At 68.2% G+C, this 57,327-nt stretch carries 45 protein-coding genes and 4 pseudogenes; 32 read left to right on the forward strand and 17 right to left on the reverse strand.

Annotated elements, in window-relative coordinates:
- The first annotated feature begins 237 nt into the window (after positions 1-237).
- Positions 238-2,070, forward strand: coding sequence for an ABC-F family ATP-binding cassette domain-containing protein (locus ASD79_RS08265; RefSeq protein WP_056720564.1), 1,833 nt, complete (start codon positions 238-240; stop codon positions 2,068-2,070).
- A gap of 34 nt (positions 2,071-2,104) precedes the next feature.
- On the opposite strand, the gene ASD79_RS08270 is transcribed toward ASD79_RS08265, so the two are convergent.
- A complete protein-coding gene (locus ASD79_RS08270; RefSeq protein WP_056720565.1) occupies positions 2,105-3,007 on the reverse strand; it encodes a DMT family transporter in 903 nt (300 codons plus the stop codon).
- An 81-nt stretch (positions 3,008-3,088) separates the two neighbouring features.
- Here ASD79_RS08270 and ASD79_RS08275 point away from each other — a divergent pair, with 81 nt between their 5' ends.
- A complete protein-coding gene (locus tag ASD79_RS08275; RefSeq protein WP_235524369.1) occupies positions 3,089-3,568 on the forward strand; it encodes an Lrp/AsnC family transcriptional regulator in 480 nt (159 codons plus the stop codon).
- 9 nt (positions 3,569-3,577) lie between these two features.
- Here ASD79_RS08275 and ASD79_RS08280 read toward each other — a convergent pair whose 3' ends face one another.
- The 3 genes from ASD79_RS08280 to ASD79_RS08290 are packed head-to-tail and all read right to left on the reverse strand — an operon-like array spanning position 3,578 to position 6,354.
- Entirely contained in the window at positions 3,578-3,841 is a 264-nt protein-coding gene (locus ASD79_RS08280; RefSeq protein WP_235524370.1) for a hypothetical protein, read from the reverse strand.
- A 22-nt stretch (positions 3,842-3,863) separates the two neighbouring features.
- Entirely contained in the window at positions 3,864-4,760 is an 897-nt protein-coding gene (locus tag ASD79_RS08285; protein ID WP_082584851.1) for an oxygenase MpaB family protein, read from the reverse strand.
- Position 4,761: 1 nt separating this feature from the next.
- Positions 4,762-6,354 carry a fatty acid--CoA ligase gene (locus tag ASD79_RS08290; RefSeq protein ID WP_056720567.1) on the reverse strand — a complete coding sequence of 531 codons (1,593 nt, stop codon included), beginning with the start codon at positions 6,352-6,354 and terminating at the stop codon, positions 4,762-4,764.
- A gap of 155 nt (positions 6,355-6,509) precedes the next feature.
- On the opposite strand from ASD79_RS08290, the pseudogene ASD79_RS24995 reads away from it, so the two are divergent.
- The 6 genes and pseudogenes from ASD79_RS24995 to rutA all read left to right on the forward strand — a co-directional run.
- A pseudogene (locus ASD79_RS24995) lies at positions 6,510-6,628 on the forward strand (hypothetical protein); the annotation flags it as partial.
- A gap of 154 nt (positions 6,629-6,782) precedes the next feature.
- Complete coding sequence (locus ASD79_RS08295; protein WP_056720568.1) at positions 6,783-8,480, forward strand: sensor histidine kinase; 1,698 nt, start codon at positions 6,783-6,785, stop codon at positions 8,478-8,480.
- Between the two features lie 357 nt (positions 8,481-8,837).
- Positions 8,838-9,539, forward strand: a complete 702-nt coding sequence (gene rutB / locus ASD79_RS08300) for a pyrimidine utilization protein B (RefSeq protein WP_056720569.1) — start codon at positions 8,838-8,840, stop codon at positions 9,537-9,539.
- 141 nt (positions 9,540-9,680) lie between these two features.
- Positions 9,681-10,067 carry a pyrimidine utilization protein C gene (rutC, locus tag ASD79_RS08305; protein ID WP_056720570.1) on the forward strand — a complete coding sequence of 129 codons (387 nt, stop codon included), beginning with the start codon at positions 9,681-9,683 and terminating at the stop codon, positions 10,065-10,067.
- Positions 10,068-10,069: 2 nt separating this feature from the next.
- On the forward strand, positions 10,070-10,870 hold the full coding sequence (gene rutD / locus ASD79_RS08310; protein ID WP_056720571.1) for a pyrimidine utilization protein D: 801 nt from the start codon (positions 10,070-10,072) through the stop codon (positions 10,868-10,870).
- A gap of 191 nt (positions 10,871-11,061) precedes the next feature.
- Entirely contained in the window at positions 11,062-12,126 is a 1,065-nt protein-coding gene (rutA, locus tag ASD79_RS08315) for a pyrimidine utilization protein A (RefSeq protein ID WP_056720572.1), read from the forward strand.
- 126 nt (positions 12,127-12,252) lie between these two features.
- Here rutA and ASD79_RS08320 read toward each other — a convergent pair whose 3' ends face one another.
- Complete coding sequence (locus ASD79_RS08320; protein WP_056720573.1) at positions 12,253-12,774, reverse strand: FKBP-type peptidyl-prolyl cis-trans isomerase; 522 nt, start codon at positions 12,772-12,774, stop codon at positions 12,253-12,255.
- 135 nt (positions 12,775-12,909) lie between these two features.
- Here ASD79_RS08320 and ASD79_RS08325 point away from each other — a divergent pair, with 135 nt between their 5' ends.
- Positions 12,910-13,050: a hypothetical protein gene (locus ASD79_RS08325; RefSeq protein WP_156400417.1), complete on the forward strand. Its 141-nt coding sequence runs from the start codon at positions 12,910-12,912 to the stop codon at positions 13,048-13,050.
- 228 nt (positions 13,051-13,278) lie between these two features.
- On the opposite strand, the gene ASD79_RS08330 is transcribed toward ASD79_RS08325, so the two are convergent.
- The 3 genes and pseudogenes from ASD79_RS08330 to ASD79_RS08335 form a co-directional block, all read right to left on the reverse strand.
- Positions 13,279-15,225: a M61 family metallopeptidase gene (locus tag ASD79_RS08330; RefSeq protein WP_056720575.1), complete on the reverse strand. Its 1,947-nt coding sequence runs from the start codon at positions 15,223-15,225 to the stop codon at positions 13,279-13,281.
- Between the two features lie 156 nt (positions 15,226-15,381).
- A pseudogene (locus tag ASD79_RS24240) lies at positions 15,382-15,473 on the reverse strand (hypothetical protein); the annotation flags it as partial.
- A 23-nt stretch (positions 15,474-15,496) separates the two neighbouring features.
- Positions 15,497-15,871, reverse strand: coding sequence for a response regulator transcription factor (locus ASD79_RS08335; RefSeq protein ID WP_056720576.1), 375 nt, complete (start codon positions 15,869-15,871; stop codon positions 15,497-15,499).
- Positions 15,872-16,093: 222 nt separating this feature from the next.
- Between ASD79_RS08335 and ASD79_RS08340 the strand changes: the two genes are divergently transcribed.
- From ASD79_RS08340 to ASD79_RS08360, 5 genes are all read left to right on the forward strand, one after another.
- The gene (locus tag ASD79_RS08340) at positions 16,094-16,723 is read left to right on the forward strand and encodes a PepSY-associated TM helix domain-containing protein (RefSeq protein WP_056720605.1); all 630 of its coding nucleotides are present in this window, start codon (positions 16,094-16,096) and stop codon (positions 16,721-16,723) included.
- Positions 16,724-16,734: 11 nt separating this feature from the next.
- A complete protein-coding gene (locus ASD79_RS08345; RefSeq protein WP_056720577.1) occupies positions 16,735-17,247 on the forward strand; it encodes a DUF2271 domain-containing protein in 513 nt (170 codons plus the stop codon).
- Between the two features lie 11 nt (positions 17,248-17,258).
- A complete protein-coding gene (locus ASD79_RS08350; RefSeq protein WP_056720578.1) occupies positions 17,259-18,182 on the forward strand; it encodes a DUF4198 domain-containing protein in 924 nt (307 codons plus the stop codon).
- Between the two features lie 139 nt (positions 18,183-18,321).
- Positions 18,322-19,329, forward strand: a complete 1,008-nt coding sequence (locus ASD79_RS08355; RefSeq protein ID WP_056720579.1) for an FAD:protein FMN transferase — start codon at positions 18,322-18,324, stop codon at positions 19,327-19,329.
- A complete protein-coding gene (locus ASD79_RS08360) occupies positions 19,326-20,894 on the forward strand; it encodes a sulfite reductase flavoprotein subunit alpha (RefSeq protein ID WP_056720580.1) in 1,569 nt (522 codons plus the stop codon). The genes ASD79_RS08355 and ASD79_RS08360 overlap by 4 nt, the downstream gene beginning before the upstream one ends.
- A 147-nt stretch (positions 20,895-21,041) precedes the next feature.
- Here the strand turns inward: ASD79_RS08360 and ASD79_RS08365 are convergent, their stop codons facing one another.
- Positions 21,042-21,329, reverse strand: coding sequence for a GIY-YIG nuclease family protein (locus ASD79_RS08365; protein ID WP_056720581.1), 288 nt, complete (start codon positions 21,327-21,329; stop codon positions 21,042-21,044).
- Between the two features lie 172 nt (positions 21,330-21,501).
- Positions 21,502-22,044 (reverse strand): NTP transferase domain-containing protein, encoded by a 543-nt coding sequence (locus tag ASD79_RS08370; RefSeq protein WP_056720582.1) that lies wholly within the window; start codon positions 22,042-22,044, stop codon positions 21,502-21,504.
- Between the two features lie 168 nt (positions 22,045-22,212).
- Between ASD79_RS08370 and ASD79_RS08375 the strand changes: the two genes are divergently transcribed.
- Positions 22,213-23,271 carry a LacI family DNA-binding transcriptional regulator gene (locus ASD79_RS08375; protein ID WP_056720583.1) on the forward strand — a complete coding sequence of 353 codons (1,059 nt, stop codon included), beginning with the start codon at positions 22,213-22,215 and terminating at the stop codon, positions 23,269-23,271.
- 395 nt (positions 23,272-23,666) lie between these two features.
- On the opposite strand, the pseudogene ASD79_RS25000 reads toward ASD79_RS08375, so the two are convergent.
- Positions 23,667-23,762 (reverse strand): annotated as a pseudogene (locus tag ASD79_RS25000) (hypothetical protein); the annotation flags it as partial.
- Between the two features lie 147 nt (positions 23,763-23,909).
- Positions 23,910-24,287 carry a DUF427 domain-containing protein gene (locus tag ASD79_RS08380; RefSeq protein WP_056720584.1) on the reverse strand — a complete coding sequence of 126 codons (378 nt, stop codon included), beginning with the start codon at positions 24,285-24,287 and terminating at the stop codon, positions 23,910-23,912.
- Between the two features lie 270 nt (positions 24,288-24,557).
- Between ASD79_RS08380 and ASD79_RS08385 the strand changes: the two genes are divergently transcribed.
- The 4 genes from ASD79_RS08385 to xylD all read left to right on the forward strand — a co-directional run bounded on the left by ASD79_RS08385 (position 24,558) and on the right by xylD (position 29,342).
- Positions 24,558-25,709, forward strand: coding sequence for a fumarylacetoacetate hydrolase family protein (locus ASD79_RS08385; RefSeq protein WP_056720606.1), 1,152 nt, complete (start codon positions 24,558-24,560; stop codon positions 25,707-25,709).
- Positions 25,710-25,759: 50 nt separating this feature from the next.
- A complete protein-coding gene (xylB, locus tag ASD79_RS08390) occupies positions 25,760-26,506 on the forward strand; it encodes a D-xylose 1-dehydrogenase (protein WP_056720585.1) in 747 nt (248 codons plus the stop codon).
- 174 nt (positions 26,507-26,680) lie between these two features.
- Positions 26,681-27,562, forward strand: a complete 882-nt coding sequence (locus ASD79_RS08395) for an SMP-30/gluconolactonase/LRE family protein (protein ID WP_056720586.1) — start codon at positions 26,681-26,683, stop codon at positions 27,560-27,562.
- The gene (gene xylD, locus ASD79_RS08400; RefSeq protein ID WP_056720587.1) at positions 27,546-29,342 is read left to right on the forward strand and encodes a xylonate dehydratase XylD; all 1,797 of its coding nucleotides are present in this window, start codon (positions 27,546-27,548) and stop codon (positions 29,340-29,342) included. Before ASD79_RS08395 ends, xylD begins: the two co-directional genes overlap by 17 nt.
- Positions 29,343-29,433: 91 nt before the next feature.
- On the opposite strand, the gene ASD79_RS08405 is transcribed toward xylD, so the two are convergent.
- Positions 29,434-30,726: a hypothetical protein gene (locus tag ASD79_RS08405; RefSeq protein WP_156400418.1), complete on the reverse strand. Its 1,293-nt coding sequence runs from the start codon at positions 30,724-30,726 to the stop codon at positions 29,434-29,436.
- Positions 30,727-30,935: 209 nt separating this feature from the next.
- Here ASD79_RS08405 and ASD79_RS08410 point away from each other — a divergent pair, with 209 nt between their 5' ends.
- Together ASD79_RS08410 and ASD79_RS08415 are read left to right on the forward strand one after the other, a co-directional pair.
- Complete coding sequence (locus tag ASD79_RS08410; protein ID WP_056720607.1) at positions 30,936-31,415, forward strand: GNAT family N-acetyltransferase; 480 nt, start codon at positions 30,936-30,938, stop codon at positions 31,413-31,415.
- 208 nt (positions 31,416-31,623) lie between these two features.
- The gene (locus tag ASD79_RS08415; RefSeq protein ID WP_056720589.1) at positions 31,624-33,066 is read left to right on the forward strand and encodes a sugar porter family MFS transporter; all 1,443 of its coding nucleotides are present in this window, start codon (positions 31,624-31,626) and stop codon (positions 33,064-33,066) included.
- Positions 33,067-33,195: 129 nt separating this feature from the next.
- On the opposite strand, the gene ASD79_RS08420 is transcribed toward ASD79_RS08415, so the two are convergent.
- Together ASD79_RS08420 and ASD79_RS08425 are read right to left on the reverse strand one after the other, a co-directional pair.
- Positions 33,196-33,951, reverse strand: a complete 756-nt coding sequence (locus ASD79_RS08420) for a YceI family protein (RefSeq protein WP_056720590.1) — start codon at positions 33,949-33,951, stop codon at positions 33,196-33,198.
- Between the two features lie 451 nt (positions 33,952-34,402).
- Positions 34,403-35,002 carry a TetR/AcrR family transcriptional regulator gene (locus tag ASD79_RS08425; protein ID WP_056720591.1) on the reverse strand — a complete coding sequence of 200 codons (600 nt, stop codon included), beginning with the start codon at positions 35,000-35,002 and terminating at the stop codon, positions 34,403-34,405.
- A 187-nt stretch (positions 35,003-35,189) separates the two neighbouring features.
- Between ASD79_RS08425 and ASD79_RS08430 the strand changes: the two genes are divergently transcribed.
- The 3 genes from ASD79_RS08430 to ASD79_RS08440 are packed head-to-tail and all read left to right on the forward strand — an operon-like array spanning position 35,190 to position 40,992.
- The gene (locus ASD79_RS08430; protein ID WP_056720592.1) at positions 35,190-36,350 is read left to right on the forward strand and encodes an efflux RND transporter periplasmic adaptor subunit; all 1,161 of its coding nucleotides are present in this window, start codon (positions 35,190-35,192) and stop codon (positions 36,348-36,350) included.
- A 12-nt stretch (positions 36,351-36,362) separates the two neighbouring features.
- Positions 36,363-39,557, forward strand: coding sequence for an efflux RND transporter permease subunit (locus ASD79_RS08435; protein ID WP_056720593.1), 3,195 nt, complete (start codon positions 36,363-36,365; stop codon positions 39,555-39,557).
- A 1-nt stretch (position 39,558) separates the two neighbouring features.
- Positions 39,559-40,992, forward strand: a complete 1,434-nt coding sequence (locus ASD79_RS08440) for an efflux transporter outer membrane subunit (protein ID WP_056720594.1) — start codon at positions 39,559-39,561, stop codon at positions 40,990-40,992.
- Positions 40,993-41,361: 369 nt separating this feature from the next.
- Here ASD79_RS08440 and ASD79_RS08445 read toward each other — a convergent pair whose 3' ends face one another.
- Positions 41,362-41,865 carry a lipocalin-like domain-containing protein gene (locus tag ASD79_RS08445; RefSeq protein WP_056720595.1) on the reverse strand — a complete coding sequence of 168 codons (504 nt, stop codon included), beginning with the start codon at positions 41,863-41,865 and terminating at the stop codon, positions 41,362-41,364.
- A 96-nt stretch (positions 41,866-41,961) separates the two neighbouring features.
- Here ASD79_RS08445 and ASD79_RS08450 point away from each other — a divergent pair, with 96 nt between their 5' ends.
- Positions 41,962-42,531 (forward strand): ABATE domain-containing protein, encoded by a 570-nt coding sequence (locus ASD79_RS08450; RefSeq protein WP_056720596.1) that lies wholly within the window; start codon positions 41,962-41,964, stop codon positions 42,529-42,531.
- Positions 42,532-42,655: 124 nt separating this feature from the next.
- On the opposite strand, the gene ASD79_RS08455 is transcribed toward ASD79_RS08450, so the two are convergent.
- Positions 42,656-43,117 (reverse strand): Lrp/AsnC ligand binding domain-containing protein, encoded by a 462-nt coding sequence (locus ASD79_RS08455; protein ID WP_056720597.1) that lies wholly within the window; start codon positions 43,115-43,117, stop codon positions 42,656-42,658.
- Positions 43,118-44,007: 890 nt separating this feature from the next.
- Here ASD79_RS08455 and ASD79_RS08460 point away from each other — a divergent pair.
- The 7 genes and pseudogenes from ASD79_RS08460 to ASD79_RS25510 all read left to right on the forward strand — a co-directional run.
- Positions 44,008-48,057 (forward strand): hypothetical protein, encoded by a 4,050-nt coding sequence (locus ASD79_RS08460; RefSeq protein ID WP_056720598.1) that lies wholly within the window; start codon positions 44,008-44,010, stop codon positions 48,055-48,057.
- A complete protein-coding gene (locus tag ASD79_RS08465) occupies positions 48,054-50,645 on the forward strand; it encodes an RHS repeat-associated core domain-containing protein (RefSeq protein WP_082584852.1) in 2,592 nt (863 codons plus the stop codon). Before ASD79_RS08460 ends, ASD79_RS08465 begins: the two co-directional genes overlap by 4 nt.
- 310 nt (positions 50,646-50,955) lie before the next feature.
- Positions 50,956-51,648 (forward strand): IS6 family transposase, encoded by a 693-nt coding sequence (locus tag ASD79_RS08470; RefSeq protein WP_235524371.1) that lies wholly within the window; start codon positions 50,956-50,958, stop codon positions 51,646-51,648.
- Positions 51,649-51,781: 133 nt separating this feature from the next.
- Entirely contained in the window at positions 51,782-52,516 is a 735-nt protein-coding gene (locus ASD79_RS08475) for a hypothetical protein (RefSeq protein WP_156400419.1), read from the forward strand.
- A 160-nt stretch (positions 52,517-52,676) separates the two neighbouring features.
- Positions 52,677-53,102, forward strand: a complete 426-nt coding sequence (locus tag ASD79_RS08480) for a hypothetical protein (protein WP_056720601.1) — start codon at positions 52,677-52,679, stop codon at positions 53,100-53,102.
- A 397-nt stretch (positions 53,103-53,499) separates the two neighbouring features.
- On the forward strand, positions 53,500-53,919 hold the full coding sequence (locus ASD79_RS08485; RefSeq protein WP_056720602.1) for an RHS repeat domain-containing protein: 420 nt from the start codon (positions 53,500-53,502) through the stop codon (positions 53,917-53,919).
- Between the two features lie 2,035 nt (positions 53,920-55,954).
- Positions 55,955-56,814: pseudogene (locus ASD79_RS25510) on the forward strand (hypothetical protein); the annotation flags it as partial.
- Positions 56,815-57,327: the final 513 nt, after the last annotated feature.

Raw genomic sequence — 57,327 nt, forward strand, 5'->3', positions numbered from 1 at the left:
GCGCTCTCGCCACGGCATCGCACAGCCCTCCAACCTATCAGGCGAGAACTGTTACCCATCTATCCGGGCTGGTCTGTCACCTCTCTATCCGGGCTGAACACCCTCCCTCTCCCCTCCGGGAGAGGGTCACTCGCGCGGGCGCTCATGCCGCCACCAAGAAATCCGCCCGTCCCCTCGCCCCGCCTGCTATAGGCCCCCATCTCCTCCCTTTCCCGCCGACAGCAGACCCCACCGATCATGGCTTCCCCGACTCGCGCCCCTGTCCTCGCCCTCAAGGACGTCCGTCTCGCCGACGGCGCCAAGCCGCTGTTCGACGGCGTCGACCTGGCCCTGGAGCCGCGGATCCGCGCCTGCCTGGTCGGCCGCAACGGGGCCGGCAAGTCCACCCTGCTGAAGATCCTGGCCAACCAGGGCGTCGAGCCCGACAGCGGCGAGCGCTCGGCTCAGCCCGGCGCCAAGATCGTCTATGTCAGCCAGGAGCCGGACATCGCCGGCGACACCCTGCTGGACTACTGCACGGCCGGCGGGGCCGAGGACTACGAGGCCCACGCCACCCTGGCCGACTTCGGCCTGGACTACGCCAAGAGCACGCAAGGCCTGTCGGGCGGCGAGCGGCGCCGCGCCGCCCTGGCCCGCGCCTTCGCCGAGCAGCCCGACGTGCTGCTGCTGGACGAGCCGACCAACCATCTGGACATCTTCGCCATCCAGACCCTGGAAGAGGAGCTGGCCGGCTCCAAGTGCGCGGCCCTGATCGTCAGCCACGACCGCGCCTTCCTCAACCGCGTCACCCAGCGCACCTTCTGGCTGGAACACCGCAAGGTGCGCCGCCTGGACAAGGGCTTCGCCGAGTTCGAGATCTGGAGCGAACAGGTGCTGGCCGCCGAGGCCGACGAGGAGCGCCGGCTCAACAAGCAGCTGGAGAAGGAAAACGCCTGGCTGGCCCGCGGCGTCCAGGGCCGCCGGGCCCGCAACGAAGGCCGTCGCCGCGCCCTGATGGACCTGCGCTCGCAGAAGAAGGACCTGCAGTCCGACAAGCGCGGCAGCATGACCATGGCCGTGGAAAGCTCGGGGACCTCCGGCAAGCGGGTGGTCGAGGCCAAGCACGTCACCAAGAAGTTCGGCGAGCGGGTGATCGTCGAGGACTTCTCGACCCGCATCCTGCGCGGCGACCGCGTCGCCCTGGTCGGCCCCAACGGCGCGGGCAAGACCACCCTGGTGCGGATGCTGCTGGGCGAGATCCCGATCGACGCCGGCGACATCAAGCTGGGGACCAATCTCGAGATCTCCTATGTCGACCAGAACCGCATGGCGCTGTCGGAGAAGATGACGCTGTGGGACTTCCTGACCCCTGGCGGCGGCGACTCGATCCTGGTGCGCGGCATCCCCAAGCACGTGGCCGGCTACGCCAAGGAGTTCCTGTTCACCGAGGCCCAACTGCGCCAGCCGGTCACCAGCCTGTCGGGCGGCGAGCGCAACCGCCTGCTGCTGGCCAGGGCCCTGGCCAGCCCGACCAACCTGATGGTGCTGGACGAGCCGACCAACGACCTGGACATGGACACCCTCGACCTGCTCGAGGAGCTGTTGGCTGATTTCGAGGGAACCCTCATCCTGGTCAGCCACGACCGCGACTTCATCGACCGCCTGGCGACCTCGACCATCGCCATGAACGGCCACGGCAAGGTGCTGGAAACCCCGGGCGGCTGGACCGACCTGATCGACCAGAACCCGGACTTCTTCAAAGGCGCCCGCGGCGCGGCCGGCGACTTCGCCACCGGCACGGGCTCCAACAAGGCCGTCCTGACCCCGCCGCCCGCCCCGGCCCCGAAAAAGACCGTCAAGCTGTCCTACAAGGACCAGCGCCGGCTCGAGGAATGCGAGGCCCTGGTGGCCGCCAGCCCCAGGATCATCGCCGACATCGAGGCCAGGCTGGCCGATCCGGGCTTCTACGCCCGCGACCCGAACGGCTTCAACAAGGTCATGAAGGACCTCGACAAGGCCCGGGCCGACCTGGCGACGGCCGAGGAGGACTGGCTGGCGCTGGAGGAAAAGCGCGAGACGATGGTTTCCTAGAACCCTCTCCCTCTGGGAGAGGGTCCAGGCAACGCTAATCGTGCAGCGGCGCCTCTTGCCGTCGCCCCGACTGGTCCGACATCGTGGCGCCGACCGAGGCGGCGATGACCAGGGCGATGGCCAGCCACTGGCGGGCGACCAGGTGTTCGCCCAGCACCAGCAGCCCCACCAGCGCCCCGACCGCCGGCTCCAGGCTCAGCACCACCCCGAAGCTGCGTTTCGAGATGCCGCGCATGGCGACCATCTCCAGCGAATAGGGCAAGGCGCTGGAGACCAGGGCCACCACCAGGCCCAGGCCAATGGCGACGGGGTCGAGCAGCCGGGCCCCGGCCGCGACGATCCCGAACGGGGCGATGATCAGGGCCGCCGTCAGCATGCCCAGGGCCACCGACTGGCCGCCGTGCAGGTGCCCGGTCCGTTGCCCCGCCACGATGTAGAGCGCCCAGAACACCGCCGCCGCCGCCGCGAAGGCCACCCCGACCGGGTCGAGGTCGAGGCTGGAATCGCCCAGCGGCAACAGCAGGGCCAGACCCAGCACGGCCAGGCCGATCCAGGCGAAATGGCTGAGGCGGCGGGCGTGCAGCAGGGCCAGGCTCAGCGGCCCGGTGAACTCGATGGCGATGGCCAGGCCCAGCGGGATCGTGCGGATGGCCATGTAGAAGCACAGGTTCATCGCCCCCATCACCGCGCCATAGAAGACGACGGCCATCAGGTCCTTGCGGTTCAGCGGCGTGCGCCACGGCCGCCAGACCAGGCATAGCACCAGGGCGGAAAAGCCGACCCGATAGGCGCTGGTCCCCTGGGCCCCGACCAGCGGGAACAGCGACTTGGCCAGCGACGTCCCGACGCACAGCGAGACCATCGCCCCCAGCAGGCAGACATAGGGCAGGAAGGCGGCGAACCCAGCGGTCGAATGGGGGGCGGAAGCTCTGGACATCGCCGCAAACTAGCGAAAAGGATGCGACGGGGGGCGGCGATTTCAACCGTTCAAGCAACTGTTTTCGTCACGGAGGATCAATTGGCGACCGAAACCGTCACGCTCGACGCGTTCGACCACCACCTGCTGGAGCTGGTGCGGCGCGACACCCTGCAGCCGGCGCGGATCCTGGCCAAGACGGTGGGCCTGTCGGAGTCGGCGGTGCTGCGCCGGTTGCGGCGCTTGCGCGCCGAGGGGGTGATCGTCGCCGACGTCGCCGTGCTGGACCCCGCCCGCCTGGGCGCGGCGATCACCCTGCATGTGCTGGTGGAGATGGAACGCGAGCGCGCCATGGCCGCCTTCGCCGAAGTCCTGCGCGAGCGGCCCGAGGTGCTGGGAGCCTGGCAGGTGACCGGCCGGACCGACTTCCTGCTGACCCTGGCCGTGCCCTCGATGGAAGCCTATGACGCCTTCATCCGCGATGTGCTGAGCGACGAGCGCCAGGTGCGGACCTTCCAGACCCTGGTCACCCTGCGCGAGGTCGTCCGCTTCGATCCGCGCCGCGCGCCGCTGGCGTTCTGAGGCGAGGCCTCAGAACGCCTCGTCTTCCTCGACGCCCTCTTCCGCCTCGCCGCCCATGGCCGCTTCCAGGCTCTCGATGATGTCGTCCATCTGGGCTGGGGTGATCTCGACATAGAGGGCGTCGCCGCCGACCGCCGAAACCAGCAGGCGGTAGCCGTTCTCGGTCTCGTGCAGGCTGAAGGTTTCGAGGGATTGCAGCTTGGCCATGGCGGGGTTCCGGACGTTCGGGAATGGGAAGGCGCGGATATAGGCGCGTCCGGACGGTTTCGCCATGGAGGCTTTGCCGTAGGCGGCCCTACCCTCGCCGCCGATACAGATAGTCCGCCGGCAGGCCCATCCGCTGGCAGGCCTCGACCGCCGGCGTGCCGCGCACCGGCAGGCGGTCGGCGGCCGCCCCGGCCCAGCGGACCAGGCGGCCCTCGATGGGTCCCAGGTCCCAGGCGGCGCCCAGGCCCACCACCGCGCGGACCGCCGGCGGGGTGATCGCCACCGCCGCCCGGATCAGCGCCCCCTGCAGGCCGCGCAGCGGGGCCGGCAGGATCGCCGTCTTCCGCATCAGCGCCAGGAACTCGAAGACGATCTCCGAGCGCTCCAGCCCCGGCAGCATGGCCGCCAGCCGCGCCTCCCATTCCGCCACCGAGGCCGGAGCGCCGGTCGCGCCGTACAGGGCCGCCGCCGGCCCCGCCTCGGCGTAGAACCGGTCGCGGTCGGCGACGCTCAGCGGGGTCGCATAGGCGTGGTAGGCCTCCAGGAAGCCGAAGCTGGCGGTGGCCTGCACCCAGTCCAGCAACGCCGCGTCGTTGGCCCGGTAGGCCGCGCCGGCCGGGGTGTCGCCGGTGACCTTGTCGTGCATCCGCCGCACGCCGGCGATCATCGTCTGGGCCGCCGAGCGCGCGCCATAGACCGTGACCATCGCCGCCAGGCCGGTGCGCTTGAGGCGCGGCAGGGGATCGCTCCGAAAGCTGCTGTGCTCCCAGACGCCGGTCCGCACCCGTGGCTCGGCCAGTTCCAGGATCACCGCCGTCACCCCGCCGACGAACAGCGACACCGGGTTCTTGAACACCCGCCACGACACCGAGTCCGGCGCGGCCAGGGCCGGCTCGCCGGCGGGGACGCGGAAATCGAAGTGGCGGCCGTCCGGTTGGATCAGGCTCTGGACCAGCCCGGCAAGGCGGCCGTCGCCATCCGTCACCTCAGTTCACCCGGCGGGTCATGCCCGCCCAATAGGGGTCGCGCAGTTCGCGGCGCAGGATCTTGCCCGAGGCGTTGCGCGGCAGGGCCGCGACGAAGTCGATGGTCTTGGGGGCCTTGAAGGCGGCGATGCGGGTGCGGGCGAAGGCGATGATGTCGGCCGGGTCGACCGGCGCGCCGGGCTTCAGCGCCACCACCGCCTTGACCGCCTCGCCCCAGGTGTCGTCGGGCACGCCGATCACCGCCACCTCGGCGACGTGCGGATGGCCGTAGACGGCGCTCTCGACCTCGGCCGGATAGATGTTCTCGCCGCCGCTGATGATCATGTCCTTCACCCGGTCATGGATGAACAGGTAGCCGTCGGCGTCGATATAGCCGGCGTCGCCGGTCCGCAGCCAGCCGTCCTCGTCGATCGTGTCGGCCGTCGCCTCCGGCAGCTTCCAGTAGCCGGCCATGTTGGCGGGCGAGCGGATCGCCACCTCGCCGACCTCGCCGGTCGGCAGGCTCTCGCCGTCCGGGCCCAGCACCTTCAGTTCGACGCCGGGCATCGGCAGGCCGGCCGAGCGCATGCGGGCGTTGCCGGCCGGGTCGTGGTCCTGGGGCGGCAGGTAGACCACCGTGCCGGTGGTCTCGGTCATGCCGTACTGCTGGACGAAGCCGCAGCCAAACACCTCGACGCACTCGCGCAGCAGGTCCAGCGGGATCGGCGCGGCCCCGTAGAGGATGTAGGTCAGGCGGCTGTAATCGACCTGGCGGGCGCGCGGCAGGCGCACCACGATCTGCAGGGCGGACGGCACCATGAACATCTTGGAGACCCGGTCGCGTTCGATGAAGTCCAGCACCTTGGCCGGGTCGAACTCGCGAGCCACCACGCCCTTGGCGCCGTTGACCAGCCCGACCACGCCCCAGCCGGTGCCGCCGATATGGGCCACCGGCATGGCCACCAGGCTGACGTCGTCGGGGCCCCAGCGGTTCCAGTCCATGTCGGCCACGGCGGCCAGCCGGCGCGGGGCCAGGATGTTGTTGTGGGTCAGCATCGCGCCCTTCGGCCGGCCGGTGGTGCCGGAGGTGTAGAGTTGGATCGCGATGTCGGCGCTGGTGACCCGGACGTCCGGCGTGACGCACGGCGCGGCGTCGCGCCAGGCGACGAACTCCGGGTGGCCGTACTCGTTGTCCTCCATGGCGATCAGCCTGGGCTGGTCGAGGATCAGTTCGGCCACGTCGCGGACATGGGCGATCAGCTCGGGGCCGACGAACACCATGCGGGCCTCGGCGTCGCCCAGGATGTAGGCGATCTCGCGCGGGGCCAGGCGCCAGCCGATCGGGGCCAGCACCACCCCGGCCTTGGCCGCGCCGAACAGCAGCTCGAAATAGTGGTCGCTGTTCTTGCCGACATAGGCGATGCGGTCGCCCTGGATCAGGCCCTCGGCCAGCAGGGCGTTGGCGACCTGGTCGGTGTGGCGGTCGAAGTCGGCGAAGCTGGTCCGCCGCCCCTCGAACACCAGGGCCGTCGCCTCGGGCCGCGCCGCGTGATGGTAGCGGGCGACGTCGCCCAGGGTCGTCATGCGATCGAAATCGACGGCGGGTCCGGACATGCTGACGCCTCTCCTCGCGCGGGGGTCGAAGCGATCTTGGCGCCGCCTTCGGTTCACGAACCCCAGGATGATGGCCATTTCCGGTGCGCGGCTAGCGGAAAACACGGTTTACGGGCGGATGGGTGCGGGATCTCGGACTCGGTTGCCCCCACGGTTGTCATCCCGGCCGTAGCGAAGCGAAGAGCCGGGACCCAGGGCCACCGCATCGCGCCGGCCCCTGGGTCCCGGACAGCCTCTGCGAGGCTTCCGGGATGACAACTGTAGGAGGGTTTGACGCCAGCCAGGAATTTCAAGGCCCTCCCCGGCCAGGCCGCCGCGACCGCCCCCCGCGACCGCCCTCGCCAAGCGTAACCGCTTGACCCGGCGCGGCGGCCATTCTCTGTTGGCGCGGTCCACGCAAGGGTGAGCGCGTCCGGTTGGCGGAAGACATGGTCCAGACCGCTCCCGCCGCAGAGGCTGGGTCGCCGCCGCCGCGAGCCGCCACCGTGCGACGGCGCCTGCTGCTGATGGCCTTGAGCCTGGTGGTCCCGGCCATGATCTTCATGGCCCTGCTGGCCCGCGCCGAGTTCGGCGAAAGCCGCGCCCGCTATGAACAGCAGCTGGTCGTCACCACCCGCGCCCTGGCCCTGGCCACCGACCGCCAGATCGGCCAGGGGCAGAGCATCCTGCAGACCCTGGCCGTGTCGCCCGCCCTGACCTCCGGCGACATCCCCGCCTTCGAGCGCCAGGCCCGGGCGGCCGTCCAGGGCGGCGACGGCTGGATCGTGCTGCTCGACCGCCGGGGACAGGTGGTCAACACCCGGCTGCCGCCCGGCGCGCCGACGCCGCGCAGCCCCTTGCCGCCCGAGCGTTGGGAGGTGGTGCGTTCGGGCCGCACCACGGTCTCCAACCTCACCCTCGGCGTGGTGGCCGGCCAGCCGATCGTCGCCATCGACATGCCGGTCATCGTCGACGGCGAACTGCACGACCTGGCCTATATCCAGACGCCCAAGGCCTTCGCCTCGCTGTTCGCCGCCCAGAACGTGCCGTCGACCTGGACGGCCAGCATCATCGACCGCGACTTCTCGCTGGTGGCGCGGTCGCGCGACCAGGACCGCTTCCTGGGCCGCAAGGCCAGCACCGACATGCGCGAGGCCATGACCCGGAGCAACGAAGGGGTGGTGCTGAGCCAGACCCTGGACGGCACCCCCACCCTGTCGGCCTTCAGCCGCTCGCCGACCAGCGGCTGGGCGTTCATCGTCGGCGTGCCGCGGGCCGAGCTGAACCGGGCCAACTGGATGTCGGTCGGCCTGCTGACCCTGGCCAGCGTGGTGCTGCTGGCCATCGGCGCGGCCGTGGCCCTGGTGTTCTCGCGCGACATCTCGGTCGCCGTGCGCGGCCTGGCGATCGACGCCCGGGCGGTGGTGGCCGGCGAGGAGATCGCCCCGACGCCCGGCGGCCTGAGCGAGATCGCCGAGGTGCGGGCCGCCCTGCACGACGCCGCCGCCCAGCTGCGGGCCCGCGAGGCCGAGGAGGAGCGGGCCCACCAGCGCCAGCAGCTGATGATCAACGAGCTGAACCACCGGGTGAAGAACACCCTGTCCACCGTGCAGTCCCTGGCTCGCCAGAGCCTGGGACGCCCGACCGACACGCCCGGCCTGCCGGCCTTCAACGAGCGGCTGATGGCCCTGGCCCGGGCCCATGACCTGCTGACCCAGAGCGTCTGGCAGGGCGCCGAGATGCAGGCCATCCTGCGCCAGACGCTGGAGCCCTATATCGACCGGACCGTCCTGGCCGGGCCGCCGATCGCCCTGTCGCCCAACGCCGCCCTGGCCCTGTCGATGGTGTTCCACGAGCTGGCGACCAACGCGCTCAAATACGGGGCCCTGTCGACGTCGGAAGGCACGGTGGCCGTGGTCTGGCACGCCGACCCCACCGCCCTGCACCAGGTCACCCTGCACTGGGAGGAGCGCGGCGGCCCGACCGTCGCCTCGCCCAGCCGCGCGGGCTTCGGCTCGCGCCTGATCGCCGCCAGCCTGAAGTCCGACCTCGGCGGCCAGGCGCGCTTCGACTACCGCCCGTCGGGCCTGGTCTGCGTGCTGACCCTGTCGCTGCCGAGACCGGCGGAGGGGGACACGCCGCCTTGAGTCCGCTCATCCCGGCGAACGCCCGTAGGCGCTAAGTTACAAACGTCCTCATCCTGAGGCGCCCGCGTAGCGGGCCTCGAAGGACGCAGGGCCGGCCAGCTTCGTGCGTCCTTCGAGGCTCGCCGCGTTGCGCCGAGCACCTCAGGATGAGGAAAATCAAGCCAAGCCATAGACCCTCACGCCCAAACTTAGCGCCCATGGGCGTTCGCCGGGATGAGCGGAAACGAGGGCGCCGCTAGTAAGTCGTTTCTGAATTAGCCCAAGACCTAGGCAATTGCGGTTCGGCGACCATCGATCGATTGCGCCCCGCCCCGCGATGGTCTTACCTGCGTCGCTCACCCTTAGGGTCAAGAGCCTATGACGACACCCGACACCCTGATGCTGCCGGCCCGGCCCGAGCCGATCGCCCTGCCGGTCGGCAAGACCGCGGTGATCGTCATCGACATGCAGAACGCCTACGCATCCCCTGGCGGCTATCTCGACCTGGCCGGCTTCGACATCAGCGGCGCGGCGGCGGTGATCGACAAGATCGCCGGCGTGCTGGACGTGGCGCGCGGCGCGGGCATGCCGGTGATCTATTTCCAGAACGGCTGGGACGCCGACTATGTCGAGGCCGGCGGCCCCGGCTCGCCCAACTGGCACAAGTCCAACGCCCTGAAGACCATGCGCGCCCGGCCCGAGTTGCAGGGTAAGCTGCTGGCCCGGGGCGGCTGGGACTACGAACTGGTCGACGCCCTGAAGCCCCAGCCGGGCGACATCCAGCTGCACAAGACCCGCTACAGCGGCTTCTTCAACTCCCAGCTCGACAGCGTGCTGCGCTCGCGCGGGATCCGCCATCTGGTGTTCGTGGGCATCGCCACCAATGTCTGCGTGGAATCGACGCTGCGCGACGGCTTCTTCCTGGAATATTTCGGCACGGTGCTGGAGGACGCCACCCACCAGGCGGGTCCCGACTTCGTGCAGAAGGCGGCGCTCTACAACATCGAGACCTTCTTCGGCTGGGTGTCGACCACGGCGGACTTCAAGGGGGCGGTGGGGCAGCGGGAAGCCGGCGCGTGAGCAGCGCCGTGCGTCCTTCGAGGCTCGGCTGCGCCTCGCACCTCAGGATGAGGACCTTTTGAGCCTTCTGAATTCCTCATCCTGAGGCGCCGCGAAGCGGCCTCGAAGGACGCAGGGCCTCACAACCACGGAGAGTATCCCATGCCCAAGACCGTCATCACCCCGCCCGGGACCGGCGTCCCGATCGCCCCGTTCTCGCCGGGAACCCTGGCCGACGGCGTGGTCTATGTCTCGGGCACCCTGGCCTTCGACAAGGACAACAACGTCGCCCATGTCGGCGACGCCTCGGCCCAGACGCGGCAGGTGCTGGAGACCATCAAGTCCGTCATCGAGACGGCCGGCGGCGCCATGGAGGACGTGACCATGAACCACATCTTCCTCAAGGACTGGGCCGACTACGCCGCCATCAACAAGGTCTATGCCGAGTACTTCCCGGGCGAGAAGCCGGCCCGGTTCTGCATCCAGTGCGGCCTGGTCCGTCCCGACTTCCTGGTCGAGATCGCCACCATCGCCCATATCGGCAAGTAACCGTGCAGAGCGGAACCGTCGACGGCCTGTACTACGAGGTCCATGGCGGGCCAGCCGCCGGTCGCGAGACGGTGGTCCTGTCGGCCGGGCTCGGCGGTTCCGGAGCCTTCTGGACGCCGCAGATGGCGGCGCTGCTGAGCCGCTTCCAGGTGGTGCTCTATGACCATCGCGGCACGGGGCGCGGCGTGCGGACCCTGACCCAGCCGCACACGGTAGCGGCGATGGGCGACGACATCGTCAAGGTCATGGACGCCCTGGGCCTGGACCGCGCCCACGTGGTCGGCCACGCGGCGGGCGGCAACGCCGGCCTGGCCATGGCGCTGGATCATCCAGGCCGCATGGCCAAGCTGGTGGTGGTCAACGGCTGGTCGCGGCCCGATCCGCACATCCAGCGCTGCTTCGACACCCGCCTGGCCCTGCTCAACAACACCGGCATCGCGGCCTATGTCCACGCCCAGCCGCTGTTCCTCTATCCGGCCGACTGGATCAGCGCCAACAACGCGCGCCTCGAGGCCGAGGAGATCCACCATATCCACGGCTTCCCGGATCCGGACGTCATGCGGGCCCGCATCCAGGCCCTGCTGGCCTTCGACATCGACGCCGACCTGCCGCGCATCGCCTGCCCGGTGCTGGTCAGCGCCAGCGCCGACGACATGCTCGTGCCGCTGAGCTGCTCGCGCCGCCTGGCCGAGCGCCTGCCCGACGCCACGCTCGACATCGCCCCCTGGGGCGGCCACGGCTTCACGGTGACGGCGGCGGAGGGGTTCAACGCGACGGTGGTGAGTTTCCTGGTGGGGGCATGAAGCGCTTCCCCAGTTCGAACCATCCCACCGCCGTTTTCCCGGCGAAGGCCGGGATCCAGATTCATCCGGAGCGCCTCATGGGCGTCACCTGGGCCCCGGCCTTCGCCGGGGAAACGGCGGAAGTGGCGCGGTTTCAATGACGAATGATCGCGCTCTGAAAATCATCAAATTTAGTCGGAGGGACTAATTCCATGGAAATCGGCGTCTTCATTCCGATCGGCAACAACGGCTGGCTGATCTCCGAGGCGGCTCCGCAGTACATGCCGAGCTTCGAGCTCAACAAGGAGATCGTCCAGAAGGCCGAGAAATACGGCTTCGACTTCGCCCTCTCGATGATCAAGCTGCGCGGGTTCGGCGGCAAGACCCAGTTCTGGGAGCACAATCTCGAGAGCTTCACCCTGATGGCCGGCCTGGCGGCCGTGACCAGCAAGATCAAGATCTTCGCCACCGCCGCCACCCTGACCATCCCGCCCGCCATCGTCGCCCGCATGGCCTCGACCATCGACTCCATCGCCCCGGGCCGGTTCGGCATCAACCTGGTCACCGGCTGGCAGAAGGCCGAGTACGACCAGATGGGCCTGTGGCCGGGCGAGGGCCACTATACCGACCGCTACAACTACCTGGCCGAATACGCCACCGTGCTGCGCGAGCTGCTCGACACCGGGGTGTCGGACTTCAAGGGCAAGTACTTCCAGATGACCGATTGCCGGGTCAGCCCCCATCCCAAGGAAACCAAGCTGATCTGCGCCGGCTCGTCCAACGAGGGCCTGGCCTTCACCGCCCAGCACGCCGACTACAGCTTCGCCCTGGGCAAGGGCACCAACACCCCCACCGCCTTCGGCGGGGTCAACGACCGCCTGAAGGCCGCCGCCGACAAGACCGGCCGCGACGTCGCCTCCTACATCCTGTTCATGATCATCGCCGACGAGACCGACGAGAAGGCGATGGCCAAGTGGCAGGCCTACCGGGCCGGCGCCGACCAGGAGGCCCTGGCCTGGCTGACCAACCAGGCCGCGCCCAACGCCGCCGCCGGCTCGACCACCAACACCGCCCAGCTGGCGGCGCCGGAATCGGCGGTGAACCTCAATATGGGCACGCTGGTGGGGTCGTATGAAAGCGTGGCCCGGATGCTGGACGAGGTGGCCGCCGTCGAGGGCACGGCCGGCGTGCTGCTGGTGTTCGACGACTTCGTGGCGGGGGTGGAGAACTTCGGGACCAAGATCCAGCCGCTGATGGCGTCGCGGGCCGGGATCTAAAAGCCTCCCCCTGTGGGGGAGGTGTCGGCGCAGCCGACGGTGGGGGGAGTTTTCTGACTCAGCAAGCTCCCCCCACCGATCGCTACGCGATCGCCTCCCCCACAGGGGGAGGACCTGGAAGCCCGATCAATCCGCCGCCAGCATGCCGATCAGCTGCAGCCGGAACACCATCACGCTCCCGGCCGGGATCGGTCCCGCCGCGCGGTCGCCGTAGCCCAGCGCGGCCGGCAGGTAGAGCGTCCACTCGTCGCCGACATGCATCAGCGGCAGGGCCTCCATCCAGCCCGGCACCAGGCCGTCGGCCGGCATGATCGCCGCCTGGCCGCGCGCGAACGAGCTGTCGAACACCGTGCCGTCCAGCAGCTTGCCCTCGTAGTGGACCTTGATGATGTCGCCGACCTTGGGCGACGGCCCGGTCTTGGGGCCGGACTTGACCACCTTGTACTGCAGGCCCGAGGCGGTGGTGACCACGCCCGGCGCCTTGGCGTTCTTGGCCAGGAACGCCTGGCCCTCGGCCAGGGTCTTGGCCGGGTCGACGGCGGCCGACAATTGCGGAGGCGGCCCCCCTGCGGAAGATTGGGCCTCCTGGGCCAGGACGGGGCTCGACACCAGGCAAAGGCCCAGGACCAGACTAGCGATACGGTTCATCGGAGACTCACGCTACCTTGAGTGGAGAAAACAGCCGTCGCTCGGTTAACCTGAAAGCCAAGCCTGAAGCCTAGGTTGTTTTCCATGGAACCTCGGCGGCTTCAAGACCGCCGGTTCGTCGAATGGGAGGAGACCATGGCCGGCTATCCTGGCCCGTCGCTCGACCTGCCCCACTGGTGGCAGCGCCATCCCTGGGTCGGCCTCTATGGCGGGTGGTTGGTGATCGGCGCCCTGGCGCTGGGCGTTTCGCGGTTCTGGATGAGCGAGCACCTGTAGGGGGCGGCAGGCAGTAGGCCTTTGCTTGCGCCGTGCGTCCTTCGAGGCTCGCCTTCGGCTCGCACCTCAGGATGAGGAGTCCCCCGCTGAGTTCCTCATCCTGAGGCGCCCTCCAAGGGAGGGCCTCGAAGGACGCACGGTCGCTGAACCGCCCGACGAACGCCCCCCAAACGAAAGAAGCCGGCGACGTTTCCGCCGCCGGCCCCCTAGGTCGTCTGGCGACGAGGGCTACTTCCGCGCCGCGTAGATGTCGTCCAACCGCGCGGGCGTGCCTTCGATGCGCTCCAGGCGCGGGTAGCGCGCGCCGCCGGTGTAGTCGATCTTCACCGTGCGATAGCGCTCGCCGTCCTTGATCAGCAGCTCGACCGGCGCGGCGCCGGCCTTGGCCGTGGCCTTGACCGCGTCCTTGATCAGGTCGTCGCTGTAGGCCGTGCCGTTGACCGCGACGAGGGTCTCGCCGGCCGTCAGGCCGGCCTTGAAGGCCGGGGTGTCCCAGTTGACCGCCGACAGCACGCCCTCCTTGCCGATCGTGATCCCCAGCGAATAGCTGAGGTTGACGATCTTGCCCTTGGTCTCGGCCGCCTTGAAGAACTCGGTCGGGGTGTCGGTATAGACCAGCTTGTAGCCGCCGCGGGTCAGGCCATCGAGCGGCGCGCGCGCCGACAGGCCCTCGATGCGGGTCTTCAGGAAGCTCGCCCAGTCATACGGCACGACGCCGTTCAGGGTCTGGACCACCGTGTCGAAGTCGTAGGTCAGCACGACGTACGAGCCGTTCTCGACACCGAAGAAGGCCTTGGCGAAGTCGTCCAGCGACTTCTTGCCGCCGGTCTTCTCGCGGATCAGGGTGTCGGCGTCCAGCCAGACCAGCTGGCCTTCCGAATAGTAGTCCTCGCTGCGCTGCCAGCTGGTCCACGAGGCCGGCTTGCGGTTGGCGATGATCGGGTCGTTGGTGGTGTCCAGCACGTTGCGCCAGTTGCGGCCGGCGCGCGTGTCGTAGAGGGCGGCGGTGATGGCCAGGGACTCCAGGCCCTGCTGCTTGGTCTGCAGGCCCGAGCGGGCGGCCAGCACGTTGCCCCAGTACTGGGTCTGGCCCTCGTAGACCCACATCAGGCTGTCGCGCATCGGCTCGTTCAGCGTGGGGGTGTAGAGGTCGGCGCCGCGGCGGAACTTGCCGTTCCACGAGTGGGTGTATTCGTGGGCCAGCAGGTCGCGGCCGACGAAGGTCTTGTCCCAGTCGGTGAAGTACTTGGGCACGACGCCGTTTTCGCTGGAGCGGTGATGCTCCAGGCCGATGCCGCCCATCTTGTCGGTCAGGGCCAGCAGGAAGTCGTAGTGGTCGTAGTGGTGCGCGCCGTACAGCTTGTAGGCCTGTTGCACCAGGTTGCGATGGATCTGCAGCGCCTCGGGCTTGATCTCCAGCAGGTCGGGCTTGTCGGCGACGATGTTCAGGCGGACCGGCACGGAGCCGTTCGGATCCAGGTCCACCTGCTTGTAGTAGCGGCCGGCGAACATCGGCGAGTCGACCAGGGTCTCGAAGGTGGTGGTCTTGAAGGTCGTGCTCTGGCCGCTGGTCGAGGCCTTCTCCAGCGCGGTGCCGAAGCCCCAGCCTTCCGGCAGCTTCACGGTCGGCTCGATCTGGATGCGGCGGGTGTAGTAGCCGGCCGGGTAGAAGCCCAGTTGCAGCCACTGCACGTTCAGCATGTCGTCGGTCACCAGCACGCGGCCGACGTCGGGCTTCACCGGGGTCAGGAACTGGTAGCTGAGCTGGACCTCGGTGGCGCCGGCCGGCACGTCGAAGTGGAAGGCGTGGACGGCGACCGGGTCGCGGGTCCAGGGCAGGCTCGTGCCATTGGCGGTGATCACCAGGCCGGCCAGCTTGTCCAGGTCGTTGCGCGGCGAGTGGCCGCCAGGCACCCACTGCGGATAGAGGATGGTCATCGGGCCGGCCTTGGCGACGGGAATCGTCTCGCGCACCTGGAAGATCTTGCGGTCCAGGTCGGTGGCGTCGACCGACAGCTTCAGCACGCCGGGATAGGCGACGTCCTTGGCGGCTTCGATGGCCGGGGTCGGCGGGGCCTGCATGGGCACGCGGTCTTGGGCGGAGGCCGCGCCGGTCAGGACCCCGAAGCTCAGGGAGAGGGCGACGACGGAGGCGGTAAAGAACAGCGTTTTCAAGAAACGACCCCAATGCGACGTGCGGGCATGCTCCCGCGACGAAAGGAGGGGAACTTCTCCTCTAAAGCCGCGCTTGTCGAGGTCATCCGTCGCGGAGAGTGAGGGTTGATCGCATTTTGAGCGACGGCCTCCGATCCGCCCGTCCGGCACGCTGGGTCGCCCTGCGTCCTTCGAGGCCCGCTGCGCGGGCGCCTCAGGATGAGGAGCTTTGTTGCACTGATTTCCTCATCCTGAGGTGCGAGGCGCAGCCGAGCCTCGAAGGACGCACGGCCTAGGCCGCCGGCCGCATCGAAGACCGCGCTTCCAGCGCCCGCACCGCGCCCAGCAGGCGGGCCGGCGAGATCGGCTTTTCGAGGCGGGCGTCGCCGCGCTCGTCGTCACGCAGCAGGTGCTCGTCGCGGCCCGAGGCCAGCAGCACGGCCGTCCGCCGGCCCCGGCGACGGCGCACGGCCCGGATCAGGTCGCCGCCGTTCATCCGCGGCATCAGGTAATCGGTGATCAGCAGGTCGGGGTCGAAGGCGTCGAGCGCCTCGAGGGCCTGTTGGCCGTCCTGGCAGACCAGCACGTCGAAGCCGGCCTCACGCAGGGTGACCTCGTGAATATGGGCCAGAAGGACGTCATCTTCCGCGACCAAGATCTTCCGCACTGAACGCCCCTGACATGCTTAACAAGCCGTAAATGGACTTAGCCTCCTGGGGCCGAGCCCGTCGCCGTGCGCTATCGTCGCAGGTGACAACCTTACGAAAACCCTTGCTGGGAAGGGAAACTCAGGCGTGCAAAAGCGCCTGGGCCGCGAGCCCTGCTCTTGCAAGTCGTTCTCAAGTGTGGGCATGAAGCTGCGCCCTTGCCTCGCGCCGCCCCGGATTCCGTGAAGACCGCTCCCGACCCGCATCGCCGTTCGTTCTGGCTCAAGCAGCTGCACCAGTGGCACTGGATCAGCGCCGCGCTGAGCCTGGTCGGCATGCTGCTGTTCGCGGTCACCGGCTTCACCCTCAACCACGCCGGCCAGATCGAGGCCAAGCCCCAGGTGGTCAGCCGCAAGGCCACCCTGCCCGCCGACCTGCTGGCCCTGCTGGCCAAGGGCCCGGTCGAGGGCAAGCATCCGCTGCCGATCCGGGTCGAGACCTGGCTGGACCGGACCGTCGACGCCGACATCGCCCGTCGCCAGGGCGAGTGGTCCGACGCCGAGGTCTATGTCGCCCTGGCCCGCCCCGGCGGCGACGCCTGGATCAGCATCGACCGCGAGACCGGGGCCGTCGAGCACGAGAAGACCACGCGCGGCGCGGTCTCCTTGCTCAACGACCTGCACAAGGGCCGCAACGCCGGCAAGGCCTGGGGCTGGTTCATCGACATCTTCGCCGGAGCCTGCGCGATCTTCGCGGTCACCGGCCTGATCCTGCTGCAGTTCCACGCCCGCGCGCGGCCGCTGACCTGGCCGCTGGTGGCCGGCGGGCTGGTGATCCCGCTGCTGCTCGTCATCCTGTTCGTCCACCTGTGAGGCGCCCCGCCATGAAGCGTTCCCTGACCCTGCTGACCTTTGCCGGCGCCGCCGTCGCGAGCTCCGCCACGGCCGCCGACCTCGCCGTCACCGTCGAGGTGCCGCGCCTTACGGTGGCCGAGTACCACAAGCCCTATGTGGCCATCTGGGTGGAGGCCCCCGACGCCTCGGCCGCCGCCACCCTGGCCGTCTGGTACGACGCCGACTCCAAGGAAGACCACGGCACCAAGTGGCTGAAGGACATGCGCCAGTGGTGGCGCAAGGCCGGCCGTTCGATGAGCTTCCCCGCCGACGGGATCAGCGGCGCGACCCGCGCCCCGGGTCCGCAAAAGGCGGTGTTCAGCGGCGCCAAGGGCCCGCTCTCCAAGCTCGCGCCCGGTCAGTACACCCTGGTGGTCGAGGCGGCCCGCGAGGTCGGCGGCCACGAGGCCGTCCGCGTGCCGTTCATCTGGGGCAAGCCCGGCAAGCCCGCCACCGCCAAGGGGACGGCCGAACTGGGCGCCGTCACCGTCGCCGTCAAATAGAGAGAAACGCCATGACCTTCCGCAAGCGCCTTCTCGCCGTCGCCGCCGCCCTTGCCGCGGGCGGCGTCGCCCTGGCCCTGCCGCTCACCGCCAACGCCCACCGCGCCTGGATGGTCCCGTCGTTCACCGTGCTATCGGGCGACGTCTGGGTGACGGTCGACGCGGCGATCTCCAACGAGCTGTTCTATGCCGACCACAATCCGATGCGGCTGGACGGCGTGGTGGTCTATGCGCCGGACGGTTCGGTCGACCGGACGCAGAACGCCCTGACCGGCAAGTACCGCTCGACCTTCGACGTCCAGCTGTCCAAGCCCGGCACCTGGAAGATCGCCTCGGTCTCCAGCAGCGTCACGGCCAGCTGGACGCAGGACGGCCAGGTCAAGCGCTTCCGCGGGTCGGCCGACGACTTCGCCAGGCAGGTCCCGGCCGGCGCCGCCGACCTGAAGACCATCAAGGGTTCGAACCGCAACGAGACCTTCGTCACCCGCGACGCCCCCACCGACACCGTGCTGAAGCCGACCGGCAAGGGCCTGGAGCTGGTCCCCGTGACCCACCCCAACGACCTGGTGGCCGGCGAGGCGGCCAGCTTCAAGTTCCTGCTCGACGGCAAGCCGGCCGCCGACCTGGAGGTGACCCTGGCCCCCGGCAATTCGCGCTACCGCGCCACGCCGGGCGACTTCAAGGTCAAGACCGGCCCCGACGGGTCGTTCAAGGTCACCTTCCCGGAAGCGGGCATGTACTGGCTGAACGCCACCGTTCGCTCGGGCGAAACCGGGCGTGGCCCGGGCGGTCCCGGTGGCGGCATGGGCGGCGGCGGCATGGGCGGCATGCCCGGCATGGGCGCTCCCGGCGGCGCTCCGGCGGCCCCCGTGGCGCTGGCCGGGAACGGCATGAGCGCCAGCTACACCGCCACGCTCGAAGCGCTGCGGCCTTAGCTTTCACACCCGTACCCCACGGTCGTCATCCCCCGACTTGTTCGGGGGACCCAAGCCGAGCTGGCCCAGCCCACCCTGGAGACGCCGCTTGGGTCCCCCGCATAAAGCGGGGGATGACGGATGTGGGTGGATCACCCTCATGACCCGCGTCCTCGTCCCCCAGCTGACCCAGCCCCCCGCCCGCCCGATCGGCGGCGCGGTGCTGACGCTGGCCGGTCAGACCATGGGCACGAGCTGGTCGGTCAAGCTGGTCGCCCCGCCCACCGCCAACGCCGACGCCCTGGCGGCCATGGCCCAGCGGGAGCTGGACGGCGTGGCCTCCCAGATGAGCCCCTGGGAGCCCCTCTCCGACCTCTCCCGCTACAACCGGTCCGCCGCCGGCAGCTGGACCGCCCTGCCCCCGGCCTTCGCCCAGGTGCTGCGCTGCGCCGTCGAGGTCGCCGACCAGACCGACGGGGCCTTCGACCCGACCCTGGGCGCCCTGGTCGACCTGTGGGGCTTTGGCCCTCGCCCGTTCTCCGGCGCTCCGCCCGAGGCGGCCGCCGTCGCCAGGGCCCGCGAAGCGGCCGGTTGGCGTCACCTAGCGCTCGACGGCGACAGCCTGTTTCAGCCCGGCGGCCTGCGGCTGGACCTCAACGGCATCGCCAAGGGCTTCGCGGTCGACCAGGTGGCGGCCGCGCTCGACCGGGCCGGCGCGCGCGCCTACCTCGTCGAGGTGGGCGGCGAATTGCGCGGGACCGGCGCCAAGCCCGACGGCCAGCCCTGGTGGGTCGAGCTGGAGCGGCCGCCCACGGCGAATGACGGGCCGCGCACCGTGGTCGCCCTGCACGGCCTGGCCGTCGCCACCTCGGGCGACTACCGCCGGTTCTTCGAGCACGACGGCCGCCGCTACGCCCACACCCTGGACCCGGCCACCGCCGCCCCCAGCGCCAGCGGCGCGGTCAGCGTCACGGTGCTGCATGAAAGCTGCATGCGAGCCGACGCCTACGCCACCGCCCTGGCGGTGATGCCCCCCGACGCCGCCCTGGCCTTCGCCGCCGAGCACCAGTTGGCCGCCCTGATCCTGGCTGCCAATCCTCGAGCAGGGGGCCCGCGCGGACTGGAGGAGCGGCTGTCGCCGGCCCTGGCGGCGATGCTCGACGCATGAGCCTCTTCGCGATCCTGACGCCCCCCATCTTGTCGCCCGAAGCTCGCCGCCTGTGGATCGCCGGCCTGGTGGCCTGTGTCTATCTGCTGTTCTGCCTGGTCATCGTCCTGCGCGAAGCCCACCGCCGCCGCGCCGTCCGCCGCGCGGCCCTGGCCCTGGCGGCCGGGACCGGCGCGCCGATCCTGGTGGCCCACGCCAGCCAGACCGGCTTCGCCGAGGAGCTGGCCACCGCCACCGCCAGGCTGCTGGGCGACGGCGGCGCGCGGGTCACGCTGAAGAGCCTGGCCGAGGTCACCGCCGACGACCTGGCGCCAACTCTGCAGCAGGGGGCCGGCCGGGCCCTGTTCGTGGTCAGCACCACCGGCGAGGGCGACGCCCCCGACACCGCCCGCCGCTTCATCCGCGACGTGATGAGCGCGACTCCGCGCCTGGACGGCCTGGGCTTCGGCGTCCTGGCCCTGGGCGACAGCGAATATGCCCGGTTCTGCGCCTTCGGCCGGACACTCGACGCCTGGTTCTCCCACCACGGGGCCACGCCACTGTTCGACCGGGTCGAGGTCGACGACGGCGACGACGCCGCCCTGCGCCACTGGCAGGGCCAGGTCGGCCTGCTGGCCGGCGTCACCGACGCCCCCGACTGGACCCGCCCGCGCTACGGCCGCTGGCGGCTGGCGCAGCGGCGGCGGCTGAACCCCGGCAGCCCCGGCGACGCGGCGTTCCACATCCGGCTGGAGCCGCTGGACGGCGCGGCGGCGTGGGCTGCTGGCGACATTCTGGAGGTCGGTCCGCGCAACGATCCGGCCGAGGTCGCCGTGCTGCTGGCGCGCCAGGGCCTGAACCCCGCCGCCCCGGTGGTCGCCGACGAAGCCGCGACCCTGGCCGAGGTGCTGTCCTGGCGACGCCTGCCCCAGGACGGCGCGCCCGCCGCCTCGGCCCAGGCCCTGGTCGACGCCCTGCCGCCCCTGCCGCACCGCGAATATTCGATCGCCTCGCTGCCGGCCGACGGCGGGGTGGAGTTGCTGGTGCGGGCGATGCGGCGGGCCGACGGCCGGCCGGGCCTCGGCTCGGGCTGGCTGACCGCCCACGCCGCGCCGGACGGCGAGATCGCCGCGCGGGTGCGGACCAACCGAAGCTTCCACGGCCCGACCGACGACCGGCCGCTGATCCTGATCGGCAACGGCACCGGCCTGGCCGGCCTGCGGGCCCATCTCAAGGCCCGCGCCGCTGTCGGCCATCATCGCAACTGGCTGCTGTTCGGCGAACGCGCCCAGGCCCACGACTATTTCCACCAGGACGAGATCGAGGCCTGGCGGGCCGACGGCGTGCTGGAGCGCCTGGACCTGGCCTTCTCCCGCGACCAGGCCCGCAAGGTCTATGTCCAGCACCGGCTGATGCAGGCCGCCGACACCCTGCGCGCCTGGGTCGCCGACGGCGCGGCGATCTATGTCTGCGGCTCGCTGGAGGGCATGTCGGGAGACGTGCACGCCGCGCTGGTGTCGGTGCTGGGCGCGCAGGCGGTGGAGCGGCTGGCGGATGAGGGGCGGTATCGGCGGGATGTGTACTAGCGGCTTCGCTCGTCACCCCAAAAGGTCGTCATCCCCCGCTTTATGCGGGGGACCCAAGCGGCGGTTAGGTTGATGCGCGGAACGACGCCGCCAGCTCGGCTTGGGTCCCCCGAACAAGTCGAGGGATGACGGACGTGGTGAGCGCGGTCAGCAGTTCCACGTCTCGTAGAAATCCGCCCACGTCGGGTTCATCGCCTCGATCAGGTTGATCTTCCACCGCCGGGGATAGTGCTTCAGCCGCTTCTCGCGATGGATCGCCAAGGTGATGTCGTCGAACTCTTCATAATAGACCAGCCGGTGGACGCCGTATTTGCGGCAGAACAGGCTGCCCATGCCTTCGCGATGCTCCCAGACGCGGCGCGACAGGTCGCTGGTCACGCCGACGTAGAGCGTGCCGTAGGGTCTGCTGGCGAGGATGTAGACGTGGCCGCCCATGGGCCGATGTTGGCGGGCGGCGTGTTTGGTAATCAAGCAAAGAAATTGGCGTTTCAGCCCCAACCCACGGTCGTCATCCCCCGACTTGTTCGGGGGACCCAAGCGGGGCCGGCCACATCGTCAAACTCAGCTTGGGTCCCCCGCATAAAGCGGGGGATGACGACCTTTGTTGCTAGTGAGAAGCTTTAGGCCCCGCCAGCCGCGCCCGCTCCTCCGGCGTGTTGGCGCCGCGTAGCCGCAACCGCACCGCCTCGTCGCACGGCAGCGCCACCAGCCCGGCCCGCTCGACCAGCCGTCGCAGCGGCCAGCCGGGCTCGGCGTCCGGGGGCAAGGCCTCCAAGGCCACCACCATCGGCACCGGCAGGCCCTCATAGAACGCCCCCGGCTCCGGCGCGGCCAGCAGCGGCGCCAGGTCGTCGGCGGTCACGGTCGGGGCGTCGACCGCCAGGACCAGGGCCCGCGCCAGGCCATGCGCCACAAGAGCTCGCGCCCCGCCCAGCACCCCGGCCACCGGGCCCGCGCCGGGCTCGGGATCCTCGACATGCTCCAGCCCGAAAGCGCGTCCCGCCGTCAGCACCCGCGCCGCGCCGACCGCCGCCGCCAGGGCCGCGACCCGGTCGACCGCCCGCTGGCCGTCCCAGTCGAGCGAGGCCTTGTCGGCCCCCATGCGGCGCGAGGCGCCGCCGGTCAGGATGATCGCGCCGAATGGGGTCATGGCGGCAACCTAGAACGGACCGCCCTCGGACAAAACTCGAAAGGCGCGCCCGGCCTGGCCCGTTGATCGCGCTGTCAGTTGGCACGCCTCGCCAAACACTTGCAGCCACCTTTCAAGTTGCGGCCGAACCGGTCTAGTGTCCGCCGCGATATAGGGACGGGCCCATCGATGAGTGAACGGAACGAGCGGCAACGGCGCCGCACCACCCAGAGCGCCACCATCCGCGACGTCGCCGCCCTGGCGGGCGTGTCGCCGATGACGGTGTCGCGGGTGATCAACCGCGAGACGACGGTCAAGTCCGAGACCAAGGCCCTGGTCGACGCGGCGATCCGCGACCTCAACTACGCCCCCAACCCAGCCGCCCGCAGCCTGGCCGGCTCGGCCCCGGCCCGGATCGGCCTGCTCTACGACAACCCCTCGACCGGCTACCTGTCGGAGTTCCTGGTCGGGGCCCTGGACGAGAGCAGCCGCACGGGCGCGCAGGTGGTGATCGAGAAGTGCGCCGAGCCGGAACTGGCCGGCGCCACCCTGACCCGGCTGCTGAAGACCGGGGTCGATGGGCTGATCCTGCCGCCGCCGCTGTGCGAGTCGCCGCAGGTCCTGGCCGAGGTCCGCGCCGCCGGGGCCGCCGCCGTGGCCGTGGCGCCGGGCATGGTCAGCGCCGACATGGCCACCATCCGCATCGACAACGAGGCGGCCGCCCGAGAACTGACCGAGCACCTGCTGGCCCTGGGCCACAAGCGCTTCGGCTTCATCAAGGGCCACCCCAACCAGACGGTCAGCCAGCAGCGCCTGGACGGCTTCATGACCGCGCTGAAGGCGGCCGGCGTCCCGCAGGAGTCGGTGCGCGTCGAGCAGGGCTATTTCACCTACCGCTCGGGCCTGGAGGCGGCCGAGCGGCTGCTGGCCCTGGACGAGCGCCCCACCGCCATCTTCGCCTGCAACGACGACATGGCCGCCGCGACCGCCGGCGTCGCCCATCGCCTGGGCCTGGACGTGCCGGGCGACCTGTCGATCGTCGGCTTCGACGACACCTCGATCGCCGCCAACATCTGGCCGGCCCTGACCACCGTCCACCAGCCGATCGCCGCCATGGCCCGCGCCGCCGTCGACCTGGTGCTGGAAGAAATCCGCCGCAAGCGCGCCAAGACCGGCGAACCGCGCCAGCTGATGCACCCGCATACGCTGATCGTCCGGGACTCGACGGGACCGGCTCCGGAGGGGTGAGGATCGGATCGAGGGTCTGTCCTAGCGGTGCGTTTCGACCCTAGTCAGACATTCATTCGGCGACCTATTGTTGTGCATGGCGCTGGATAATTACGAAGGCGAGCCGGTCGTCGGTGGCTGGTTCCTATATGGCGGGACCGTTCGCACACGCGTTGAGATCATCGCCCGCGACTATGACGTCTGGCATCGAACCCTGGAGTTGGATGGGATGCTGGAGGCTGACGACGAGCCCGTTCCGGCTGGACCGGATGGTCGCCTCTACTATCTTCACGGCAACTCGCTTCCACACAGAACGCTCGAAGAAGCTAGGGCTTGGATAGACAGCCAGCCCTGGGCGCCTGTGAGTTGGGACGACCGATAACGCCCCTGAGCGGGCTTCGGATCCCTCTCCTTTAGGGAGAGGGAGGGGCCCGCCGCGAAGCGGTGGGAGGGTGAGGGGTTACAGTGTCGACCGGCGTGCCGGCACTCCGTCTTGCTCGGTAACCCCTCACCCCGACCCTCTCCCTATGGGAGAGGGAGGTCCGCTTCCCACCCTTCCCTGCCCCTCAGGACGTCCGATCTTGGCCTCGGCAGCCAGGCGATCGGCATTGGCGCTTCACAGCCGCTCGATCACACCGCCATCCCTTCGAACGACTTGATCACGCCTCCTCGACGATCCCGTCCACCCGGTCCGGATAGAACGCCACGTGGTCCTGGATCGCCGCGACCGACGGATTGGCCGCCTCGTAGGTCCACACCGCGTTGACCGACCGCTCGCCGCCGGACGGCAGGCTGTAGTAGCTGGCCTCGCCCTTGTAGGGGCAATAGCTGGCGTGGTCGGTGCGTTGCAGCAGCGCCATGTCGACGTCCGCGCGCGGGATGTACTGCACGGCTGGATAGCTGGCCTCGCGCAGGGTCAGGGCCTGGCGGCTGTCGGCCACCACCTGGCCGCCGAGCGTGACCACCACCCGCCGGGGGTTGGGCGCGATGGTGATGGGGTGGTCGGGTCCGGGGATCTTGATCGGGCGCTCGGTCATGGGGGTCTCGCTGAAAAGCTGAAACCCGAAGGTGGTCCCTCGCCGGGCGGTTCGCCAGGGCGCGCGGCGAACGAGGAGCCCAACCTCCAGGCCTGGTTCGGCCTCCAACCGCCGCTGAACGGCGAGTTCGGCGGAGCCTAGCCAAGAACGGCATTTATAATATAAAAACGCCGACTTGCGCGCCCCCACATGTTAGCGCTAACAGATGGGCTGGTATGAACGGGCATGGCCATGATCGAGGCCGCCAAGCTCGACGAGGGAGAAGACGCTGTGGGCATTTCGGAGTTCCTTCCCGAGGATTGGCGTGACGCGACCCTGCTGGGCCGCGTCGACTTCGGCGACGGTCCGACCCCGATCCTGGTGCGCGGCGGCCGGATCGAGGACGTCAGCGGGATCGCCCCGACCACCTCCGACCTGATGAACGCCTTCGCCCCCGGCGCGGCGATTCCCCCTGGCGTCGACCTGGGCCCGCTGGAAGCGCTGGACGTGCGCCCCGTCTGGGAGAACCCCGACGGCGCGGCCGCCAAGCTGCTGGCCCCCGTCGACCTGCAGGTGCTGAAGGCGGCCGGCGTCACCTTCGCCGTCTCGACCCTGGAGCGGGTGATCGAGGAGCGGGCGCGCGGCGACGCCGCCGAGGCCCTGAAGATCCGCGGCCAGCTGTCGGCCAGCATGGGCGGCGACCTGCGCAGCGTGAACCCCGGCTCCGACGGCGCCGAGCGCCTGAAGCAAAGCCTGATCACCGACGGCCTGTGGTCGCAATATCTGGAAGTGGCCATCGGCCCCGACGCCGAGATCTTCACCAAGGGCCCCACCCTGTCGTCGATGGGCTGGGGCGACCAGGTGGGTGTGCGCAGCGACAGCCACTGGAACAATCCCGAGCCGGAGGTCGTGCTGTTGTGCGACGGATCGGGCCGGATTCGCGGCGCCTCGCTGGGCAACGACGTCAATCTGCGCGACTTCGAGGGCCGCAGCGCCCTGCTGCTCAGCAAGGCCAAGGACAACAACGCCTCCTGCGCCATCGGCCCGTTCTTCCGGCTGTTCGACGACGGCTTCGGCCTGGACGACGTCCGCTCGGCCGAGGTCACCCTGAAGATCACCGGCCGCGACAATTTCGTGCTCGACGGCCACAGCAACATGAGCCTGATCAGCCGCGACCCGGCCACCCTGGCCGGCCAGGCGTTCGGCAAGCAGCACCAGTATCCCGACGGCTTCGTGCTGTTCCTGGGCACGATGTTCGCCCCGATCCAGGACCGCGACACGGCCGGCCAGGGCTTCACCCACAAGGTCGGCGACCGGGTGCGCGTCGCCACCCCCAAGCTGGGCGTGCTGGAGAACGAGGTCACCACCTGCGACGTGGCCCCGCCCTGGACGTTCGGCGTCTCGGCTCTGATCCGCAACCTGGCCGGCCGCGGCCTGCTGTGACCCGTCTCGACCTGCCCCCTGCCGACGAGGCTCCTCCCGAAGTGAAGCGTATGTCCTCAGCCATCTATCCCAGCCTCCAGGGCAAGCGCGTCGTCATCACCGGCGGCGGCTCCGGCATCGGGGCCGGCATCGTCGCGGGCTTCGCGCGCCAGGGCGCCGAGGTGATCTTCCTCGACGTGGTCGACGCGGACTCCCAAGCGCTGGCCGCCAAGCTGTCGGATTCGCCCATCGCGCCGACCTACATGCGCTGCGACCTGACCGACCTGGACGCGGTGGCCAAGACCTTCGCCGAAATCGGTCCGATCGACGTGCTGGTCAACAACGCCGGCAACGACGACCGCCATGGCCTGGCCGAGATCACCCCGGCCTATTGGGACCAGCGCATGGCGGTGAACCTGCGCCACATGCTGTTCGCCACCCAGGCCGTGGCCCCGGGCATGAAGGCGCGCGGCGGCGGGGCGATCATCAATTTCGGCTCGATTTCCTGGCATCTGGGCCTGCCCGACCTGGTGCTCTACGAGACCGCCAAGGCCGGCATCGAGGGCATGACCCGGGCCCTGGCCCGCGAGCTGGGCCCCGACGACATCCGCGTCACCTGCGTGGTGCCCGGCAACGTCAAGACCAAGCGCCAGGAGAAGTGGTACACGCCCGAGGGCGAGGCGGAGATCGTCAAGGCCCAGGCCCTGAAAGGCCGGCTGGTCCCCGACCACGTCGCCTCGCTGGTGATGTTCCTGGCCTCCGACGACGCGGCCCTGTGCACGGGGCACGAATACTGGATCGACGCCGGCTGGCGTTAGGGGTTGCTCCTTGAAGCTCCCTTTCCCCTGGAGGGGGGAAGGGTTGGGGATGGGGGTGGAAACGGTTCAGGATAGGGCGATGGAATCACAGCTTGCGGCTGGCGACGCCACCCCCATCCCTGCCCTTCCCCCCTCCAGGGGGAAGGGTTCAAAAACGACATCTCGGAGACCTCCATGCCCGAACCCATCTGCGTCTGGGACCTGAAGGCCACCCTCGGCGAGGGCCCGATCTGGATCGCGGCCGAACAGGCCCTGTGGTTCGTGGACATCAAGGGCCACAAGGTCCACCGTTTCCACCCCGAGAGCGGTGAGACCCAGAGCTTCGACGCCCCCGACCAGGTGACGTTCCTGGCGCCGCGCGCCGGCGGCGGATTCGTGGCCGGGCTGAAGAGCGGCCTGCACCACTTCGACCCGGCGACCGGCGCCTTCGCGTTCCTCGCCCAGATCGAGCCGCCCGAGCTCAACAACCGCCCCAACGACGCCACGGTCGACGCCGAGGGCCGCCTGTGGTTCGGCACCATGCACGACGGCGAGGAAACCCCGACGGGCGCGCTCTACCGCCTGGGCGCCGACGGCAAGCCGGTCCAGCAGGACCAGGGCGTCTGCATCACCAACGGCCCCTGCGTCAGCCCGGATGGCAAGACCTTCTACCACACCGACACCCTGGAAAAGGTGATCTGGGCCTACGACCTGGGCGCGGACGGCGAGCTCTCCAACAAGCGCCAATTCTTCCGCGTCGAGATCGACGACGCCTGGCCCGACGGCTCGGTGGTCGACAGCGAGGGCTATGTCTGGGCGGCCCTGTGGGGCGGCCACGGCGCGCTGCGCATCTCGCCGAGCGGCGCGCTGGTCGACCGCGTCACCCTGCCGGCCATCAATGTCACCAAGCCGTGCTTCGGCGGGCCCGACCTGAAGACCCTCTATTTCACCACCGCCCGCAAGGGCCTGAGCGACGAAGCCCTGGCGGCCCATCCGCTGTGCGGCGGCCTGTTCGCCCTGCCCGTCGCCGTCGCCGGCCAGCCCCAATACGAGGTGCGTCTTGACCTCCCACTCTAATCATTCCCCGGGGCGTACCCCCCGCCGCTTCCGCTCGCGCGACTGGTTCGACAATCCCGACCACATCGACATGACCGCCCTCTATCTGGAGCGGTTCATGAACTACGGGATCACGCCGGAAGAGCTGCGCAGCGGCAAGCCGATCATCGGCATCGCCCAGACCGGCAGCGACATCTCGCCCTGCAACCGCATCCACCTGGACCTGGTGACCCGGATCCGCGACGGCATCCGCGACGCCGGCGGCATTCCGATGGAATTCCCGGTCCACCCGATCTTCGAGAACTGCCGGCGGCCGACCGCGGCCCTGGACCGCAACCTGTCGTATCTGGGCCTGGTCGAGACCCTGCACGGCTATCCGATCGACGCCGTGGTCCTGACCACCGGCTGCGACAAGACCACCCCGGCCGGGATCATGGCCGCCACCACGGTCAACATCCCGGCCATCGTGCTGTCGGGCGGGCCGATGCTGGACGGCTGGCACGACGGCGAGTTGGTCGGTTCGGGCACGGTGATCTGGCGCTCGCGGCGCAAGCTGGCGGCGGGCGAGATCACCGAGGCGGAGTTCATTCAGCGCGCTTCGGACAGCGCCCCCTCGGCCGGCCATTGCAACACCATGGGCACGGCCTCGACCATGAACGCCGTGGCCGAGGCGCTGGGCCTGTCGCTGACCGGCTGCGCGGCCATCCCCGCCCCTTACCGCGAGCGCGGCCAGATGGCCTACCGCACCGGCCAGCGGATCGTCGACCTGGCCTATGAGGACATCAAGCCCAAGGACATCCTGACCAAGCAGGCGTTCGAGAACGCCATCGCCCTGGTGGCGGCGGCCGGCGGTTCGACCAACGCCCAGCCGCACATCGTGGCCATGGCCCGCCATGCCGGCCTGGACGTCACCGCCGACGACTGGCGCGCGGCCTACGACATCCCGCTGATCCTCAACATGCAGCCGGCCGGCAAGTATCTGGGCGAGCGCTTCCACCGGGCCGGCGGCGCGCCGGCGGTGCTGTGGGAGCTGCTGCAGGCCGGACGCCTGCACGGCGACGCCATGACCGTCACCGGCAAGACCATGGCCCAGAATCTGGAAGGTCGCGAGACCAAGGACCGCGAGGTGGTGTTCCCCTACGCGGCGCCGATGAGCGAGCGCGCCGGGTTCCTGGTGCTGAAGGGCAACCTGTTCGACTTCGCGATCATGAAGACCAGCGTGATCAGCCAGGAGTTCCGCGACCGCTACCTGTCGGAGCCCGGCAAGGAAGGCGCGTTCGAGGCCCGGGCCGTGGTGTTCGACGGCTCCGGCGACTACCACGCCCGCATCAACGACCCGTCGCTGGGCATCGACGAGCGCACCATCCTGGTGATCCGCGGGGCCGGACCGATCGGCTGGCCCGGCTCGGCCGAGGTGGTCAACATGCAGCCGCCGGACGCCCTGCTGAAGCGCGGCGTCATGAGCCTGCCGACCCTGGGCGACGGCCGCCAGTCGGGCACCGCCGACAGCCCCTCGATCCTCAACGCCTCGCCCGAGAGCGCGGTCGGCGGCGGGCTGTCGTGGCTGCGCACCGGCGACGTGATCCGCATCGACCTCAACACCGGCCGCTGCGACGCCCTGGTCGACGAGGCGACGATCGCCGCGCGCAAGCTGGAGGGCCTGCCTCCCGTGCCGGAGACCATGACCCCCTGGCAGGAACTCTACCGCGCCCACACCGGCCAGTTGGAGACCGGCGGGGTGCTGGAGTTCGCGGTCAAGTACCAGGACCTGGCCAGCAAGCTGCCGCGGCATAACCACTGACGGCGGCCTGAAAGGTCGGGCGCGCACCTTCGTCACGACGACGGTGCGCGCCTCCGGAAACCGACCCGCCGGGCGACGTCCCGCGCCGAGCTCATTGATCGAGCGTCCCCGTCGTCACGACGACCGGATCGGCGGGTTTGGCCCGTGCGGCGGCGAGCGCCACCTCCAACGCCTGTTTCAGCGCTTCCTTTTCCTTGTCCAGAGCCGCCTTTTCCTTGCCCAGGGCTTCGATCTTGCTCTGCGCGTCGTCCCGAGCGACCTGGAACTGAAGCACATCGTCTTTGAGCTTCGCGACCTGAGCCTCCGCGCTGGTGGCCCTATCGGCGGCGCTGCCCGCCATGAACGTCGCCTTGGCGGCTCTCGTCAGCTCGTCATACCGCCCCTTGCTGTCGTCGATATTGCCGCGAATCTTGGCGAAACGGCCGGCGTCCTTTTCCAGCGTGTCGAGCAGGACGGTGAGATTCACATCAAGCCGCTGGTTGATGAACTTGCGCTCGTCGGGGTTGGGCGTCTCGCGCACCCGCCAGGCCAGCGCGCCTAGGGTCACGGGGTCGGACAACACCGGCCACTCGGACGTGTCCACCTTCAATTCCGTGGCGAAGATCTTCAGCGTCGTGGTCATGCCCTGCCCGAGGGACGAGGCGGCGTCCGACACCGACGAGGGCGAGATCGGCGCGGTCTGGCTGTCGATGGCGTCGTTGAGCAGGCCCCTGATCCCGCGGGGCGTGCAGAGCGCCGCGTATTCCTGCACCCAACGGGACGTCGCTCCCCAGTACTCGGAATCTTCGGTTTGCCGCAGGACCGGCTTGCGCTCGCGCATGGTGCTCTGGGCCGTATAGACCAGCCGCTGGATCTTGTCGGCCGAAGGGGCCAGCAGGAGGTAGTTTTCCAGGTTGTCGGTCGACTGGTTGTAGAGCGACTTGCCCGCCGACAGATAGGCCAGTTGCTGGGCCGGCGTCTCGGCCAGGCCGAGCACCATGCTGCCGACATCGGCTATGGCGTTGAACTGGCTGCGGGACCACCGGCTGGTGTCGCCCATCTGGGCCAGGGTGTTGAGATAGGCGTCGCACAGCTTGTCGACCTGCTGGGTGCGGCCCTCGAGATAGTAGTTCGTGGCCTGACGATCGGTCAGGTTGGTGCCCGTCAGGTGTTTGATGACCGTACAGCCGCCTGATCGGCCCGGCGGCTTCTTCGGATCAGGAAAGAGCGTCGAGCAATCGAGAAGATTGTTCGAGGCCAGCACGTATTCCTGTTGATCCAGCTGTTTGCCCAGTTCGACATAGTAGGCGTCATTCCAGATCTGCGGCGCATAGCGCGCGTCGCGGCTGAGCATGAACGACGCATCCTCCTGGGTGATGCATCCCCCCAGAGTCACGGCCGCCATGGCCAAGACGGCCCACCGCCTCGCAAAATATCGCATGAGAATCCCCCGATTCACAGAACACCGTTCCCCGTATTTCGACGCAACCATAAAATGAGTGTGAAATCCATGCTCGCGTTGACCGGCAAGTCGATTCAAGGTTTTCGGCTTCGAAAACGTTGAGGAATGCGCGGTGGGTGGCCACAATGCTTCCCCACGCGGAGATCATTCCCATGCCGGCGAGAGCGGCGGAGAAACAGGACATCGCCCCCCTCGCCCACCTCTGGTGGTCGGGCTGGCAGGACGCCCACGCCGCGATCCTGCCCGAGGAACTGAAGCGGCTGCGCACGCTGGACAGCTTCGCCGAACGCCTGCGCGCCGCCCTCCCCGACCTGCGGGTGATCGGCCCGCCCGGCGCGCCGCTGGCCTTCCACCTGATCAAGGACGACGAGCTCTACCAGTTCTACGTCTCGGGAGAGGCGCGCGGGACCGGCGTGGCGGCGGCGCTGATGGCCGACGCCGAGGCCGCCCTGGCGGCCAAGGGCGTCGAGACCGCCTGGCTGGCCTGCGCGATCGGCAACGCCCGGGCCGCGCGGTTCTACGAGAAGTCGGGCTGGCGGATGGCCCGGGTCGAGACCGTGCCGACGGAGACCTCGGCCGGGCTCTTCCCGCTGGAGGTGTGGCGGTACGAAAAGCGGGTGGCTCCCCTTTGAACCGCCCCACCCGGCGAATGTTTGTCGCCGACGCCGGTTGCGGGCGCGGCGCGACATGACACTATCGCCCCGCGCCGGCCGGTCGGCGGTGCGCCAAGCCACCGCTTGCGTGCTGATACCGGTAACACTAAGGTCGCCGCCAACCAGAGGTCCGACAAGGACCGCCTAGGGATGAAACCGGCCTTCGGGCCCATCGGGGAAAACACCAGTGGCATCAGTCTCCAGCGCCGGCCCGAGCCCCGGCATGAGCGCCGACGGGGCGAAGGTCAACATGGCCTTCATCGCGGGCATCGTCGCCGTCGCCACCATCGGCGGCTTCATGTTCGGCTACGACAGCGGCGTCATCAACGGCACGCAGGAAGGCCTGGAAAGCGCCTTCAACCTCAGCAAGCTCGGCACCGGCCTCAGCGTCGGCGCCATCCTGGTCGGCTGCGCGTTCGGCGCCTTCGGCGCGGCGCGCCTGGCCGACAACATCGGCCGCCGCACGGTCATGATGATCGCCGCCGTGCTGTTCATCATCAGCGCCCTGGGCAGCGGCGCGTCGGACTCCGCGGTCGTCTTCATCGTCTTCCGCCTGATCGGCGGCCTGGGCGTCGGCGCGGCCAGCGTGCTGTGCCCGGTCTATATCTCCGAGGTCACGCCGGCCAACATCCGCGGCCGGCTGTCGTCGGTGCAGCAAATCATGATCATCACCGGCCTGACCGGGGCGTTCGTGGCCAACTACGTCCTGGCCCACACGGCCGGCAGCTCGACCGCCGAGTTCTGGCTGGGCTACCCCGCCTGGCGCTGGATGTTCTGGATGCAGGTCATCCCGGCAGGCGTCTTCCTGCTGGCCCTGATCGCCATCCCGGAAAGCCCGCGCTACCTGGTGGCCAAGGGCAAGGAAGCCCAGGCCGAAGTGGTGCTGGCGCGCCTGTTCGGGGCCGGCGTCGCCCCCCGCAAGGTCGAGGAAATCCGCGACTCGCTGGCCGCCGACCATCACAAGCCGAAGATGAGCGACCTGATCGACAAGACCACCAAGAAGATCCGTCCGATCGTCTGGACCGGCATCGGCCTGGCGGTGTTCCAGCAACTGGTCGGCATCAACATCGTCTTCTACTACGGCGCGGTGCTTTGGCAGTCGGTCGGCTTCTCGGAAGACGACTCGCTGAAGATCAACATCCTGGGCGGGTCGCTGTCGATCCTGGCCTGCCTGGCCACCATCGCCCTGATCGACCGCATCGGCCGCAAGCCGCTGCTGCTGATCGGCTCGGCCGGCATGGCCGTGACCCTGGGTGTCGTGGCCGCCTGCTTCGCGACCGGCAGCATGCAGAACGGCTCGCTGCACCTGTCCGACCAGGCCGGGCTGATCGCCCTGATCTCGGCCAACCTCTATGTGATCTTCTTCAACCTCAGCTGGGGTCCGGTGATGTGGGTCATGCTGGGCGAGATGTTCCCCAACCAGATCCGCGGCTCGGGCCTGGCCGTCGCCGGCTTCGCCCAGTGGGCCGCCAATTTCGGCATCTCGGTCAGCTTCCCGGCCATGGCCGCCGGCCTGGGCCTGCCGATCACCTACGGCTGCTACGGGGCCGCCGCCCTGATCTCGTTCTTCTTCGTCCAGAAGATGGTTCGCGAGACCCGTGGGCAGGAACTGGAAGACATGGTGGGGTAGCAGGAAGCCCCAGAGCGACTTCCCTCCCCCTTGTGGGGAGGGTGGCCCCGAAGGGGTCGGGTGGGGTTTGATGAGTCAGAAGCGGCGGTGAAGCCCCACCCACCAGCTTCGCTGGTCAGGTAAAACGTCCTATTCCGGCTTCGCCGCCGCCTCCGCCGCCGCAGGGGCCGTCGCCAGCGGCGGGCCGCTGAACTCGGCCTCGATCGCCACGTCGACCTCGTCGCTGACGCCCATGGTGGTGCCTGGGGCCGGCACGCCGAAGCCCATGCCGAACTCCGAGCGCTTGAACATCCCGTGGGCCGAGAAGCCGATGCGGGCGTGCGGGTCCATCGGATGGCCGGCATAGCCGCCGTTGAAGGCAGCCTCCAGCGTCACCGGCTTGGTCACCCCGTGCAGGGTGAAGTCGCCGGTGATCTTGGCGGTGTTGGCGCCGGTGACCTCGACCTTGGTCGAGCGGAAGGTGATGGCCGGATACTTGGCGGCGTCCAGCCACTGCGGCCCGGTCAGATCGGTCTTGAAGCCGGCCGGCGGAGCGGGCAGGTCCAGCGAGCGCGGGTCGATGGTGGCCTCGATCGACGAGGCGGCGGGGTTGGCCGGGTCGAACTTCAAGCTGGCGTCGAAGTCGGCGAACCGGGCGGTGTAGTGCGAGAAGCCCAGGTGGTTGACCTTGAACACCAGGCTGGCGTGGGCCTTGTCGAGCTTGTAGTCGCCGGCCGGAACCTGCGGCGTCGCGGGCGCGGCGGGCGCGGCGGCGGGAGCAGGGGCGGCCGGAGCCTCGGCCTTCTTGGCGGCCGGCGGCGAGCAGGCGGCCAGCGCCGACAGGGCCCCGGCCAGCATCAGCGTGGCGGCGTAGGCGGAACGCGGGCGAGAATTCGAACGGGTCATGGCTTCATCCCTGCATCATTGTTGGGCCGATATTGACCAACCGCGCGCCTGAGGTCGAGCCGCGGCCTGGTATCGATGCAGAGGACGTGGGAGCGCGGCGGGTTCCGACACCGACGGGCGATTTTTCTTGAAGGTGGTGCGTGATGATCTTGGACCTAACCGCCCCTATTCCGTTTCCCCGACGAAGGTCGGGGCCCAGGTTCAACCGTCGTATTGGACGATGACCCGAAACACTCCGCTCTACGATCTGGGCCCCGACCTTCGTCGGGGAGACGGACAAGAACGGCGCTTCAACAATGAATCGTCATGGCTCTAGGCCCGGGCATAATTCGAGCAAGACCAATCGCGCAGCGCGAGTTACCCTAGGGGAACGATCCACCCCTTCGGCGGTTTACGAGTCGGCTCCGCCCCCGGGCTTGCGTCTTGGAAACAGCGATTGCGCGAAACGGCCCTAGCCCAGCAATTGCCGGATCGCGCCGTCCAGGACGCGCGCCAGCGCCTCGCGGTCCGTGTCGGGGTGGTTGACCGCCCGCATCACCATGCCGTCGAACAGCATCCCCACCACTTCGCAGCGGGCCTGGAACTCGGCGTCGCTCCATTCGGGCTTGCGGCTGCGGGCCATCATGGTCGCGGCGAAGGTCCGCTCCTGCTCGTCGGCGGCGCGGACGATGGCGGCGACCTTGGGATTGCGGGCGGCCTCGGCCAGCACCTCCAGGACCAGGGCCGCGCGGCCGGGATCGAAGCACTTGTCGACGGCCTCGGGCATCTGCTCGGTGATCGCGTCGAGCAGGGTGCCGGGCCGGCTCTCCATCTCGGCGAACTTCTCGCGCATCTCGGCCAGGTCCTGGGCGACGATGGCGGCGATGATCGCCTCCTTGTTCTCGAAATAGCGGTAGATCTGGCCGACGCTCAGGCCGGCGGCCTTGGCGATGTCGGCCATGCTGGCCCCGTGGAACCCCGCCTGGCGCACGCAGTCGCACGCCGCGTCCAGAATCTGCTGTCGCCGCGATTCCGGCGTCGGCCGGTTCGCCGTGTGAGCCTCATCCACCATCTAAAGCCACGCGTCCCAATTAAATTTCCGTCACGTCAAGCTGGACGGAACCCCCGAGGTTGACTTGCGACACCTCGGCGCCTATGTCCAGCCCGATTGAGAATGAACGTTCATTCTCATGTTGGTTACCACCAGGGCGTCGTCAAGGTTCAAGGCCTGCGACGCCCTGTCGCTCCTGGGGTTATGCATGTCCTTCGACCGTTCTCGCGCCGTCCTCTCGGCAACCGCCCTGGCGGCCATCGCGCTTACCCTGGCGGCCTGCGGCCAAGGCAAGGGCGGCGCCGGCGGCATGGGCCCAGGCGGCCCCACCCCGGTCGGGGTGATCGTCGCCAAGACCGAGTCGGTCACCCTGACCTCGGAACTGAACGGCCGCACCTCGGCCCACCTGGTTTCCGAGGTGCGCCCGCAGGTCAACGGCATCGTCAAGGCCCGCCTGTTCCAGGAAGGCGGCTATGTGCGCGCCGGCCAGGCGCTGTACCAGATCGACCCGGCCACCTATCAGGCCGCCTATAACAGCGCCGCCGCCGGCCTCGCCCAGGCCCAGGCCACCGCGACGGCCGCCCGGCTGAAGGCCGAGCGCTACAAGGGCCTGGTCGAGATCAACGCCGTCAGCAAGCAGGACAACGACGACGCCCAGGCCGCCGCCCTGACCGCCAACGCCAACATCGCCGCCCAGAAGGCCGCCGTCGACAGCGCCCGCATCAACCTGGGCTACACCCGCGTGCTGGCCCCGATCTCGGGCCGGGTCGGCAAGAGCTCGGTGACGCCCGGCGCCCTGGTCACCGCCAGCCAGGCCACCGCCCTGGCCACGGTGCAGGACCTGTCGAAGATCTATGTCGACCTGACCCAGTCCTCGACCGAGATGCTGAAGCTGCAGCGCGACCTGGCCACCGGCCAGCTGGGCCGTTCGGGCTCGGCCCTGGTGACCCTGAAACTGGAAGACGGCTCGACCTACCCCATCCCTGGCCGCCTGGAGTTCTCGGACGTCACGGTCGACCCGACCACTGGCTCGGTCGGCCTGCGCGCCACTTTCGACAACCCGAACGGCGTGCTGCTGCCGGGCATGTACGTCCGCGCCGTGCTCGGCAAGGGCGTCGCCAACAGCGGCATGCTGATCCCGCAAGCGGCCGTCAGCCGCGACCCCAAGGGTAACGCCACCGTCATGGTGGTCGGCGCCAAGGGGGCCGCGGAACCGCGGGTCATCGCCACCAGCCAGACGATCGGCGACAAGTGGCTGGTGACCTCGGGCCTGAAGCCTGGCGACCAGGTCATCGTCGAGGGCCTGCAGAAGGTCCGTCCCGGCGCGCCCGTCAAGGCCGCCGTCATCACCGCTACTGCTCAACGCTAAGGCCGGTCCGCCATGCTTTCCCGCTTCTTCATCGACCGGCCCATCTTCGCGTGGGTCGTCGCCATCGTCATCATGCTGGCGGGGGCCCTGGCCATCCGCACCCTGCCGATCGCCCAGTATCCCGACATCGCCCTGCCCCAGGTCTCGGTCAACGCCATCTATCCCGGCGCCTCGGCCAAGACCGTCGAGGACAGCGTCACCCAGGTCATCGAACAGAAGATGAAGGGCCTGGACGGCCTGGAATACATGTCGTCGACCAGCGACAGCTCGGGTTCAGCCACCACGACCCTGACCTTCAAGGCCGGCACCGACATCGACATCGCCCAGGTGCAGGTGCAGAACAAGCTGCAGACGGCCACCGCCCTCCTGCCGCAGGAAGTGCAGCAACAGGGCCTGACCGTGGCCAAGTCGGCGCGCAACTTCCTGCTGATCGTCGGCATGTATTCGGAAGACCCGAAGACCACCAACACCGATCTGGCCGACTACATCGCCAGCAACCTGCAAGACCCCCTGGCCCGCGTCGACGGCGTGGGCGAGGTCCAGCTGTTCGGCGCGCAATACGCCATGCGCGTCTGGCTGGATCCGACCAAGCTGGCCAGCTACAGCCTGACCCCCGCCGACGTGATCGCCGCCATCCGGGCCCAGAACGCCCAGGTCTCGGCCGGCCAGCTGGGTGGCGTGCCCAACCTGCCGGGCACCGCCCTGAACGCCACGATCACGGCCCAGTCACGCCTGAGCACCCCGGCCGAGTTCCAGAACATCATCGTCAAGAGCAGCGCCGGCGGCGCCATCGTGCACCTGAGCGACGTCGCCCGCGTCGAACTGGGCGCGGAAAGCTATGGCTTCGGCGCCAAGTACAACGGCAAGCCCGCCGCGGGCCTGGCCATCAGGCTGGCCCCCGGCGCCAACGCGCTGAACACCGCCGACGCCATCAAGGCGCGGATGAGCCAGCTCGAGAAGAACTTCCCGGCCAGCTTCAGATACGTGATCCCCTACGACTCGACCCCGTTCGTGAAGCTGTCGATCGAGGAAGTGGTCAAGACGCTGATCGAGGCCGTGATCCTGGTCTTCATCGTCATGTTCCTGTTCCTGCAGAACTGGCGCGCGACCCTGATCCCGACCATCGCCGTGCCGGTCGTCCTGCTGGGCACCTTCGGGGTGCTGGCGGCCTTCGGCTACTCGATCAACACCCTGACCATGTTCGGCCTGGTGCTGGCCATCGGCCTGCTGGTCGACGACGCCATCGTCGTGGTCGAGAACGTCGAGCGGGTGATTAGCGAGGAAGGGCTGTCGCCCGTCGAGGCCACCCGCAAGTCGATGGACGAGATCACCGGCGCCCTGATCGGCATCGCCCTGGTCCTGGCCGCGGTGTTCGTGCCCATGGCCTTCTTCGGCGGCTCGCAGGGCGTGATCTACCGCCAGTTCTCGATCACCATCGTCTCGGCCATGGCCCTGTCGGTGCTGGTCGCCCTGATCCTGACCCCGGCCCTGTGCGCCACCCTGCTCAGGCCCGTCAGCCGGGGCCATGGCGAGCCTCTCAACACCGCTCACCAGGGTCCGTTGGGCGCGGTGGTGAACCTCTTCAATCGCTTCTTCAACTGGTTCAACCGCAACTTCAACGACGTCAGCGGGCGCTATCAGGGCTCGGTGCGCGGCCTGCTGGGCAAGAGCGGTCGCTGGATGCTGGCCTATGGCGTGGTCATCCTGGTGATGGGCTTCCTGTTCATCCGCCTGCCCAGCGCCTTCCTGCCCGAAGAAGACCAGGGCACGATGTTCACCATCGTCCAGCTGCCGCCCGGCGCGCCGGAAGAACGCACCCAGGCCGTGCTCGACACCGTGCGAAACCACTTCCTGGTCGACGAGAAGGACTCCGTGCAGGCGGTCTTCACCGTCGCCGGCTTCAGCTTCGCCGGCGCCGGCCAGAACGCCGGCCTGGCCTTCATCCGCCTGAAGGACTTCGACGAGCGCAAAGCCGCCGACCGCAAGGCCGCGGCTGTCGCCGGCCGGGCCATGGGCAAGTTCATGCAGATCCGTGACGCCATGGTCTTCGCGGTCGTGCCGCCGGCCGTGCCGGAACTGGGTACGTCCTCGGGCTTCGACTTCCAGCTGCAGGACATCGGCGGCGTCGGTCACGAAGCCCTGGTCGCCGCGCGCAACCAGGTGCTGGGCATGGCCGCCCAGGACCCGACCCTGGCCGGCGTGCGTCCCAACGGCCAGGACGACACCCCGCAGCTGAAGATCGACATCGACCAGGCCAAGGCCGGGGCGATGGGCCTGACCACCGCCGACATCAACGCCGCGCTCAGCGCCGCGTGGGGCGGCTCCTACGTCAACGACTTCATCGACCGCGGCCGGATCAAGAAGGTCTATGTCCAGGCCGACGCGCCCTACCGCATGCGTCCCGAGGACCTGGACACCTGGTACGTCCGCACAGCCGACGGCACGATGGCTCCGTTCAGCTCATTCGCCACCAGCCACTGGATCTACGGCTCGCCGCGTCTCGAACGCTACAACGGCCTGTCGTCGGTCAATATCCAGGGCGCTCCGGCCCCGGGCAAGAGTTCGGGCCAGGCCATGGCCGCCATGGAGAAGATCGCCGCGCAGCTGCCGCCCGGCATCGGCTTCGAATGGACCGGCCTGTCGGCCCAGGAACGCGAGTCCGGCAACCAGGCCCCCGCCCTGTACGCCATCTCGATCCTGGTGGTGTTCCTGCTGCTGGCGGCCCTCTACGAGAGCTGGTCGATCCCGCTGTCGGTGATCATGGTCATCCCGCTGGGCATCGTCGGCGCCCTGCTGGCCACCACCCTGCGCGGTCTCAGCAACGACATCTACTTCCAGGTGGGCATGCTGACGACCATGGGCCTGGCGTCCAAGAACGCCATCCTGATCGTCGAGTTCGCCAAGGACATCTACGAGCGGACGGGAAACCTGGTCGAGGCCACCCTGGAAGCCGTCCGCATCCGTCTGCGGCCGATCATCATGACCTCGCTGGCCTTCGTCTTCGGCGTGCTGCCCCTGGCGATTTCCAACGGGGCTGGATCCGGCAGCCAGCACGCCATCGGCACCGGCGTGATCGGCGGCATGATCTCGGCCACCGTGCTGGCGATCTTCTTCGTCCCGCTGTTCTTCGTGGTGGTCGAACGGATCTTCAAACCCAAGCCGCGTCGCCAGGACGAGGCTCCCGCTATCCCGGCCGAGGGCCACTGAGATGCTACTGCGTAACCTGACCCTCACCCTGCTGGCGGCCACGGCGCTCAGCGCCTGCACCCTGGCCCCGAAGACCGTGCGCCCCGCCCTGGCGGTGGACAACGCCTGGCCCACCGCCCCAAACACCACAGGGGGCGCCAACACCGGGTCGACGGTCTCCGCCGCCGACCTGGGCTGGCGCGAGGTGTTCCAGGACCCGCGCCTGCAAGGCGTGATCGACCTGTCGCTGAACAACAACCGCGACCTGCGGGTGGCGGTTCTGAACATCGAGAAGGCCCGCGCCCAGTACCGCGTCCAGCGCGCGGCGCTCATCCCGGGCGTCGACGCCACCGCGACGGGGACCAAGAGCCGGATCACCGCTGACCAGGCGGCCCTCCAAGGTGGCGATCGCACGACGGAGTCCTACACCGCCGGCGTCGGCGTCACGGCCTATGAGCTGGACATCTTCGGCCGCGTGCGCAGCCTGAAGGACGCCGCCCTGCAGAGCTATCTGTCCACCCGCGAGACCAGCCGCGCGGTGCAGATCAGCCTGATCGCCGAAACCGCCAACGCCTGGCTGAACCTGGCCGCCGACCAGGACCTGCTGGCCCTGTCGCGGGAGACCCTGGAGACCCGCGAGGAGTCGATGGTGCTGATCCGCCGTCGCTTCGAGGCCGGCGCGATCTCGCAGCTGGAAGTGCGCGACGCCGAGACCCTGGTCGAGACCGCTCGTTCCGACGTGGCGACCTACATCGCCCAGGTCGAGCAGGACAAGAACGCCCTGCGGCTGGTGGTCGGGACCAACGTCCCCGTCGACCTGCTGCCGGCCGGCGGACTGGTCACCGCCCAGATCCTGTCCGATCTGCCGGCCGGCCTGCCCTCGGACGTCCTGACCCGTCGTCCCGACGTGCTGGCCGCCGAGCACGGCCTGGCCGGGGCCAACGCCAATATCGGCGCGGCCCGCGCGGCCTTCTTCCCCAGCATCAGCCTGACGGCGGCGACGGGCGTGGCCAGCGGCGAGCTGAGCAACCTGTTCGACAGCGGCAACGGCACGTGGAGCTTCGCGCCGCGCATCAGCCTGCCGATCTTCGCCGGCGGGGCCAATGTCGCCAACCTCGACAGCGCTAAGGCCAGCCGCGACATCGCCGTGGCCACCTACGAGAAGACCGTGCAGACCGCCTTCCGCGAGGTGGCCGACGCCCTGGCCGTGCAGGCCACCATCCAGGACCGCGTCGCCTCGCAGGAGCGGCTGGTCGCCGCCGCCAACGACACGGTCCGCCTGTCGCGGGCCCGCTACGGGGCCGGCATCGACAGCTCGCTCAGCCTGCTGGACTCGCAGCGCACGCTCTACACGTCGCAAAAGGGCCTGATCGGCACGCGCCTGGTGCGGGCCACCAACCTGGCCACCCTCTACAAGGCCCTCGGCGGCGGCGCCCCCGCCGCGCCGGCCAGCTAGATCCCCCGTCCCTAGCGGGGGTCGCTAGCGGCGTCATCCCCCCCGACGCCGCCAAGCCGGAAGGGGCGCATCCCCCCATGCGCCCCTTCCAACCTTTCTTCCCGAACATCAAAGATGGCCGTCATCCCCCGACTTGTTCGGGGGACCCAAGCGGCGCCCGCCAAGCTCGGCTTGGCCTCTCGCACATATCGTTGTCATCCCGGACGAGCGCGCAGCGCGAAGATCCGGGACCGCCGGAAGCGCATGCGTTCACGCGCCGGTCCCGGGTCTTCGCTTCGCTACGCCCGGGATGACAGACCGTGCGCGGGCCGATGCGGTTTGGATCCCCCGAACAAGTCGGGGGATGACGAACGTGGGATGGTTTGGGACCTACCGCACCCGCTTCCACACCGAGATCGGGATCGTGCCGTCCGGCGTCGGCGGCACCTGGTAGCTCAGCTCGTCGCCCTTCAATTCATAGCGCCGCTTCTGCTGCGTCCCCTCCCAGTTGGGATAGGAGGCGCCGTCGATGCGGAAGGTCAGGATGTGGGCGGCCGGATCGGCCTGGACCTCTCCATAATGGGTGCTGGAGCCCAGCACCGCGCTCTCGTACTCGGCCGGGACGCCCTTGCGCTTGTCGCCGGCCGCGAACCGCGCCCGCTCGGCCTTGAAGATCTGCAGGCTGTAGCGACCCTGGCCGTCGATGATCAGCCGGCCCTTGGGGGCCTCGCCATAGCCGTGGGTGCGCGAGCCGTCCGGGTGCAGGTCGTCGGCCGCCACCAGGGTCCAGGTCCCCGCCAGCGACGGCTGCGCCGCGACCGCCACCGTGGCCAGCAGGGCGCCCGCCGCCAGGCTCAGCGTCGCCGCCGCCCAGCGCTTTTGAGTCCGCTTCATTGTCATTCTCCCACTCACTAACTTGTTCAACAGGTTACTTGCCGATCCTCCCCGAAGCACCATAACCTGTCAATCAGGTTAGAGCGGTACGACGACATGACGGTGAAGGCGGAGGTCCGCGACGGCTTCAAGTTTCGCGGCGGGCGGCTGGCTCTGGACCTGCCGGCCACGATGGTCGGCCGCCTGGGCGCGACGCCGCGTGACCTGCTGGCCACGCCCGCCGACCTCGACCGCTGGCTGGTGGCCGCCGGCCTGGTCGAGACGGCGCCGGGCGCCACCGAGGGCAACCTGATCCAGGTCCGGACCCTGCGCGAGGCGCTCTACCGGCTGGCCCTGTCGCGCGCCCAGGGCCGCGCCCTGCCCGACGCCGACCGCGAACTGATCAACGGCTTCGCCGCCCTGCCCGCCGCCCCGCCCTGGCTGGGCGAGGACGGCCGCGCCCGGCTGTTCGGCGACCCGCGCGGCCTGCTGGCCGGCCTGGCCCGCGAAGGGGTGGAACTGCTGGGCGGCGAGCTTTCCGACCGGATCCGCCAGTGCGAGGGTCCGCCCTGCGCGGTGCTGTTCCTCGACACCTCGCGCAAGGGCGACCGCCGCTGGTGCTCGATGGCGGCGTGCGGCAACAAGGCCAAGGCGGCGGGGTTTCGCAAGCGGGAGAAGGGCGGTTAAGGCCGTGCGTCCTTCGAGGCCCGCTGCGCGGGCGCCTCAGGATGAGGAAATCTGTGCAAGTCGCTTTGCTGGGTTCCTCATCCTGAGGTGCGAGGCGTAGCCGAGCCTCGAAGGACGCACAGCTTCAAAGCGGCAGCTGCACCGTGCTCTTCACCTCTTCCAGCACCGCGTAGGTCCGCGTCTCGCGCACCCCCGGCATCTTGACCAGGATATCGCCCAGGAAGCCGCGATAGGCTTCCATGTCGCGCACCCGGGCCTTGATCAGGTAGTCGAAGCCGCCGGCCACCATGTGGCACTCCAGGATCTCGGGCGCGCGGCGCACCGCGGCGGCGAAGTCCTCGAACACCTCGCCGGTCGTGCGGTCCAGCACCACCTCGACGAAGATCAGCAGGGCGCGGTCCACCTTGGCCGGGTCGAGCAGGGCCGCGTAGCCGGTGATGAACCCCCGCTCGCGCAGCCGCCGCACGCGGTCGAAGGTGGCGGCCGGCGACAGGTTGCAGCGCTTGGCCAGTTCGGCGTTGGTGATGCGGCCGTCGGCCTGCAGGACCCGCAAAAGTCGGCGATCAGTGTCATCCAAAATGGACATGGGTTTACCCAGTTTTGCCGAAGATACTTCGGAGAATAACCATCACAAACAAAGCACATTCGCCCATGGCGGCGCTATACCTTCAATCGTCCTAGCCAGTCCGGCCCGCCACCTCCCCCCTCGGCGTTCCTGGACAGCTTGGATTTGCCCCGCGCGAGCGGCGGCGCCGCGACGCGCTTCTCCCCCGTAGAGCGTCGCGCGAGAGCGGAAGGGACACGCGACCTCCCCCCGTATCGTGTCCCTTCCCACCGCTCTCCTTCCCGCCCATTCTGCATCCCCGCCGCACGTCATAGACGCTAAGTTAGGGCGTGGAAGTTCTTGACGGCCAAGTGTTCTGTCTACCCGCGAACTTTCAAATGGTCCCGTCATCCCGGGCCGTGCGGCAACCCAAGCCGACATGTGCTCCAAGTGGCGATCTAAGGGGTCCCGCGTACGTCCTTGTACCCGACGGCACGGCACAATTTCGCCCTGAAGTTCAGTTGCGAATTGGTGTGACCATCTGATCCCCGGGAGAGAATCCGTAAGCTATGGGGGTCATCCCGGTGCTCGCACAGCCCGGCTGCCTGCACGAGCATTTGTCCATTCGGCGAACGCCGCCTTGACGTTTTTTCAAGCTGCACCTTAAGGTTGGGCGGGTAATCCGGGAGTCTGAAGGCGATGCGATTAAGCCAGTGCGATCTCCGCGATTGCAGATTGCCGAGCCTACTGGACAGCAGCGGCTGATGCGGCATGGCCCTTGGCTCAACCCTGACGCGGCGTCTCGGACACGGCGTCGATAGCCAACGTTCCGAGTGAACGCTTGGCCATCCGAAATGCGGTCCGCCTAGGCGGCTCTTGAAACGGCGAATGCGCCACGACCGCAGTTGTTCTGCGAAATATTGGAATTCGGAATGCTGAAAGTTCTGCGTTTGGGCGCGGCGACCCTTGCTGTCGCCCTTGGGGGCTTCGTCGGCCAGGCGCAGTGTGAGCGGCCGACCTCCAAGCTGCTGACCGCCCCGCTGATTTCTCCAGCTCAAGCCTGGCAGTACTATGATGCGGTTCCCGCCGGCTTCGCGAGAACGACAACGCTCGCAGCGCCCTCAACCGTCGCGCCGGAGATCCAGGCCCTGGCGCGGTCGCTTGGGGCGGAACGCGTCTCCGAAGCGGGGCTGGCGCAGATCTCGGCCGTGACCTATGCCCAGAACGTCTCCGACTATGTGCGCAACAACATCGCCACGGAGTTCCGCTTCGGTCTGAGCAAGGGCGCCCGGGGCGCCTTGATCGACCAATCGGGGACGCCGTTCGATCAGGCCGATTTGATGGCGGCGCTTCTGCGTCAGGGCGGCGTGTCACCCGTCTACAAGGTCGGAACAGTGCAGCTCAGCGCTCAGCAGATCGGCGCCTGGATGGGCATGGTCCGGGCGTTCTCGACCGCCTCGGACGGCACGCAGACGGTGTTCGTCAGCGCGCGCGCGCTCTGCCAGTTCCTGGCCGATGGCGCGATCCCCGCCACGTTTTCGGTCGGCAGCGGGACGGTGACGTCCTGTGCGTCGCTGTCGGGAGACTTGTCGGCCGGCGACAGCGTCACGATCGGCCACATCTGGATCGAGGCGGCAGGCCTGGTCTTCGATCCGTCGTTCAAGAAACAGCGCTTCACGTCGGGACTGGACCTGGGCGCCGCCACGGGGTGCGGGGCCAATTGCGGGGCCAACGCCATCGACGCCGCCTTGCGTTCCAGCAGCGGAACGGGCTTCGCGGCGACGGGCTCGTTCGGCGGCAAGCCCTATTTCTCCAACGTCAACGAAACGGCGCTCAACGCCCAGATGACGACCGTCGCGACCAACGTCGAGACCTACATCAAGGCCAACGCGCCGAACGCCACGATCGAACAACTGGTTGGCGGCCACGAGATTGACGTGAAATCGGCCGCGTCGGCGCCCACCGGCTACGCCGCCACCTACAGCTGGTCGGGCCTGATCCCCGACGGCTTCCGGTCGTCGATCACCTTGCCCACCAGGGTCGGATCCCTGCGCCTTTTCGGCGACGAACTGGCCGGTCAGCGCGTGTGGTTCTCCGGTGGCACCTTTGTCGGGGATAGCGGGACATTGGTCGCGAACGTCTGCGACACCTATTGCGACGTGACGATCGGCGTCAGCCATCCCTATGCGACCAACGGCGGCGTCTATGGCGACGAAAGCGTGTTCTTCAACACCAACGGCGCGCCCTACCAAGGCGACAACAACATATCGACTCCAAAGTTCGCCGTGATCATCGCTTGGGGAAACAGCTCCAGCTCGACCGAAAGCCATTTCGCCACGCTTCAGCGGACTCGCCCTGCGGGGCTTCTCGACATCTCCACGATCACCACCGAAATCTGTTCGGCCAATTGCGGTAACGGTTTGCCCACGACCGGTGCGACCGTTTTGAAAGCCCAATCGATGAGCGCCGAACTCGTCGATCGGATCACGAACGTTGAGACGACCCGGCACCACTCGATCGGCGTCGTGGCGCAGGTCTGGAAGATCAACGCCTCCCCCAAGACGCTTGCGCGCATCAGCATCCACTCGACTGTCAGCGCCAATTCGCACAGCGCCGACGCCAGCGAGCGGGCGGCTAGCTTCGAAATCGGAACCCAGGTTTCGGCGATGCTCGAAGGCGGAATCATGCAGTACGCATCCGATTCCATTGAACCGGGCTCCGCGGCCGGGTTCATCGTGACAGCCAATCGAAACGGCCAGAAACTGATCGATGTCGCGCCCGGTGGGCTGACTTCGACATTCCTCTCGGCGCTTTCGGGCTATTCGAGCACTCACAAGAGCCTGCTTCAGGCTCGGGCGGCGGAAGGGTACGGCTTCGTTCTGCCGGAGAACGAAGCCGCGGGCTTGGTCACCGTGGCCAACGGCCAGGTGCCGTTTGGCCTCACTGGGATCTACGCCTACCGGGCCTCCAACGGCGCCTCCAACGGCGACGACGGCGCTCAGGCGCCGTTGATCAGAATAGAGTTGAAGGGTGGGTCGCCCACCTATGGGAGCGACCCCGCCCAGATCGTCCTGCGAGCCGTCAACGATGGTCCAACCAACGCCAAACAGAAGCTCGCGGCGTCGGCCGACCCCGCCACCGGCGCGGTCAGTCTGACGGCGACCGATCTCGTGACCGGTTCTGGCGATTTCCCCAACAGCCTGCCGTTCCAGCGGTTCTACAGCTCGTCCAGCGGCGTCTACGAAATGCAAGCCGACAACTGGTGGGCCTACGAAGGGCCGGACGACGCGTCGCCTCTGCACATGCCCAACGGCTGGACGCATAATTATTCCTACACGGCGCGCCTGGGCGCCAGCCTTGAGGGCGCCATGGGGGAGCAAGGCGGTCTCGGCGCGTCCGCGCTGGTGGCGGCGATCTACAGCCAAGCCAAGATGCAGGCCGCCGATCCGTTCGAACGGCGCGTGACTTCGCTGTTCGCCGCGAAATGGATGAACGACCAGATCAACGGCAACGCGGTGATCATGTCGGAGCCCACCTCTTCGACGGTGTTCGTCCGCTTGCCATCGGGCGGCTATGTCGCGCCGCTAGGATCGCAGTCGCGTGTCGCCGTGACGGGCGCGCGCACCGGGCCGTACCTTGAGGGCGGAAACCTTGTCTACCAATACAGCGCGGTTCGCCTGAGCCGGACCTTTCCCGACGGCAGCGTCATGAGTTTCGAGCCGCAGGAAACCTACAAGTACGGAACGACCTTTTATGCTCGCCGGGTCTTCAGGCCGATGGAATGGGCGTTTCCCGGCGGCATGAAGGTGAAGTTCGCCTATCGCGAGGAGACCTACGAGAGTAACTACAAGGCCTGGGTCCTGGATTCGGTCAGCAACAGCCTGAGCCGCAAAATCACGCTCCTTTCCGGTCCAGTCCAGATTGAGGATACGTTGGTCCATTTCCGCATGTGGCGGGTCAGCGGTGTCAAGGACGAGACGAACCGCGCCGTGTCCTATGGCGTGACGGGATGCCCCGACCATCGCGCCTTCATCTGCGACACGCTGAGCGTCACGGGAACCGACAGCTACATCACCAAGTACGCGTACGCGCCGGATGCGGTCTCGCCCAATCCGACGATGTTGACGCGTCTGCCCTATCGCCTGCGCCGAATCTATCCGCCGTCGGCGCCGACGAGCCCTATCCAGACCGTCGTCTATGACGAAGTGCTTCGCGCGCGTTCGATCATCGACGGCAACCAGCGCACGACGCGCTATTTCCCGGGCGCGGTGGTCGGAACCGAGATCTGGAAACGCGCCGAGGTAATCTTGCCGCGGCAGGACAAGCTCGACGCGACGATGGCGATCTTCGACGAGCGCAACAACGTGATCCTGACACGCAACGCGCTGGGCTACGACGTGGTCAACACCTACGATCCCATGGGGCGTCTGGAGCGCAGCGAGCAGCCCGACCACAACGCCACCGAATACACCTACGACCTGCGCGGCAACGTGGTGAAGACCTGCGTCATTCCTACGGAACGGGCTGGGCTGCACTGCGACGTGACCCAAGGCGACATCGATTCCACCCGAACCTATGTCGAGGCCTCGACGGTCTGGGCGTGCGCCAATCTGGCGAACTGCAACAGGGTCAAGACCGAGATCGATCCGCGCGGCGCCAAGACCGAATACGACTGGGACTCCGACGGCTTCCTCAACTGGGTTCAAGGCCCGCTGATCGGCGCGCGTCAATCGAGAACGGACCTGGACTACAAGACCTATCCGATCGACGGCGACATCAAGTTCCTGTGGCACAAAACCGAACGCGTTGCGGACGGCCAGTCGATCGTCACCCTCTATGACTACAACCCCGCCAAGAAGTACGCGCTCGGGTCGGCGACCGTCGATCCGACTGGGGTCGCGAGCACCACCACCTGCTTCGACTATGACGACCTGGGTCGCCTGACCTCCGTGACCGATCCGCGCGCGGGAGCCTGCCAATGAGAACGTTCACGAGCAGCCCGATCCCGCCGCGTCGTCGGGGTTGGATGTGCCTCGCGGCGGCGGCTGCGGTCGTGCTCGGCCTGTCGGCTCCCGCCGCCCAGGCGGATCAATACTTGTCCCGGCAGACCTTCTATCAGTGGGACAGTTCCAGTCGGCTGAAGATGAAGATCTGGCCGGCCTCCACGGATGGCGGACTTCGGCGCGCCGAACAGTACGCCTATACGGTGGACGGCTGGCTGGACACCGTCGTCATAGGCACGGTCACAAACGAGTCGGGCGCGAATTTCATCGCCCAGGAGACTCGCTCCTTCACCTATGACGCGGTCGGCAACACGGTCCGCGCCACTACCCCGTCCGGCGTGACCCAGTTCAGCTACGACGGCGCCGATCACCTCATTTGCGCCGCGGTGCGCATGACCGCGGCCCTGGCGGCCGACGCTTGCGCTCCGGTGACGACGGGAACGGACAATCCCGACCGGATCACCAAGTCAGTCTACGACGCCGCCGGCCAGGTCACCACCGCGATCCAGGCCCTGGGCTCGGGCATCGAGCGCACCTACGCCAGCTACGGCTACAGTAAGAACGGCAGGCAGACGTCGATCACCGACGCCGTGGGCAACCGCACCGACCTTCGCTACGACGGTTTCGATCGGCTGGCCCGCCAGAGCTTTCCCCAAAAGACCCGGGGCGCCAACGCGGCCAGCACCGACGACTACGAGACGTACGAGTACGACAAGGCCGGCAATCGCACCGCCCTGAACAAGCGCGACGGCTCGCGGATCGAATACACCTACGACGCCGCCAACCAGTTGAAGACCAAGGCCGGCGCCAGGGTGCGGAGCGTCACCTACGACTACGACCTGACCGGCAAGGCCGCCTCGGTGATCTTCACCGGCACGAGCGATGGCGTCTATTACGGCTATGACACGGCCGGGCGGCTCGACAGCGAAACCAGCCAGGGGCCGGTCGGCCAGACAAGCTATAGCCGGAAACTGACCTTCGGGTTCGACGCGGCCGGTAGCCGGACCAGCATCGCATGGCCGGCCGGCGGCGGTTCGGCGACCTATACCTACGATCTCGCCGGCCTCCCCGACAAGGTGAACGACGACGGCTTCGAGCTGGCGGACTACGGCTACGACGCGCTCAGCCGGCGGACCGAGGTCAAGTTCGGCAACGGTACGCGCCAGACCCAGACCTGGGACGGAGCCAGCCGGCCGGACGAACGGGACCTGTTCCTAGCCAACAGCGACCACAACGATCATCGCAAGTTCTACTACAACGCCGCCGACCAGCTCACGTCCGAGACGCACGCCGCGGTCTACGACTACACGGGCTACGCCGCCGCGCTCGGTCCGGTGGCCGACGGCCTCAACCGCGACGCGGCGCTGGCGCTGGTGGCGGGTTACGACGCCAATCAGAACCTGATTTCCGACAAGGGTCACACCTTCACCTATGACGGTGAAAACCGGCTGCTGACGGCTAGTTGGCCGTCGGGCGCGGTCCTGGACTACGATCCGCTGGGCCGCCTGCGCCAGACCACGATCAACGGCACGGTCACCCAGTTCCTGTACGACGGCGATCAACTCGTGGCGGAATATGACGGCGCGGGCAACCTGCTGCGCCGCTATGTGCACGGCGCGGGCGTCGATGATCCGCTCGTCTGGTACGAAGGCGGCGCGCGACGCTGGCTGCACGCCGACCGCCAGGGGTCGATCATCGCCTGGTCGGATGCTTCAGGCATTAGCCAGTCCACCTACACCTACGGCCCCTACGGCGAGCCGGGCGACAACTGGGCGGCCGGCAGCCGCTTCCGCTACACCGGCCAGATCGCCCTGCCGGAGCTGAAGGTCTATCACTACAAGGCCCGGGTCTATGACCCGATGCGGGGGTGGTTTCTGCAGACGGACCCGATTGGGTACGGAGACAACTTGAACCTCTACGCCTATGCGGACGCAGATCCGATCAACAACAGTGATCCGACCGGGCTTCTCACCAAAGAGCAAATCGCCTTTCAGGCTTATCAGAAGGCTCATGAGGGTCAGTACGCTCGGGGGTTCTTCACGATCGTTGGGGCACCTGCCGCGGCCGGTGTGGCGATCGGCGGATGCGTCGTAGCCTGCCCTGCGGGAGCTGCGGCTGTCGGGGGCTGGGCTCTTACTCGAATACCCTTCACATTCCTCAACAGCGCGACCGCCGTTGGTGCGGAGTTCCTTGCTCCCGGCGCAGGGATTGGAGCCGGATATGGTCTTCTCGCGAGCAACGCGAACAAAGGTCCCGCGTTGACTAGACAACTACTTGCTGAAGAAGTTGCTAGCGGGCACGCTATGTATCATGTCAATAGAGGTGAATTCGCAGCATTTGGTGTAACGACAAAATTTCAACTCCAGAATTTTGTTGAAAAATTGCTAGGCAAAAAGGGCCTTGACATTAGATACTCGACCGATGGGGCTAAATTTATTCTCGACTCCACTACAAAGACAGTTGTTACATATGGTCGCGGCGAGGCTACCGCCTTTAGGCCTGATGTAGGTGGGATGGGTTGGGACAAATATCTGAAGACATTGCCGACTAGGAATACCCCGTATTGATGGTCGCCGACAATTTGGAGCGGGTAAGAAATGAACGTTGATATGACTCCGGAGGAGCTCCGTTATATAATAAACTGCGGCCCGGCTTTGTTGCAGCATATACCTGAAGAATCTATTCGAACTTATTGCGGATTCAACAAAGACGAGATTATCGACTTTACGATCCGCATGAGAAAGAAGCTCGACGAGGCCGGATACGACATGTAGCCAACGTGTAAGGATAGTTTTCCCTCGGTGCTGTCAGCTTAGCGCCGCCCTGTCCGGAAGCTCGGGACTGGACACGGTTCGTTGAGGCGGGCAGGAGCGCGCCATGCGAGCTCTGTCGTTCAAGCGTCATCGGTTCCCGGCCGAGGTCATCCAATATGCCGTGTGGCTCTACTTCCGCTTCACCCTGAGCTTCCGTGATGTCGAGGAACTGCTTGCCCAGCGCGGGATCGAGGTCAGCTATGAGACCATCCGGTGCTGGACGATCAAGTTCGGGCCACAGATCGCCAGGAACCTGAAGCGTCGCCGGCCTGCGCCGTCGCCGCGTTGGCATCTTGACGAGATGGTCTGTGCGGTCGGCGGACGTCGGATGTATCTGTGGCGCGCGGTCGATGACGAGGGCGAGGTCTTGGACCTCGTAATGCAGCGCCGGCGCGATACGAACGCCCGCCCTGAAACTGCTCAAGCGCCTGCTGCGAAATCGGCCGGTGGACCCAATCTCGATCACCACCGATGGGCTCAGCTCCTACACCGCCGCGCTGAAGGAATGGAGTTGATCGACCTGCACCGTCCCGGCCGGTTGCGCGAGAACAACCGCGCTGAAAACTCGCACCTGCCGATCCGAAGACGCGAGCGGAAGATGCAAGGATTCAAGTCCCAGGCCTCCGCCCAGAGGTTCCTCACCACCCATGCGGCGATCTACAACACCTTCCACACTCAGCCACACCTGGTCTGCCGTCAGACCCTTCGCCAGTTCCGCGGCGAAGCCATGCGCGTCTGGAGCGAAGCAGTCGCCTGAGGCGGCGACTGCTTGGAGAGGATCGCGCCTGAGCGGGTTAACCTGACAATCCTCGTCGGCGCGTGGACGGGCCGCGTGTCGACCGCTAAGATTGGTCGCTCCTCCGCCAGGGCCAAGGGTCCGATAGCCGTCCTTGATACGCAGATCCGCAGCGCCCCGCCTCAACACCCATCCTCGCCGCGCGGCGGTGATCGCCTCCTTCGGCGGCCATGTCGCGGTCGTGCTGATCGCCGGGATGCTGGCCGCCCATCGATCCGATGTGGGGGTCGCCCCGGCCGCCGTCAGCGTCACCCTGGTCACCCGATCGCAAGCGAGCCAAGCCGCACCGAGCGAGCCGACGCGCCTGGCCGGTTTTCTGGCCAAGTCCGCCCCGGCTGAGACAACGCCCCAATCCTCGTCCCCGCCGCGCCCCCATCCCCGGGAAAGTCTCGACAGCCTGTTCGGGCCTTCGGCGCCGTCCTCCGCGTCAAGGGACGCGACAGACCCGTCGGCATCGACCTCGGCGGCCGCCCATCCGGGCTCCAGCCGAGCCGATCAAGGTCTTGGCCCAGACGAAGGAACGCAGGGCGTCGATCTCTACGCCGCCGCCTCGCTGCCCAGCGTCGGGACCAGGCCCGCCGCGGCGACGGGCGACCTATGGCGAAGGGTGGCGCCTTGCTGGCGTCCGGCCGCGCCACGCCGGGCCACCCTGCTGGTCACCCTCCTGGCCGACGGCGGCCTCACCGGCGTTCCGCAAGCTGTCCGCCGTCGCGACGCCGCCGTCGATTCCCAGACCCTCCTGGCCGAGCGCGCCGCCGTCAGAGCGGTGCAGGCCTGCGCGCCGTATGTCGGGCTGGGCGGAACCCAATGGCGTGTGGAGTTTCCGTAGAGCGTTCGACCGCCCGGGGGCCGCGATTCGAACGCGCGCATCGTGGAGAGGCATAGGCCCGAGTGAACCCGGCTATGGATCGCTGGCTGAACTCGTTGACCTGAATGGCGGTATCTCCGCGGACGTGGCGACATGCTGCCGGCTCGACTAGTCTGTCGCTATGCCCACGGACGACAACGCACCACCGACGACCGTTTATGTCCGCGACGTGCTCGCCGTCGTAGGAGACGTAATGCCGCGCTGGGGTTTTCTTGAGACCGCGATGCTGGACGCCATCGGCGAGAAGAGGATCGGTCCCGGCATTTCCCAGCGCTGGCTAACGACCTTCGACATGGGGCCGGAGATCAAACGCGAGATCAAACAACTGGCACGCGTCCGTCACTTGCTCGCGCATGGACTTTGCGGGGTGGAAGGTCGTGTGGGGTTGAGTGGTGAGCCGGGCGTCCGCTGCCGGCGCGCTAACGGATCGGTGATTGAGATTGCCCTGAATGAGTTGGAAACGTTCGCCCAGCACCTCGACCTTTTGCGGCTCAGCGTCGATCGCCATCACCGAGGGCTCGGCCGCCCGATACGATCGAACGACTAGATCGCCACAGAAGGCTTATGTCGGTTGAGGCAAGCGCCCGACCGCCCGCTCCCCGCCACCAACACACCCTCCCCGACAGCCGTCAGAAACCCCCGAACGGGCTTGGTCTCCCGGCCTCCTTTATCCTGCGCCCAGAGCAACATCGTCCCAGATCGCCAAACAGGCGCACGTCCACCTCGCCGCGCCTGCCGGTGGGCGTGATCACCACCTTGTCGATGAGCGCGCGTAGCGCGCCCGGCTCGATTGGAGGGATCATGCCGGATTTCGCACAGTGCAAAGCCGCGCCTTGGCTCATTTGCGCTCGCCATTTGCGAGCGCGGCGAATTGTGGCGCGCTCGTTGATTGTCTCGCTGACCTCGCTCCCCTAAGGTCAAGCTCGACGGTGTGGGGGCAAGACATGGCTTTTCGAGTATTGGCGCGTATCGTGGCCATCGGAGCGTTGAGCATTGGGGTGTTCGCGCCAGCCGTTTCAACTGCCCAGACCACGACCTATACCTACGACGCCCAGGGCCAGGTTCGCGCCGTCACCCGGCCCAGCCAGACGGTCACCTACGCCTATGACGCCGCGGCCAACCGCACGGCGGTGACGGCGGCCGCTCCGCCGGCCGGCCTGATGGCGGGCGGCGCGTCGATGAGCTCGCTGGCGTCCAGCTCAATGGCGAGCGCATCGCCACCTGAACGTCCGGCCTTCGCGCCTCCGCCGACGCCAACCGACATGGTCAAGCTGTTGTCCGCACCCCAGGCCTTACCGCCTGCGCCGATCTCGCCCCTAACGGGCCAACCCCTGCCGGCCGCCGCGCCGTCCTCCAGTCGCTAGGCCGAGCTCGATGATCGACTTTGCGATGGGCGCGGCCCGCGCCGCGCGACGCCTGGCTCTGACCGCGATCTGCCTGGTGGTCTCCATGGCCGCGCCCGCCCTGGCCCAGGACCCGATCCCGCCGCCCCAGCACTCGGCGGTCGACGCCAATGGCGTGGATCTGCTCAGCGGCACGATGAGCGTCACCTCGGGCCTCAACAGCATCGGACCCAACGGGCCCGGCGGGTTGGCGGCGTCCAAGTCGCTGGGCGCGGGTTTCTCGACCTCGTCGATGTTCTCGTACGTGAAGCTGACGGGGAGCTACGAGGTTCAGGAATCCACCCTGGTGGCCTTCATGGGGCGGAGCCAGGTGTTCGACAACACCCCCGACATCGGGCCGGAGTTCAACCAGGGCAACACGCTCGACAAGGACGCCACCCACATCGTCTATACGCTGGCCGACGGGACGGTCGCCCGCTTCAAGCTGGCCCACATCAACTACGACCACCCACTGCCGGTGTACGGCTTGCTGAAAAGCGTCACCTACCCCTCCGGCGAGATCCTGACCTTCACCTATAACACCGACACCATCGCCGCGGGCTGGATGCAGGTGGAAAGCAGCCTCGGCTACGCCTTGGCGGGCGGCGGCGGGATGCATGAGTGGGACGCCGGCGCGGCGGCCAACCTGATCCAGGGCAACTGCTCGGACACGGTGTGCGCGGGCCCGACCTTCGCCTCGCAGGAGGCCCTGGGCAGGTCGCCGTCCAAGTCGGTCAACGGCGCGACGGTGACCATCAACAACCCGGCGGGCGGTTCGAAGACTTACACCCTCGCCAGCTTCAGCGGCGGAACCAGGACCGTGGTCACCTCCGTCACTGACGGGGCCGGGACCTGGACCTACAGCTACATTGAGGAATCAGACCAGACCTTCCATCCCAACGACCACCTGTTGACGACGACCGCCACCGACCCGCTGGGCAACAAGCGCGTGGTCAGGTCACGCCAGAGCAGCCAGAACATCCTCAGCGACAAGGTCGGCATCAAGCCGGACGGGACGGGCGGCCAGACCACCACCTTCCAGTACACCGGCGACTCGACCGTTCTGGGCCTGGGCGCGCTCAATGGGATCACGGCGCCGGAAGGGAACCGCGTCCACTACGTCTATGACGACCAGTTCAACGTCAAAGCCAAATGGAGCCTGCCCAAGGGAGCGCCGGCGGGGGTGGATCCGGAGACCGTCTCCGTCCCCGGCGCGACCGTCATAAGGGCTTCGTACAACCTGGCTCTGTGCGCCAGCCTCAAGGTCTGCAACCGGCCCGACTGGATCCAGGACGCGCGGGGCGCCCAGACCGACTTCACCTACGACCCCACTCACGGCGGGGTGCTGACGGTAACGCAACCCGCGCCGGCCGCGGGCGGTGTGCGGCCGCAGACCCGCTATGCCTACGGCCAGTTCACGGCCCGCTACTACAAGGCCGGCGTCCTGACCGCCGCCCCCTCGGTCTGGCGCCTGACCCAGACCTCGACCTGCGCCACCTTGGCGAGCTGCGCCGGAACCGCCGACGAAACCGTCACGACCTATGCCTACGAGCCCAGCACGGCGGCCAACAACGTGCGGCTGCTGTCGACGACCACCCGGGCCGGCGACAACAGCCTCTCAGCCACGGTCAGCAACACCTACGACGCTCGCGGCGACGTCATCACCGTCGACGGCCCGCTGGTCGGAACGGCGGACACCACCCGGACCTACTACGACGCCTCGCGCTGGGTGACTGGCGTGATCGGGTCTGACCCGGACGGGGCGGGAACGCTGCTCAATCGCGCCACCCGCACCACCTACGCCGCCGACGGCCAAGCCACCTCGGTGGAGAGCGGCACGGCGACCAATCAGTCTGACACCGGCATGTCGACCTTCTCGTCGCTGCGGACGGCCAGCAGCGCTTACGACGCCCAGCGGCGCAAGAGCGCCGACAGCCTAGTGGTGGGCGGTGTCACCCAGGCCCTGACCCAGTATGGCTACGACGCCGCCGGCCGGCCGATCTGCCAGGCCGTGCGGATGAACCCGGCGACGTTCGCTTCCGCGCCCGGCGCATGCGCCCTGGGAACCCAGGGTTCCGACGGTCCTGACCGCATCACCTACAGCGAGTTCGACGCCGCCAACCGGGTCACCAAGGTGACCAGCGGCTATGGAACCAGCGGCGCCTACGCGCCTCGGGTCGAGAAGAAGTACGCCTATCGCCCCAACGGCCCGATCGAGCTGATCACCGACGGGGCCAACAACACCACCTCGCTCAGCTATGACGGCTTCGACCGCCTGACCTACACCCACTATCCGGTCACGAACGTCGGCGCGCAGCAGCCCAACGGGAACGACTACGACCTCTACAGCTACGACGCGGCCGGCAACCGCACCGGCTGGCGTCGCCGCGACGGCTCGCAGATCACCTACACCTTCGACGCCCTCAACCGCATGACCTATCGCGACGGGGCGGGGATCAAGGGCTGGTATTACTACGATAACAACAAYCGTCCGACCTTCACCTATTCAGGCGACGCAGCCGAGCGGGTCATCCGCAACTACTACGACCCCTTCGGCCGCCCCACGGCCACCTATGACTGGCGCGACGGGGCCTGGCGGCGCTCGACCTACGAGTGGCACGACGGGCGGCGCATCGCCCTGCAATGGGCCGACGGCGTCTATGTCAGCTACCAGTACGACCTCGCCAACGAAGTCACGCTGATCTACGAAAACGATCAGGTGCAACTGGCGCAGTACGGYTACGACAATCTGGGCCGGCGCACGGCGGTCTGGCGCRGCAATGGGGCCAACACCTATTACGCCTATGACGCCGCCAGCCGCCTGCAGACCCTGTCCCTGGACCTGGCCGGCGCTGCCCAGGACCAGACCTACAACTTNAATGGGGCCAACACCTATTACGCCTATGACGCCGCCAGCCGCCTGCAGACCCTGTCCCTGGACCTGGCCGGCGCTGCCCAGGACCAGACCTACAACTTCACCTACAACGCCGCCGGCCAGGTCAAGTCTCGCGCCGCCGGCAACAGYCTCTACGAATGGGCCGGTGTTCAGRCGACCAAGGGCTACACGGTCAACGGCCGCAACCAGTACCTGACGGCCGGCGACGCGACGTTGGCCTACGGCGACAATCGCGGCAACCTGACGGGCGAYGGCGCGTCGACCTTTGTCTAYGACCTGGACAACCGCTTGACCGGCAAARCCGGCGGCTCGGCCACGACGCTGAGCTACGATCCGCAAGGGCGACTGGACACCACCGTCGGCGCGGCGACCACGCGGCTRGTCTATTCGGGRCCKGATCTGATCGAAGAGACCGACACCGCCAACGYCACCCTGCGCCGCTATGTGCCTGGGCCCGGAACCGACGAGCCGCTGGTCTGGTACGAGGGGGCGGG

Source organism: Caulobacter sp. Root655 (assembly GCF_001427665.1).
GTDB lineage: Bacteria > Pseudomonadota > Alphaproteobacteria > Caulobacterales > Caulobacteraceae > Caulobacter.

Excerpts from the sequence above, each read along its gene's own strand:
- ASD79_RS08265 (WP_056720564.1), top strand. The coding sequence starts at position 238 with ATGGCTTCCCCGACTCGCGCCCCTGTCCTCGCCCTCAAGGACGTCCGT.
- ASD79_RS08270 (WP_056720565.1), bottom strand. The coding sequence starts at position 3,007 with ATGTCCAGAGCTTCCGCCCCCCATTCGACCGCTGGGTTCGCCGCCTTC.
- ASD79_RS08280 (WP_235524370.1), bottom strand. The coding sequence starts at position 3,841 with ATGGCGAAACCGTCCGGACGCGCCTATATCCGCGCCTTCCCATTCCCG.
- ASD79_RS08290 (WP_056720567.1), bottom strand. The coding sequence starts at position 6,354 with ATGTCCGGACCCGCCGTCGATTTCGATCGCATGACGACCCTGGGCGAC.
- ASD79_RS08295 (WP_056720568.1), top strand. The coding sequence starts at position 6,783 with ATGGTCCAGACCGCTCCCGCCGCAGAGGCTGGGTCGCCGCCGCCGCGA.
- rutB (WP_056720569.1), top strand. The coding sequence starts at position 8,838 with ATGACGACACCCGACACCCTGATGCTGCCGGCCCGGCCCGAGCCGATC.
- rutC (WP_056720570.1), top strand. The coding sequence starts at position 9,681 with ATGCCCAAGACCGTCATCACCCCGCCCGGGACCGGCGTCCCGATCGCC.
- rutA (WP_056720572.1), top strand. The coding sequence starts at position 11,062 with ATGGAAATCGGCGTCTTCATTCCGATCGGCAACAACGGCTGGCTGATC.
- ASD79_RS08320 (WP_056720573.1), bottom strand. The coding sequence starts at position 12,774 with ATGAACCGTATCGCTAGTCTGGTCCTGGGCCTTTGCCTGGTGTCGAGC.
- ASD79_RS08325 (WP_156400417.1), top strand. The coding sequence starts at position 12,910 with ATGGCCGGCTATCCTGGCCCGTCGCTCGACCTGCCCCACTGGTGGCAG.
- ASD79_RS08345 (WP_056720577.1), top strand. The coding sequence starts at position 16,735 with ATGAAGCGTTCCCTGACCCTGCTGACCTTTGCCGGCGCCGCCGTCGCG.
- ASD79_RS08350 (WP_056720578.1), top strand. The coding sequence starts at position 17,259 with ATGACCTTCCGCAAGCGCCTTCTCGCCGTCGCCGCCGCCCTTGCCGCG.
- ASD79_RS08355 (WP_056720579.1), top strand. The coding sequence starts at position 18,322 with ATGACCCGCGTCCTCGTCCCCCAGCTGACCCAGCCCCCCGCCCGCCCG.
- ASD79_RS08360 (WP_056720580.1), top strand. The coding sequence starts at position 19,326 with ATGAGCCTCTTCGCGATCCTGACGCCCCCCATCTTGTCGCCCGAAGCT.
- ASD79_RS08365 (WP_056720581.1), bottom strand. The coding sequence starts at position 21,329 with ATGGGCGGCCACGTCTACATCCTCGCCAGCAGACCCTACGGCACGCTC.
- ASD79_RS08370 (WP_056720582.1), bottom strand. The coding sequence starts at position 22,044 with ATGACCCCATTCGGCGCGATCATCCTGACCGGCGGCGCCTCGCGCCGC.
- ASD79_RS08375 (WP_056720583.1), top strand. The coding sequence starts at position 22,213 with ATGAGTGAACGGAACGAGCGGCAACGGCGCCGCACCACCCAGAGCGCC.
- ASD79_RS08380 (WP_056720584.1), bottom strand. The coding sequence starts at position 24,287 with ATGACCGAGCGCCCGATCAAGATCCCCGGACCCGACCACCCCATCACC.
- xylB (WP_056720585.1), top strand. The coding sequence starts at position 25,760 with ATGTCCTCAGCCATCTATCCCAGCCTCCAGGGCAAGCGCGTCGTCATC.
- ASD79_RS08395 (WP_056720586.1), top strand. The coding sequence starts at position 26,681 with ATGCCCGAACCCATCTGCGTCTGGGACCTGAAGGCCACCCTCGGCGAG.
- ASD79_RS08405 (WP_156400418.1), bottom strand. The coding sequence starts at position 30,726 with ATGGCGGCCGTGACTCTGGGGGGATGCATCACCCAGGAGGATGCGTCG.
- ASD79_RS08410 (WP_056720607.1), top strand. The coding sequence starts at position 30,936 with ATGCCGGCGAGAGCGGCGGAGAAACAGGACATCGCCCCCCTCGCCCAC.
- ASD79_RS08420 (WP_056720590.1), bottom strand. The coding sequence starts at position 33,951 with ATGACCCGTTCGAATTCTCGCCCGCGTTCCGCCTACGCCGCCACGCTG.
- ASD79_RS08425 (WP_056720591.1), bottom strand. The coding sequence starts at position 35,002 with ATGGTGGATGAGGCTCACACGGCGAACCGGCCGACGCCGGAATCGCGG.
- ASD79_RS08430 (WP_056720592.1), top strand. The coding sequence starts at position 35,190 with ATGTCCTTCGACCGTTCTCGCGCCGTCCTCTCGGCAACCGCCCTGGCG.
- ASD79_RS08435 (WP_056720593.1), top strand. The coding sequence starts at position 36,363 with ATGCTTTCCCGCTTCTTCATCGACCGGCCCATCTTCGCGTGGGTCGTC.
- ASD79_RS08440 (WP_056720594.1), top strand. The coding sequence starts at position 39,559 with ATGCTACTGCGTAACCTGACCCTCACCCTGCTGGCGGCCACGGCGCTC.
- ASD79_RS08445 (WP_056720595.1), bottom strand. The coding sequence starts at position 41,865 with ATGAAGCGGACTCAAAAGCGCTGGGCGGCGGCGACGCTGAGCCTGGCG.
- ASD79_RS08450 (WP_056720596.1), top strand. The coding sequence starts at position 41,962 with ATGACGGTGAAGGCGGAGGTCCGCGACGGCTTCAAGTTTCGCGGCGGG.
- ASD79_RS08455 (WP_056720597.1), bottom strand. The coding sequence starts at position 43,117 with ATGTCCATTTTGGATGACACTGATCGCCGACTTTTGCGGGTCCTGCAG.
- ASD79_RS08460 (WP_056720598.1), top strand. The coding sequence starts at position 44,008 with ATGCTGAAAGTTCTGCGTTTGGGCGCGGCGACCCTTGCTGTCGCCCTT.
- ASD79_RS08465 (WP_082584852.1), top strand. The coding sequence starts at position 48,054 with ATGAGAACGTTCACGAGCAGCCCGATCCCGCCGCGTCGTCGGGGTTGG.
- ASD79_RS08470 (WP_235524371.1), top strand. The coding sequence starts at position 50,956 with ATGCGAGCTCTGTCGTTCAAGCGTCATCGGTTCCCGGCCGAGGTCATC.
- ASD79_RS08480 (WP_056720601.1), top strand. The coding sequence starts at position 52,677 with ATGCCCACGGACGACAACGCACCACCGACGACCGTTTATGTCCGCGAC.
- ASD79_RS08485 (WP_056720602.1), top strand. The coding sequence starts at position 53,500 with ATGGCTTTTCGAGTATTGGCGCGTATCGTGGCCATCGGAGCGTTGAGC.